The sequence below is a fragment of the Streptomyces sp. NPDC045701 genome (genome assembly GCF_056432045.1).
In genome coordinates this window covers 324,716-382,386 of the sequence record NZ_JBWKJV010000002.1, presented here as the reverse complement: position 1 = coordinate 382,386, position 57,671 = coordinate 324,716, and the positions used below count along the sequence as shown (strand labels likewise).

General features: G+C 72.7%; 40 protein-coding genes, 2 tRNA genes and 2 pseudogenes (2 of these 44 running past the window's edge). 13 read left to right on the top strand and 31 right to left on the bottom strand.

The annotated features are described in order from the left end of the window. On the top strand, nucleotides 1-1,204 hold the 3' portion of the coding sequence (locus AC07DW_RS03890; RefSeq protein WP_478856007.1) for a glycosyl hydrolase family 18 protein. Its footprint begins 494 nt before the window's first position; only the last 1,204 of its 1,698 coding nucleotides appear in the window; the start codon falls outside the window, past its left edge; the stop codon is at nucleotides 1,202-1,204. Between the two features lie 121 nt (nucleotides 1,205-1,325). Here AC07DW_RS03890 and AC07DW_RS03885 read toward each other — a convergent pair whose 3' ends face one another. Beyond that, nucleotides 1,326-1,730, bottom strand: coding sequence for a nuclear transport factor 2 family protein (locus AC07DW_RS03885; RefSeq protein WP_478856006.1), 405 nt, complete (start codon nucleotides 1,728-1,730; stop codon nucleotides 1,326-1,328). Between the two features lie 92 nt (nucleotides 1,731-1,822). Between AC07DW_RS03885 and AC07DW_RS03880 the strand changes: the two genes are divergently transcribed. Continuing rightward, the gene (locus tag AC07DW_RS03880) at nucleotides 1,823-2,743 is read left to right on the top strand and encodes a LysR family transcriptional regulator (RefSeq protein WP_478856005.1); all 921 of its coding nucleotides are present in this window, start codon (nucleotides 1,823-1,825) and stop codon (nucleotides 2,741-2,743) included. Here AC07DW_RS03880 and AC07DW_RS03875 read toward each other — a convergent pair. Continuing rightward, entirely contained in the window at nucleotides 2,730-4,595 is a 1,866-nt protein-coding gene (locus AC07DW_RS03875; protein ID WP_478856004.1) for a putative bifunctional diguanylate cyclase/phosphodiesterase, read from the bottom strand. The two genes, AC07DW_RS03880 and AC07DW_RS03875, sit on opposite strands and share 14 nt — an antisense overlap. A gap of 342 nt (nucleotides 4,596-4,937) precedes the next feature. Between AC07DW_RS03875 and AC07DW_RS03870 the strand changes: the two genes are divergently transcribed. Then, nucleotides 4,938-6,179, top strand: a complete 1,242-nt coding sequence (locus tag AC07DW_RS03870) for a M6 family metalloprotease domain-containing protein (protein WP_478856003.1) — start codon at nucleotides 4,938-4,940, stop codon at nucleotides 6,177-6,179. Between the two features lie 68 nt (nucleotides 6,180-6,247). Here the strand turns inward: AC07DW_RS03870 and AC07DW_RS03865 are convergent. The 5 genes and pseudogenes from AC07DW_RS03865 to AC07DW_RS03845 form a co-directional block, all read right to left on the bottom strand. Beyond that, nucleotides 6,248-6,321: transfer RNA gene (locus tag AC07DW_RS03865), tRNA-Lys, on the bottom strand. Further along, the gene (locus AC07DW_RS03860) at nucleotides 6,312-6,974 is read right to left on the bottom strand and encodes a bifunctional DNA primase/polymerase (protein WP_478856002.1); all 663 of its coding nucleotides are present in this window, start codon (nucleotides 6,972-6,974) and stop codon (nucleotides 6,312-6,314) included. Before AC07DW_RS03860 ends, AC07DW_RS03865 begins: the two co-directional genes overlap by 10 nt. Nucleotides 6,975-7,168: 194 nt before the next feature. Next, nucleotides 7,169-7,591, bottom strand: coding sequence for a hypothetical protein (locus tag AC07DW_RS03855; RefSeq protein ID WP_478856001.1), 423 nt, complete (start codon nucleotides 7,589-7,591; stop codon nucleotides 7,169-7,171). Nucleotides 7,592-7,685: 94 nt separating this feature from the next. After that, on the bottom strand, nucleotides 7,686-8,615 hold the full coding sequence (locus tag AC07DW_RS03850; RefSeq protein ID WP_478856000.1) for a hypothetical protein: 930 nt from the start codon (nucleotides 8,613-8,615) through the stop codon (nucleotides 7,686-7,688). Nucleotides 8,616-8,913: 298 nt separating this feature from the next. Next, a pseudogene (locus AC07DW_RS03845) lies at nucleotides 8,914-9,462 on the bottom strand (M23 family metallopeptidase); the annotation flags it as partial. A 272-nt stretch (nucleotides 9,463-9,734) separates the two neighbouring features. On the opposite strand from AC07DW_RS03845, the gene AC07DW_RS03840 reads away from it, so the two are divergent. After that, nucleotides 9,735-10,979, top strand: coding sequence for an SH3 domain-containing protein (locus tag AC07DW_RS03840; RefSeq protein ID WP_478855999.1), 1,245 nt, complete (start codon nucleotides 9,735-9,737; stop codon nucleotides 10,977-10,979). 94 nt (nucleotides 10,980-11,073) lie between these two features. Further along, a complete protein-coding gene (locus AC07DW_RS03835) occupies nucleotides 11,074-11,982 on the top strand; it encodes a M23 family metallopeptidase (protein ID WP_478855998.1) in 909 nt (302 codons plus the stop codon). 2 nt (nucleotides 11,983-11,984) lie between these two features. Here AC07DW_RS03835 and AC07DW_RS03830 read toward each other — a convergent pair whose 3' ends face one another. The 6 genes from AC07DW_RS03830 to AC07DW_RS03805 form a co-directional block, all read right to left on the bottom strand. Beyond that, nucleotides 11,985-13,619, bottom strand: coding sequence for a serine/threonine-protein kinase (locus tag AC07DW_RS03830; protein WP_478855997.1), 1,635 nt, complete (start codon nucleotides 13,617-13,619; stop codon nucleotides 11,985-11,987). Then, nucleotides 13,616-14,437: an FHA domain-containing protein gene (locus tag AC07DW_RS03825; RefSeq protein ID WP_478855996.1), complete on the bottom strand. Its 822-nt coding sequence runs from the start codon at nucleotides 14,435-14,437 to the stop codon at nucleotides 13,616-13,618. Before AC07DW_RS03825 ends, AC07DW_RS03830 begins: the two co-directional genes overlap by 4 nt. 435 nt (nucleotides 14,438-14,872) lie before the next feature. Beyond that, nucleotides 14,873-15,223, bottom strand: coding sequence for a hypothetical protein (locus tag AC07DW_RS03820; RefSeq protein ID WP_478855995.1), 351 nt, complete (start codon nucleotides 15,221-15,223; stop codon nucleotides 14,873-14,875). 117 nt (nucleotides 15,224-15,340) lie between these two features. Then, nucleotides 15,341-16,678: an AAA family ATPase gene (locus AC07DW_RS03815; protein WP_478855994.1), complete on the bottom strand. Its 1,338-nt coding sequence runs from the start codon at nucleotides 16,676-16,678 to the stop codon at nucleotides 15,341-15,343. Next, nucleotides 16,675-18,264: a hypothetical protein gene (locus AC07DW_RS03810; RefSeq protein WP_478855993.1), complete on the bottom strand. Its 1,590-nt coding sequence runs from the start codon at nucleotides 18,262-18,264 to the stop codon at nucleotides 16,675-16,677. The genes AC07DW_RS03815 and AC07DW_RS03810 overlap by 4 nt, the downstream gene beginning before the upstream one ends. Next, on the bottom strand, nucleotides 18,255-19,418 hold the full coding sequence (locus AC07DW_RS03805; protein ID WP_478855992.1) for a hypothetical protein: 1,164 nt from the start codon (nucleotides 19,416-19,418) through the stop codon (nucleotides 18,255-18,257). Before AC07DW_RS03805 ends, AC07DW_RS03810 begins: the two co-directional genes overlap by 10 nt. A gap of 174 nt (nucleotides 19,419-19,592) precedes the next feature. Here AC07DW_RS03805 and AC07DW_RS03800 point away from each other — a divergent pair, with 174 nt between their 5' ends. Beyond that, on the top strand, nucleotides 19,593-20,189 hold the full coding sequence (locus tag AC07DW_RS03800) for a histidine phosphatase family protein (RefSeq protein ID WP_478855991.1): 597 nt from the start codon (nucleotides 19,593-19,595) through the stop codon (nucleotides 20,187-20,189). 153 nt (nucleotides 20,190-20,342) lie between these two features. Here AC07DW_RS03800 and AC07DW_RS03795 read toward each other — a convergent pair whose 3' ends face one another. From AC07DW_RS03795 to AC07DW_RS03780, 4 genes are all read right to left on the bottom strand, one after another. Then, nucleotides 20,343-20,759 (bottom strand): hypothetical protein, encoded by a 417-nt coding sequence (locus AC07DW_RS03795; protein WP_478855990.1) that lies wholly within the window; start codon nucleotides 20,757-20,759, stop codon nucleotides 20,343-20,345. Beyond that, on the bottom strand, nucleotides 20,756-27,313 hold the full coding sequence (locus tag AC07DW_RS03790; RefSeq protein ID WP_478855989.1) for an RHS repeat-associated core domain-containing protein: 6,558 nt from the start codon (nucleotides 27,311-27,313) through the stop codon (nucleotides 20,756-20,758). Before AC07DW_RS03790 ends, AC07DW_RS03795 begins: the two co-directional genes overlap by 4 nt. A gap of 100 nt (nucleotides 27,314-27,413) precedes the next feature. Continuing rightward, nucleotides 27,414-30,944 (bottom strand): LamG-like jellyroll fold domain-containing protein, encoded by a 3,531-nt coding sequence (locus AC07DW_RS03785; protein WP_478855988.1) that lies wholly within the window; start codon nucleotides 30,942-30,944, stop codon nucleotides 27,414-27,416. 249 nt (nucleotides 30,945-31,193) lie between these two features. Then, on the bottom strand, nucleotides 31,194-32,549 hold the full coding sequence (locus AC07DW_RS03780) for a tetratricopeptide repeat protein (RefSeq protein ID WP_478855987.1): 1,356 nt from the start codon (nucleotides 32,547-32,549) through the stop codon (nucleotides 31,194-31,196). A 251-nt stretch (nucleotides 32,550-32,800) separates the two neighbouring features. On the opposite strand from AC07DW_RS03780, the gene AC07DW_RS03775 reads away from it, so the two are divergent. Together AC07DW_RS03775 and AC07DW_RS03770 are read left to right on the top strand one after the other, a co-directional pair. After that, a complete protein-coding gene (locus tag AC07DW_RS03775) occupies nucleotides 32,801-33,253 on the top strand; it encodes a hypothetical protein (RefSeq protein WP_478855986.1) in 453 nt (150 codons plus the stop codon). A 124-nt stretch (nucleotides 33,254-33,377) separates the two neighbouring features. Continuing rightward, nucleotides 33,378-34,244 (top strand): spermidine synthase, encoded by an 867-nt coding sequence (locus tag AC07DW_RS03770; RefSeq protein ID WP_478855985.1) that lies wholly within the window; start codon nucleotides 33,378-33,380, stop codon nucleotides 34,242-34,244. A 27-nt stretch (nucleotides 34,245-34,271) separates the two neighbouring features. Here the strand turns inward: AC07DW_RS03770 and AC07DW_RS03765 are convergent, their stop codons facing one another. Beyond that, nucleotides 34,272-34,835 (bottom strand): hypothetical protein, encoded by a 564-nt coding sequence (locus tag AC07DW_RS03765; protein WP_478855984.1) that lies wholly within the window; start codon nucleotides 34,833-34,835, stop codon nucleotides 34,272-34,274. Nucleotides 34,836-34,904: 69 nt separating this feature from the next. On the opposite strand from AC07DW_RS03765, the gene AC07DW_RS03760 reads away from it, so the two are divergent. The 3 genes from AC07DW_RS03760 (at nucleotide 34,905) to AC07DW_RS03750 (ending at nucleotide 38,617) form a co-directional block, all read left to right on the top strand. Continuing rightward, a complete protein-coding gene (locus AC07DW_RS03760; RefSeq protein WP_478855983.1) occupies nucleotides 34,905-35,594 on the top strand; it encodes a response regulator transcription factor in 690 nt (229 codons plus the stop codon). After that, nucleotides 35,591-36,976, top strand: coding sequence for a HAMP domain-containing sensor histidine kinase (locus AC07DW_RS03755; RefSeq protein ID WP_478855982.1), 1,386 nt, complete (start codon nucleotides 35,591-35,593; stop codon nucleotides 36,974-36,976). Before AC07DW_RS03760 ends, AC07DW_RS03755 begins: the two co-directional genes overlap by 4 nt. 132 nt (nucleotides 36,977-37,108) lie before the next feature. Then, nucleotides 37,109-38,617 (top strand): cellulose binding domain-containing protein, encoded by a 1,509-nt coding sequence (locus AC07DW_RS03750; RefSeq protein WP_478855981.1) that lies wholly within the window; start codon nucleotides 37,109-37,111, stop codon nucleotides 38,615-38,617. 70 nt (nucleotides 38,618-38,687) lie between these two features. Here AC07DW_RS03750 and AC07DW_RS03745 read toward each other — a convergent pair whose 3' ends face one another. The 7 genes from AC07DW_RS03745 to AC07DW_RS03715 all read right to left on the bottom strand — a co-directional run bounded on the left by AC07DW_RS03745 (nucleotide 38,688) and on the right by AC07DW_RS03715 (nucleotide 47,126). Then, nucleotides 38,688-39,587, bottom strand: coding sequence for a carbohydrate ABC transporter permease (locus tag AC07DW_RS03745; RefSeq protein WP_478855980.1), 900 nt, complete (start codon nucleotides 39,585-39,587; stop codon nucleotides 38,688-38,690). Continuing rightward, nucleotides 39,509-40,468, bottom strand: a complete 960-nt coding sequence (locus tag AC07DW_RS03740; RefSeq protein ID WP_478855979.1) for a carbohydrate ABC transporter permease — start codon at nucleotides 40,466-40,468, stop codon at nucleotides 39,509-39,511. The genes AC07DW_RS03745 and AC07DW_RS03740 overlap by 79 nt, the downstream gene beginning before the upstream one ends. Before the next feature lie 5 nt (nucleotides 40,469-40,473). Then, nucleotides 40,474-41,778, bottom strand: coding sequence for an ABC transporter substrate-binding protein (locus tag AC07DW_RS03735; RefSeq protein ID WP_478855978.1), 1,305 nt, complete (start codon nucleotides 41,776-41,778; stop codon nucleotides 40,474-40,476). 86 nt (nucleotides 41,779-41,864) lie between these two features. Further along, on the bottom strand, nucleotides 41,865-43,307 hold the full coding sequence (locus AC07DW_RS03730; protein ID WP_478855977.1) for a GH1 family beta-glucosidase: 1,443 nt from the start codon (nucleotides 43,305-43,307) through the stop codon (nucleotides 41,865-41,867). A gap of 76 nt (nucleotides 43,308-43,383) precedes the next feature. Then, a complete protein-coding gene (locus tag AC07DW_RS03725; protein ID WP_478855976.1) occupies nucleotides 43,384-44,232 on the bottom strand; it encodes a carbohydrate ABC transporter permease in 849 nt (282 codons plus the stop codon). Further along, a complete protein-coding gene (locus AC07DW_RS03720) occupies nucleotides 44,229-45,287 on the bottom strand; it encodes a carbohydrate ABC transporter permease (protein WP_478855975.1) in 1,059 nt (352 codons plus the stop codon). The genes AC07DW_RS03725 and AC07DW_RS03720 overlap by 4 nt, the downstream gene beginning before the upstream one ends. Before the next feature lie 486 nt (nucleotides 45,288-45,773). Continuing rightward, on the bottom strand, nucleotides 45,774-47,126 hold the full coding sequence (locus AC07DW_RS03715) for an ABC transporter substrate-binding protein (protein ID WP_478856053.1): 1,353 nt from the start codon (nucleotides 47,124-47,126) through the stop codon (nucleotides 45,774-45,776). 374 nt (nucleotides 47,127-47,500) lie between these two features. On the opposite strand from AC07DW_RS03715, the gene AC07DW_RS03710 reads away from it, so the two are divergent. Then, nucleotides 47,501-48,529, top strand: a complete 1,029-nt coding sequence (locus AC07DW_RS03710; protein ID WP_478855974.1) for a LacI family DNA-binding transcriptional regulator — start codon at nucleotides 47,501-47,503, stop codon at nucleotides 48,527-48,529. A 135-nt stretch (nucleotides 48,530-48,664) separates the two neighbouring features. Here AC07DW_RS03710 and AC07DW_RS03705 read toward each other — a convergent pair whose 3' ends face one another. Beyond that, nucleotides 48,665-50,401: a glycoside hydrolase family 6 protein gene (locus AC07DW_RS03705; protein WP_478855973.1), complete on the bottom strand. Its 1,737-nt coding sequence runs from the start codon at nucleotides 50,399-50,401 to the stop codon at nucleotides 48,665-48,667. 570 nt (nucleotides 50,402-50,971) lie between these two features. On the opposite strand from AC07DW_RS03705, the gene AC07DW_RS03700 reads away from it, so the two are divergent. After that, nucleotides 50,972-53,257: a WD40/YVTN/BNR-like repeat-containing protein gene (locus AC07DW_RS03700; protein ID WP_478855972.1), complete on the top strand. Its 2,286-nt coding sequence runs from the start codon at nucleotides 50,972-50,974 to the stop codon at nucleotides 53,255-53,257. On the opposite strand, the gene AC07DW_RS03695 is transcribed toward AC07DW_RS03700, so the two are convergent. The 5 genes and pseudogenes from AC07DW_RS03695 to AC07DW_RS03675 form a co-directional block, all read right to left on the bottom strand. Then, on the bottom strand, nucleotides 53,244-55,127 hold the full coding sequence (locus AC07DW_RS03695) for a rhamnogalacturonan lyase (protein WP_478855971.1): 1,884 nt from the start codon (nucleotides 55,125-55,127) through the stop codon (nucleotides 53,244-53,246). The genes AC07DW_RS03700 and AC07DW_RS03695 overlap by 14 nt on opposite strands. Before the next feature lie 176 nt (nucleotides 55,128-55,303). Further along, nucleotides 55,304-55,471: pseudogene (locus AC07DW_RS03690) on the bottom strand (haloacid dehalogenase); the annotation flags it as partial. A 387-nt stretch (nucleotides 55,472-55,858) separates the two neighbouring features. Further along, nucleotides 55,859-55,931 (bottom strand) — tRNA-His (locus tag AC07DW_RS03685). Between the two features lie 96 nt (nucleotides 55,932-56,027). Beyond that, a complete protein-coding gene (gene orn, locus AC07DW_RS03680) occupies nucleotides 56,028-56,627 on the bottom strand; it encodes an oligoribonuclease (protein WP_478855970.1) in 600 nt (199 codons plus the stop codon). A 95-nt stretch (nucleotides 56,628-56,722) separates the two neighbouring features. Continuing rightward, nucleotides 56,723-57,671: the 3' portion of a helix-turn-helix domain-containing protein gene (locus tag AC07DW_RS03675; RefSeq protein ID WP_478855969.1), read on the bottom strand. 260 nt of this gene lie beyond the right edge of the window; only the last 949 of its 1,209 coding nucleotides appear in the window; the start codon falls outside the window, past its right edge; it ends in the stop codon at nucleotides 56,723-56,725.

The window sequence follows — 57,671 nt, the reverse complement described above, 5'->3', positions numbered from 1 at the left end:
CCACGACGCGGCCAGGACGGACGCGAGCCGCAAGAAGTTCGTGGCCTCGTGCGTCAAGCAGTACATCGCCGGTGACCTGCCGGTCGAGGGCGGCTACGGCGGGCCCGGCACGGCTGCCGGGATCTTCGACGGCATCGACATCGACTGGGAGTACCCGGGTTCCCCCGACGGGCACCTCGGCAACCACTACGGGCCCGAGGACAAGCAGAACTTCACGCTGCTGCTCGCCGAGTTCCGCAAGCAGCTCGACGCCTACGGCGCCGCGCACGGCGGGAAGAAGTACCTGCTGACCGCCGCCCTGCCGGCCGGGCAGGACAAGATCAAGAACATCGAGACGGACAAGATCGGCGCGTACCTCGACTACGCGAACATCATGACGTACGACATGCACGGCGCCTGGGACGGCGACGGGCCCGCGTACCACCAGTCGCCGCTGTACTCCGGCGCCGGCGACCCGACCGACCCGGTCAAGCCGGGCACCGAGAAGTACTCGGTCGACAACGCCATCGACGCCTGGATCGACGGAAAGCCCGCGTACGGGATCGCCGGCGGCTTCCCGGCGAACAAGCTGACCCTCGGCTACGAGTTCTACTACCGGGGCTGGAAGGGCGTCCCGGCGGGCCCGAAGAACGGTCTGGCGCAGCCCGCGACGGGCGCCTCCGCCGCCCGGCCGGTCAGCCAGCAGGCCGGGATAGCGCACTACAAGGAGCTCGGCGGCATCGTCGACAACGCGGCCACCACCTTCTGGGACGACGAGGCGAAGGCCGCGTACTTCTACAAGGACGGCGAGTTCTTCACCGGGCTGGACAAGCGCGCCGTCCAGGCCCGCGCGGACTACGCGCACCAGCGGGGCCTGGCCGGCGCGATGATGTACTCGCTGCTCGGGCTGGACGAGCGGACCACGCTGCTGAACGACATCGTGGCCGCGGTGGGCTCCTCGCCGTCGACCCCGGACCCGACGCCCACGCCGACTCCCACCCCCACCCCCACCCCGACGCCGACCCCGACGCCGACCCCGACGCCGACCCCGACCGTCCCGCCGGCCGGATGCACCGCCGCCGCCTGGTCACCGGCCGCGGAGTACACCGGTGGCGCCCGGGTCTCCCACAAGGGACGCACCTGGAAGGCCAAGTGGTGGACGAAGGGCGAGGAGCCCGGCACCACCGGTGAGTGGGGCGTCTGGCAGGACCTCGGTTCCTGCTGATCGGCCCTTGGCCGGCTCCGGAAGGTCCCGCCCGGCCCGCGACGCCCTTCGGGCGGACGCCGATACTTTCCGGACACTCCCTGAGCGCCGCCGCCCCCGAGGGGGCGGCGGCGTCCGCCGTTCAGCTGTTGCCCACCAGCACGTTGAAGAACTCGTCCACGGCCGCCTGGTCGGCGGGGAAGTGGCGGATCTCGGCGATGCGCTCCTCCTCGATGCGGAAGACCAGCACCCAGTCCATGGCGATGTCGCTGCCGTCCCCCCGGTGGCTCACACAGTGGTGGACCTCCACCACATGCTTCTCGTCGGCCCCCGCGTACCAGACGTCGGCCGTGAAGTCGCCGGTCGCCAGGCCCTCCAGATACGTGGTGATCCCCTCCGGGCCGTGGTGACAGCCGGCCAGCGGGTGGTTGCCCGGCACGTGCCACACCGCGTCCGGCGCCAGGACGGTGGCGCGCAGACCCTCCAGGTCCCCGGTGGCGTAGCCGGCCCAGAAGCGCCTGATCAACTCGATGTTGGGGTTGCTCATCTCAACTCTTCCCGGCTAGCGGCTCCTTGTGCCATTGAGCTTCCTGTTGCCCTGCCCCGCCGGTCCAATACTTGGATCCATAACCTTGTGGCATGGACGTCGACACCCGGCTGTTGCGCTACTTCGCCGCCGTCGCGGAGGAGGGCCACCTCACCCGTGCCGCGGAACGGTTGTTCATCTCCCAACCCGCGCTGACCAAGCAGGTCAAGCAGCTCGAAGCGCAGCTCGGCACGGAGCTGTTCGTGCGCTCGCGCAACGGCATGGCGCTCACCGAGGCGGGTACCGCGCTGGCCGCCGCCGTGCCGGCCGTACTGGAGGCGTGGGGCAACGCGCAGCGCGCCACCTCGGCGGCCGCCGAGCGGGCGGCGCGGGTGCTGCGGGTCGGGTTCGTGGCGTCCGCCGCCAACGAGCTGACCCAGCAGATCATCGCGGAGTTCGCCCGCCGCCGCCCCGGCTGGCGGGTGCGGATGCTCCAGACCAGCTGGGAGGACCCGACCGCCGGCCTGGCCGGCGGCGATGCGGACGTGGCGCTGCTGCGGCTGCCCTTCCCCGGGCAGGACGACCTGGGGGTGGAGGTGCTGCTCACCGAGGACCGCTGGCTCGCGCTGCCGGTCACCCACCCGCTGGCGGGCCGGGAGGTGATCGACTTCCGTGACGTCCTCGACGAGCCGTTCGTCGCCGCGCCGGAGGCCTCCGGCTGGTGGCGCGAGTACTGGCTGGGCTCCGACGAGCGGGACGGGCACCCCGTGACCGTCGGCGCGGTGGCGAGCACCCCGGACGAGTGGCTCAACGCCATCGCGAACGGCTACGGCATCAGCCTCACCCCGGAGGCCACCGCCCGCTTCTACCAGCGCCCCGACGTCGTCTACCGGCCGGTGCGCGGGGTGAGCGGCAGCCGGGTCGGCGTCGCCTGGTGCCGCGACGGCGACGTCCCGGCGGCCGTACGGGACTTCGTCCGCAGCGCGCTGATCGTGAGCGGGGACGGGAGTGGCGGGCGGGTCAGCCGGGGCTGACGCCGATGAGCTCCGCGATGCGCTCCGCGGTGACCGCGCGGGAGTACAGCCAGCCCTGGCCCGTGTCGCAGCCGATGCGGCGCAGCCGGGCGGCCTGCCCGGAGGTCTCCACGCACTCGGCGGTGACGGTCAGCCCGAGCCGGTGCGCCAGCTGCACCAGCGCCTCCACGATCACCTCGTCGGCCGGGTTCGGGTGCTCCTCGTCCTGGAACCCGCGGACGAAGGAGCCGTCCAGCTTGAGGACCGAGACGGGCAGGCGGCTGAGGTAGGCGAGGTTGGAGTAGCCGGTGCCGAAATCGTCGATGGCGATCCGTACGCCCATGTCGCTCAGGGCCTGGAGGGCCTGCAACGGCCGCCCGGCCGAGCCCATCACCGCGGACTCGGTCAGCTCCAGCTGGAGCAGGTGCGGGGCCAGCCCGGTCTCGGCGAGGATCTCCGCCACGTCGGCGACCAGGTCGGAGTCCCACACCTGGCGCACCGCGACGTTGACGCTCACGAACAGCGGACGCTCACCGGGGTGGTCCAGCTGCCACTGCCGGGCCTGCCGGCAGGCCGTGCGCAGCACCCAGCGGCCGAGCTGGACGATCGACCCGTCCTCTTCGGCGATTCCGATGAACCGATTCGGCGCCAGCGGCCCGAACTGCGGGTGGTTCCAGCGGACCAGCGCCTCCACGCCCCGTACGGTCCCGTCCACCATCTCCACCAGCGGCTGGTACTCCAGCGCGAACTCGCCCCGCTCGACGGCCGGGCGCAGGGTGGAGGAGAGCGACTGCCGCGTCATCCGGTGCGCGTTGCGCTCCGGGTCGAACAGCGTCCAGCGGGCCTTCCCGTCGGCCTTGGCCCAGTACAGCGTGGTGTCGGCGGCCTGCATCAGCCCGTTGACGGTGGTGCCGGCGGCGGCCCGCTCGACCACGCCGATGGATGCCGAGACCGACAGCCGCTGCCCCGCCAGGTCGAACGGCCGCTGCACGGCGGTGAGGACGGACCGGGCGAGGTCGGCGAGCTGCTCCGTACCGGTGGAGTCCTCGATCAGGACGGCGAACTCGTCCCCGCCGAGCCGGGCCACGAGGTGGCCGCCGCCCCGGGTGTGGCCGTCGCCGTCGGCGCACTCGGTGAGCCGGGTCGCCACGGCCGCCAGCAGCCGGTCGCCGACGCGGTGGCCGAGGGTGTCGTTGACCGCCTTGAACCCGTCGAGGTCCAGGTAGCACAGGCCGATGCGGCCGGTACCGCCGTCGTCGTACGAGGAGTTCTCCAGCGCCGAGGTCAGCCGCTCGAAGAACAGGGTGCGGTTGGGGAGCCGGGTCACCGGGTCGTGCATCTGGAGGTGCCGCAGCCGCGCCTGGAGCTGGCGCCGGTCGCTGATGTCCGCGATCGACAGCAGGACGCCCCGGCCGGACGTGACCGGCGCGACGGTCACCTCGGCCCACAGCGAGCGCCCGTCGGGGTGCTTGATCCGGCGCGTGCAGCGGAACCGGGATCGGCGGCCGCCCAGCACCTCGCGGTACGCGTGCCAGGTGCGGCTGTCGGACGCCAGGTCCACGAGGTCGGCGGCGGCCTGCTCGCGGAGCGACGCGGTGTCGGTGCCGAGCAGCGCGGCGAGGGCTTCGTTCGCGGTCACCACGAGCCCCTCGGCGTCCACGACCGCCATGGCGATGTGGGCGGCGTTGAAGGCGGCGCGGTAGTCGTCCAGGGTCTGCGCGGCATGCCCGGCGGGCGGTTTCGCCCGGACGCGGGCGACGACGGCCCGGGGGCGCGGCTCACCGACAGTTTCATTACTCTCTGTGACCGGCCGTGGGGCGGTTCCGGTCGTCGAGACTGCCGCAGCTCCCGGTCCTTCGGAGGTTCCGTTCACGGCTCGCTCCCGCAAGGCAGTTGTGACGCACAGATGTGGTCGGGATGGGTCGGCCAGGAAAGTGTGCCGATCATAGAGGCTCTCGCGGCGGCCGTTCCAGCGCCGACGCCGCGTGAGACGCATGGGGTTGGTGTGAGTAATCCGCCGTCCGTGGGCGGCCGATCGTTTCTGCACGGGTGTGGCGGGGGCCGGTACCGCCGTGACCGGATGTGACTGTCGGTGAACTTCCCGGACCGTCGCGGCGCGTCGGTCGCTCACCCATGTGGGGCAGCGGAACAGGGCGTAACACCACAAACCATCACAGGGTGGTGTGACGTCCTGTAAGTCGCACCGGAGGTCGACGTGGAGGGTCAGCAGACACCCGACGGAGTGGAACGCCGCCGCCTGCGTTCCACCGCCGCGGGCCTCTTCGCTCTCTGCTCGCTCGCCGCCACCGGCCTCGTCGCCGGCCCCGCGAGCGCCGCCCCCGCGGCGGGTCCGTGCGCCCTGCCGCGTACCGACGCCCATCATTCGCTCGGGCTGGACACCTGGAACGCGGCCTATCCGCGGCCCGTCCGCGAGCTCGACGCCCTCATGGTCTTCCTGTCGTTCCCCGACTCCCGGCCGCTGACCCACCCGGAGGCGCTCGCCGCCGACTACTTCCCCGCCACCAGCCACTTCTTCCGGCGCGCCTCCTACGGGAAGTTCACCCTGCGTCCGCACCCGCGCCGCGAGTGGATCCGGATGCCGCACCCCTCCACCTCGTACGCCATACGGCGCGACTGGGCGCCCGAGCGGCGCGCCGCCTACCTCCGCGACGCGCTCGCGGCGGCCGACCCGGTGGTCGACTTCTCGCGGTACGACATCGTCTACCTGGTCGCCGACCCCGACGCGCCGGGCGTGGACTCCGACGCGACCAAGGTCGTCAACTTCGACACCCCGCTGTACGCCGACGGCGCGCCGATCAAGCGCGTGGTCACCGTCTTCGAGCGGCACCCCCCGGACCGCAACGTCCTCGCCCACGAGACCGGGCACGTCTTCGACCTGCCCGACCTGTACCGCCGGCCCACGGACGGCAAGGGCGACTGGGACACCCATGTGGGTGACTGGGACGTCATGGGCAGCCAGTTCGCCCTCGCGCCGGAGCTCTTCGGCTGGCACAAGTGGAAGCTGGGCTGGCTGGACGGGCGCCAGGTGCGCTGCGTGGACGAGCCGGACGGCAGCCGCTTCACCCTGGAGCCGCTGGCGGCGCCGCCGGAACGCGGCGCCTCGGTCGGCACCCGCCTGGCGGTCGTCAGGACCGGCGGCAACAGCGCGCTGGCCGTCGAGGCGCGCGGGGCGGCCGGCAACGACCACGGCACCTGCACCGAGGGCGTGCTGATCTACCGGGTGCGTACGGACGCGGTGTCGGGCGCCGGCCCCGTCGAGGTGATCGACACCCACCCGTCGACCGAGGCCTGCTGGGACCGGTCGGTCTACCCGCCCCTGGCGGACGCGCCCCTGGGCGTGGGGGAGACCTTCACGGTGCCGGGGGAGAACGTCCGGGTCGAGGTCGCCGACCGGACCCGCACCGGCACCTGGACGGTGCGGGTCACCGTGCCGTGACGCGGGGCGGCGCCGGGTGCGGACGTACGAAAAAGCCCCCCGCTTCCGCGAGGGGCTCTTCCCGTCTGTGCGCCGCCAGGGACTCGAACCCCGGACCCGCTGATTAAGAGTCAGCTGCTCTAACCAACTGAGCTAGCGGCGCCTGCTGACGTCGTAGACATTAGCACCCTGATCGGCGGGAGGAAAAATCGAAACCTTCACGTCCGAGGCCGTCCCCGCGCGAGCCGCCCGCACGCAGGCCCACAGGACCACCTCGGGCCCCGGCAGCCAGGGGTGCCGGGTGTCCGGCGCCACGAGCCAGCGCGGCGCGCCGCCGTCCGCGCCCCCCGCCGTCAGTGGCGGCACCGTGATGGCGTCCCCGGTGCCGTGGCAGAGCAGGGGCGGCACCGCCTGGCCCCACTCCTCCCAGCGCAGCAGGGACGGCAGCCGGTGGGCGGTGCCCGGGGCCGTGAACAGCAGCAGCCGTCCGCGGTGCACGGCGACGGGGCCGGAGCCGGGGCCCTCGTCCCACAGCCGGTCGAGCATGCGGCGCCCGAAGACCGACTCCACGCTCACCACGTCGAAGACCGAGCCGCACGGCAGCACCGCCGGCGCGGTGGGCCTGGACTCCCACAGCGCCAGCGTGGAACGGGGATGGGTGGCCGCCGCCACCAGCCAGTCCGCGCCGTCCGAGGTGACCTGCGCGGTGTGATGACGTCCCTCGTCGCGCAGGAAGCGGAAGATGTCCGAGCGGCTCTCGTCGGTGACGCCGTGGGCCGGGCTCAGGGGGGTCTCGTCTCGCAGCCAGGTACTCATACCACCGTGTCTACCGCCGGTGACCGGCCCGCTCCGGGGAGTTGCGGGAAATCGGGACACGGTAGGGCGGGAAGGAGTATCTTGCCGCCCGGCATATGCCACGACGACTGGCCGGGGGCAGGCCGCCGCTACCGGCCCGGGGACGCCGGAGGGCGCGCCGGCGAGCCGGTGCGCCCTCGCGGTGACCGGATCGGTCACGTGTTGTTGCCGCAGCTCCACACCCACTTGTGCGAGGCGGCGTCGTCGTGCACCACCCGCATGTGGCCGGCGGAGTACTGACCGGTCCACGAGAACACCTGGGTCCGCTCGCGCAGGTTCCACTGGGCGCCCTGGCCCAGGCAGGCGTACGCGCTCGCGTAGTTCTCGTTGTAGTAGATGTTCACCTGGGCCGGGGAGCCGCTGGTGCCCAGGTTCTGCACCCAGTCGACCTTGTTCTGGATGGTGTCCGGCCAGTTGGGGCTGCTGTTCTGGTTGCGGTAGGTCTGGCCGTGCTCGTCGGAGTAGGCGCAGAACTCGCCGGCGTTGCAGCCGCCGTCGGCCTGGGCGATGCCGGGCGAGGCGAGGATGGCGGTGGCGGCCATGGCGGCGCCGAGGAGAGCGGTGCGGATCTTAGCCATGGTGGGGTGGTGTCCCTTCGTCCGGCGTATGCCGATTCGGAGTGGGGCCGGGCGGTCTGCCCGGCCCTGCCGGTGTGTGGTGCGGAACGCGATGTCAGCCCCGGCCGGCCACATCGCGAGCTGTGGGCAGGGCGTCCCGCTGCATGCGCCGCGCCGTGTCGAACGCGGAGCGGTGCTCGCCGTACAGGACGTCCTTGTGGTGCTCGTCGAGCCGCGCGGCGGTGGCCGCGAGCCCGCTGGTGCGGGCGCACCGGGCCTCCGCCGTGGCCGCCGCGACGTCCGCCGCCCGGGCCCCGGGGCCGGTGTCGAGCAGCCGGACCCGGCGCAGTTCCGGGGGGTTCTCGGCGGGGTGGCCGCTCTTCTTCATGCAGCTCCGCCACGCCGCGAGGCCGGCCTGGAACTCCGGCTCCTCCGCGACCCGGCCCACCCGTATGCCGGGCAGGCTGTTCACCATCTGGTACGAGCGGTACCAGGCGTGCACGTCGCCGTAGAGGCGCCGCCAGGCGCCCGCGGTGCAGCCCTGGTCGCTCTGGGTGAAGGTGCCGCCCATGGCGACCTCCGCCCTGAGCGGCGTCCGGTCCGCGCTCGGCCCGAAGAGGGCCGCGGTGTACGCCGTCCTGCGGGCTGCCGAGAGGCCGTCCAGGTACCGCTCCGCCTCGCCGTTCCTCCAGCGCCGGTCCTGGCCCTGTTCGAACTCCCGGCCGTAGCCGTGCTCGGCGGCCCACGCCTCGTCGTCCACCACATAGGGGAACTCGCGGTACTCCGGCGAGGGCAGCCGGGGCGCCGGCCAGTAGCGGAAGCCCTGTCCGGCCATGCAGTCCCGGATCAGCAGCTGCTCGGCCCGGTGCAGGAGGTCCTTCTCCCCGGTGGTGGGGCTCGGTGGCGCGGCCGGGGCCGCCGCCGGCTTCCCCGCCGCCGAGTGGCCGGCGGGGGAGCCCTGGGCCGCCACGGTCAGGGCGGCCGCGGTCAGCAGGCCCGCGCCCAGCACGGCGGCCAGCAGCCACCTCAGTCCTCTGATCGCCATCGCGCTTCCCGTGTCCTCTCCGCCCGTCTGTTCCGGGGTGTCAGCACTGGCGGGTGACGCCGCCGGTCGCGTCGCCCTTGAGGTAGATGGCGCTGACGTAGCCGACCCCGCCGGCGTTCAGGGGGAGTTCCACCCACTTGTCGCTGGTGTAGCCCTCGGCGGTGACGGTCTGGCCGGTCTTCCAGCAGTTCGCGGGGTACGACTGGTTCGGGAAGACCTTGCTGACGGCGGCGCAGCCGGTCGACGCGCAGGACCGCACGTTCGCCTCCGCCCACGCCGTCACCGTCGTCCTCGTCCCGCCGCCGCCCGGCGTGCACGGCAGGGACACGCCCCGGTCCCGGAGGTAGGGCACCGGGTCGATGCCCCGGACCGTGGTGGAGGTGCCGACCCGGACCCGCAGGTGCAGGTGGGGCCCCGACGACTCGCCCTCGCTGCCCATCAGCGCGATGCGCTGGCCCGCCGTGACCTGCTGCCCCACGGAGACGTCACGGTGGTACATGTGGCCGTACTCGGTCACCGTCCCGTCGGAGTGCAGGATGCGGATCCACTGGCCGTACCCGCTCGCGGGGCCGGAGGCGATCACCTCGCCGGACCCGACGGCGTAAATGGGCGTGCCGAGGGCGTTGGCGATGTCGACACCGTCGTGGGTGGAGCTGTACCACTGGCTGACGGTGCCGGCGGCCGGGCACGAGGCCGCGAAGGAGGCCGCGGACGCGGCGGGCGCCGCCACCGTGGCGGTCGGCGCCGGTGCCGCGTGCCCGGGGGACGCCGCCACGAGGGGCAGGAACAGAGCGGCGGCGGCCGCGAGGCCGACGCGCGGTTTGAAGCCGGACAGACCAAGACGCACGAGTGCTTCCTTCCCTGTGGTCCCTGACGCGGGCCCGGTGATCCCTGGGCCGGGTTGCTGGTTCGGCGGTGGAGCGCCGTCCGGCGCGGCCGCCGGGCCGCTTCGCCCGGCGCCGTCCCCTGCCGGCGGCACGGAACGTATGCGGGCGGCGGTGGCCCCCGGCACCCGGGACGTTCCGGAGGGACAGCGGGAGCGGAGCTCGGATAGGGCTGTGCCGTCCGTTCCGCGAACGACCGCCGGGGAGAGCCCGCATGAGACCGACCGTCCGAAAAATGATCACTGGCCTGTGCGTCCTGCTGGTGGCGGCGACCGCGCCACCGGCCACCGCCACCGCGCGTACGACCACCACAGGGGCCGCCGTCCGGCCCGTCGACGGTGGCTGGCACATCGACCTGACCAGCGAGAAGAGCGACCAGCGCAACATCGCGCACCGCGCGGGCGGCATCACCGTCGACGACGCCCGTACGGGGACACCCTCGGAGCCCCGCCACTCCTTCGCCGTCTACACCTCGCCCGGCCGGAGCCTCGGCCGCCAGGCGACCGCTTTCACCGTCCGCGAGAAGGCCGAGGTGCCCCCGGGGACACGGACGCTGACCGAGGTACGCGGCAGCGGCCACCCCGGTGACTGGACCGAGTGGCGCACCGTGGGGCGGGGAGGGAAGGTCCGGCTGCCGGAAGCGGTGTCCGTGCTCCAGGTCCGGCTCACGCTGCTGGGCCGGCGGGACGGCGGAGTGGCTCCCTCCGTGTCGGACCTCGTCGTCCACGCCGACGCCGAACAGCCCGAGCCGTCCGCGACGGCCGCCGGGACGGCGGGCGCCACCGCCGTCACGTACCGCCTCTTCGCCACCCGCGAGGGGCTGGTCGGGCACACCACCGCGAACGGCCACGTCATCCAGCCCCGCGACCACTTCGTCGCCCTGCCCTCACGGCGCATGCTGGCGAGCAACGGGGGCCAGGAGTACCGGGTGCGGCTGTGCTACAAGGGCCGCTGCGAGACGGCACCGGTGTGGGACGTCGGACCGTGGAACACCCGGGACGACTACTGGAACCCGCCGGCCACCCGGGAGATGTGGCGCGACCTGCCCCAGGGCGTGCCCGAGGCCCAGGCGGCGTATCAGAACGGCTACAACGGCGGCCTGGACGAGTTCGGCCGCCGGGTCGCCAACCCCGCCGGCATCGACGTCGCCGACGGCACCTTCTGGGACGGCCTGGGCATGACCGGCAACGACTGGGTGGACGTCACCTTCCAGCCCACCGACGGCGGTGGGACGACGGTGACGGCGTGGGCGGAGGCGAACGTGCGGTCCTGCGCGTCGACCGGCTGCGCCGCCGTCAGCAAGGTCTTCCCGAACCAGTCGTACCCCGCGAACTGCTGGAAGACCGGCCAGACCGTCACCGCCGAGGGCTACACCAGCGACAAGTGGGTGGAACTCCCCCTGAACGCCGGCGGGGTCGGCTACGTCAGCGCCATCTACCTCAAGGGCGACGCGACCGGCGGCGTCACCCGCCAGTGCTGACACCCCGGAACACGCGGGGGTCCGCCGCGTACCGTCCCTGCGGCACGGTACGGAGGACCGCCCGGCACGGTGCCGTGCGGGCAAGGAGGATCCCATGCATCTCCGCGGGAGACGTCCGCTCCGGCTGCCGGTGCCCGGGCCCGTCGCCGCCGTCCTGACGGCGCTGACGGTACTCGGGCTCTGGCTGGCGGGGCCGGGGGCAGCCCCTGCGGCCGCCGCGGCCCGGCCGGACTTCCGGCTGCCCTTCGCCTGTGGCCAGACCTGGCAGCTGCAGACCTACCAGGGCCACACGCCCGAGGACAAGAAACTCGACATGTACCGCGTGGGCGGCGGCACGCTCGGCGCGGAGGTCGCCGCCTCGGCGGCCGGCACGGTCACCGAGTTCTTCGCACCGGGCGGCCTGGAGATCAATCACGGTGGCGGGTGGTTCACGGTCTACCTGCACCTGGACCGCATCGACGTGCGGCTCGGACAGCAGGTCGCCTCGGGGACACCGCTCGGACGGCTCGGGCTGGTCGGCACCACCTCGGCGCACCTGCACTACGAGCAGCTGTACGACACCAACGGGGACAACGACGGCGAGACGGACGAGATGGTCCACCCGGTGATCCAGGGCACCGAGTACCGCCTCTCGCCCGCCGGGCCGTTCCCCCGCGTCACCAGCACCAACGCCTGCGGCGGCGGGGGCGCCGACCCGGCGCGGTTCTGGGTCGACACCTTCGCCGACGCCACCGGCTACGCGGCGGTCGACTGCGTCGGCGACACCAGTTCCCGCTGCGCCCCGCAGGGCAGGCTGCTGAAGGGCACCAACTACGTCCTGTGCAAGAAGTGGGGCGACGAGGTGCGGGTCGGCGACTCGTACAACCACTGGTGGCTGCTCACCGACCTGGACGAGGTCGCACCCGGTGGCACGGGCCGTGCCTACGTCTCCGCGTACTACCTCCAGCGCTGGGGGAACGACGAGGCGAAGGACAACGACGGGCGTGACATCCGGTTGTGCTGACGTCAGCCCGGCGAGGGCCGTCCCGCGCACTCCGGGAGCGCGGGGCGGTCCTTCGCCCGTACGGCGGGCAGCCAGGCCGTGCCCCCGCCCTCGCCGGCGGGCAGCCGGACCCTGAACCACTGGGTGGACCGCGCGCCCGCCTCGTCGGCGATCGGTACCCCCTGCGGGACCTGGCAGTCGGCGACCAGGACGTCGCCGTGCCAGACGCGGGTCGTGACGACGTTGTCCAGGGTGTACGGCTTCGCGGGGTCGATCGCCAGACCGAGGCTGCACATCTTGTCCCGGTTGCCGCCCCGGCGGCACGGCTCCTCGGCGTTGAACACCACGACACGCGCGGTCCGTTCGCCGTCCGCCGTCCCTCCCGGTCCGGAGGCCGCGCCGCCGCCGGACCGCGGTGACCGGTCCTCACCGCCGAGGAACGCCACTCCGGCGGCGGCCGTACCGCACACCACGGTGGTCACGGCGGCGCCGAGCAGCGCGGTGCGTCGCCGCCGCCGCGCCGGGGGCGGGGCCGGGGACTGCTCCATCCCCTGCTCCTGCTCCCGCTCCTGTTCCCGCCCGTGCTCCCGCTCCTGTTCGGCGCGGATGCGGGCCAGCAGACCGGCGGCGGTGTGCACGGCGCGCTCCTCGTGGGCGGGGGTGAGGCAGTCGGCCGCCAGATCGCGCCAGAAGGGCGGTACGCGCAGGTCCATCCGGAGCGGCGCCCTGCCCTCGGCGTACTCCTGGGCGGCGGCCCCCCGGGCCATCGGCGTGGCGCCCGGGAACGGGGACGTACCTCCGGTGAACACCTGGTGGATCATGATGCCCAGCGCCCAGATGTCGGTGCTCGGCCGCACCTGTACGCCGCGTTCGCCGAGCGGTGCCCGCCAGCGCTCCGGCGGCAGGTAGTCGGGGGTGCCCAGGGGCGGGATGTAGCCGTGGGTGCCGTTCAGCTCCACGGCCAGGCCGAAGTCCGAGAGCCGCACGGAGCCGTCCGCCATGATCAATACGTTGTCCGGCTTGAGGTCACCGTGCACCCAGCCCAGATCGTGCAGGTGCGCCAGACCCTCGCAGATCTCGGTGAGCAACCGGGCCCCCTCCGCCTCCGGCAGCGGTGACCGCGCGGCCGGGTCGGAGGCCCGCGCGCCGGACGGCGAAGGAGCCGCGGGGCCCGGGGCGGACGGGAGGTGCAGCCGCTCCCGCAGGCTGTGCCGGGCCCGTTCCATGACGAGCACCACCGCCCCGTCGAGCACGGGGTTCGCGGGCTCGCTGAGCGTGAGGGAGTCGAGCAGCCGGATCAGCCGCGGGTGCCGGGACCGCCGGCCGAGCTCGGTCTCGCGCCGGGCGGTCTCCACGAGCCCGCGCGCCTGACGCGGGGCGAGTCCCGCCGTGGGGAGGAACTTGAGCGCCACCTCCGCCACGCCGCCCGGTCCCGATCCCGATCCCGATTCCGGGCCCGCTCCCGATCCCGATTCCGGTCCCGACTCCGCTTCCGGTCCCGCTCCGGGGACGGCGCCGTCGTCCCCGGAGCCTCGCGGCGGCCCGGCGTACCGGGCCGCGTACACCGTGCCCCATCCGCCGGCTCCGATCGGCTCGGTCACCTCCCAGTCTCCGACCCGGTAGCCGGGGGGCACCACCTCCACCGGTCCGTCGCTCACCGGCCCGCCACCTCCACCCGGTGCGGTGCCGGAGTCCTGGGCGGCAGCAGCGCCAGGTGCTCCTCGCGTACGAGCCCGAACCGCAGGGCGAGGCCCACCACCGCCTCCCGTTTCCCGTTGCGCCGGGCGCCCTGCCGGGGATCGGCCGTCGCGGGGGCGCTGATCCGCAGCTTCTCCTCCGCCAGGTAGTCGATGTGGGAGCTGACCGCCCGGGCGGTCAGCCGGCCGCACTCCGGGTGGCTCCGCAGCCGGTCCACGATCTGCGGGGTCGTCGCCACGGCCACCGCCGACTCGTCGCGCAGCCGCGGCTCGCACAGCGCCACCAAAACCAGGAAGTAGGTGGCCGTCTCGTCCAGTGAGAAGGCGGTGAGCGTACGCGTGCCCCGGCCGTCCATGCCGTCCGGGTCCACGTACACGTGGTCGGGGGCGAACACCTGGAAGCTCACCGCCGATCCGCGGGCGGGCAGGACGACGCGTGCGAACTCGAAGGGGATGGGAGCGCCGGCCCGCCGGGGCGGGACCCTGAAGTACTCGCCGGCCCCTTCCGGGTTCTCCACCAGGTAGGTCTGGGTGGTGCTGAGATTGCTGAGCTGCCAGTGGTCGTCCGTCACCCGGATCTCCCCCGCGAGCCGGGACACCGCCGGGTTGGCCAGCCTCAGCTCGACGGGGGCGGCCGTGGAGCCCCGCCCGAAGCGGGCCACGCCCCCCGGACCGAGCCGAAGGGTCACCGGACCCGAGGCGGCCCCGTGCCCCGTGTCCCGGACGGCGGTCGTCGCCGTTCCCCCGTCCGACGGTAGGTGGATCAGTACGCCACTCATCGTTCCCCCTTGAAGCCCACGGCCGTCGCGCTGCGCGGGCGCGGCACCCCGGTCTCCCTTCGGCCCCCGCCCGCAGGCGCCAGTATGACCCGGCCGCCGGGCGGTGCTCCGACATTCAACCGTCGGCCTGTCGGGCCGCTGCGGCCCCTGGCAGAAAGCGGTGGGGGCCGGGGCCGCGGCGAGTGGTCACCACCTGCGCGGCAATCCGGCGACGGCCGCGTGGCGAGCCGGATCCAGACTTCGGAACGCGGAAATCTGGCCGGAAAGCGCCGACCGGTTTCCGGCCCGAACCCGACCCCGGACCCGACCCCGGACCCGACCGGATCCCGGTGAAGGGACCGGTGAGACGCCCGGCCGAATGAGCGGCGACGGACCGGCCGAGTACCCGGCGGGACGCCCGGCTGAGGACCGGGGGAGCGGGGGCCGCGAGGGGGGCTACCTCTCGTCCGGCCGGCCGCCGGTGCGCAGCAGGTCCCGGCCGAACTCGATCATCTTCTTGGCGTAGTCCTCGGTCCACTCGGCACGCTCGGCGATGTCCCCCGCCGTCAGCCGGTCGAACCGCTTCGGATCGGCGAGCTGGGCGGCAGCGACCGCCTGGAACTCCACCGCCCGGTCGGTCGCCGCCCGGAACGCGAGCGCCAGTTCCGTGGAGCGCGCGAGCAGCTCCTGGGGATCCTCCATCGACTCGAGGTCGAAGAAGTGCTCCGGGTCGGAGGCGGCCTCCGCCGGCTCGAAGAGCAGGGGCGCGGGTCGCAGCCGCCGCTCGCTCCGCTCGGTTTCCGCCATGAACCTCTCCTCTTCGCACGACGAGTCTCCCCCACCCGCGGGGACGCCCCCGTCGTGATGGCCCACCTTCCATTCTCCCGCCCGGCGCAAGTACGCCCCGCCCCGCGCGGCCGGACCCTACGAAGACCACGGGATCCGGTGTTCCGACAGGTGGGAGAGCACCGCGTGGTTGGCCTCCCAGCCGTCCGGGAACTTCACCGTGACGCCCAGCCGCACCGGCTCCGTCGAGGGGTGCTCGTCCAGCAGGTCCGCCACGCCCGCCCGGCACACCACCACGCAGGCGTGGCGGTGGCGGGAGGCCAGCACGCACAGGCGCCCGGTCTCCAGGTGGAACGCCGTCGCGTCCGGGCGGCCCGACAGCGGGTGGAGGACGACCGTCACGTCGTACTCCCGCCCCTGGAGGCGGTTCGCCGTGTCGACGGTGACCCCCGCGACGCCGAGCCCGGCCAGCGCCGCCCGTACCGCCGCCGCCTGGTCGCGATGGGCCGTGCCCACGGCGATCCGGTCCGGGGTGAGGGGCACGGGCTCCGCCGACCGCTCCGACACGGCCGCCCCGCCCCGGTCCAGCATCCGCCGCACCACCAGCGCGACCGCCCGCACCGCCTCCGGGTCCGTGCGCGGGGTGTGCCGGGCGGGCAGCTCCAGCAGGCCCCAGCCCGCCTCGGCCGCCTCGTCCAGCACCCGGTCGGGCCCCGAACCGTCCGACGGCACCCCGAAGGACAGCCGCCGGTCACCGGGCCCCGTACCGCTGCGGAACGGGGTGTACGGGTAGAACGCGCCGGAGACGAGCGGCGCGGCGGACGCCGGGAGCCGCCACGACACCGGCAGCCGGTGCTGCGGCAGGTCCGGGTTGTGGGCCAGCAGGGTCGAGACCGCGCTCGCGGACGGGTCGTACGACAGCCCCGCCCACTGGTCGGCGCCGACCACGCTGAACGGGTCCAGCTGCCCCGGGTCGCCCACGAACAGCGCCCGCTCGAACAGCCCGGCCACCGCCAGCAGCGCGTCCGACCGCATCTGGTACGCCTCGTCGACGATGGCGTGCCCCCACGGCTCGACGCCCTTCACATGGGCCCACTTCGCCGCGGTCGAGATGACCACGTCCAGCCCGGCGAGGTCCGCCGCCCTGGCCGACTTGCGTACGTTGCCGAGGTCGTCGAGCGCCTTGTCGTACGGGTCGGAGTCATTGCTGTGCAGCCGGCCCACCGGCAGCTCCGGCTCCTTCTCGGCGAGGCGCAGCACCAGGTCGTCGACCTGCGCGTTGGTCTGGGCGACCACCATCAGGGGCCGGCCGGCCGCCGCCAGCTCCAGCGCGGCGCGCACGACGAGCGTGGACTTCCCCGCGCCGGGCGGCGAGTCCACCACGACGCCCCGCGCCTCCCCGTGCAGCGTGTCGGCGAGGATGCGGCGGGTCGCCCCGGCCGCCTCGGCGGAAGGGTCGAAGGCAACGGGCGTCACAGCAGGTCCTCCGGTGTCACGGCGTCAGGGGCTTCCACCGCGTCCGGCCGCGGCGGGCCGCCGTGCGTCCAGGGTGTCTCCTCCGGGTCGGGCAGCTTCGGGCCCACCCGCTGGTCGTGCTCGAACAGCGTCCACACCAGGCGGTCGCCCTTCTCCGGCACCGAGCCCTCCGCCGGGTCCTTGCCGCGGCCCATCCGGTCCAGGACGCGCAGCACCGGCGACCCGTCCTCCTCGTACCGCACGAACTCCGCGGCCTGCGGCTTGCCGTCCAGCGAGCGGTACGCCCTCACGCCCTCGCCGAGGTGCGGCCGGTCGTCGGTGCGGACGGTCAGCAGCGGGCGCGGCGCGGGCCGTTTCGACTCCGACCACGCCATCGTCACCTCCACCACCTCGGCCACGAACGCCTCGCCCGTCAGCCGCCGCGCGGCCATCACCAGCGGGTCGTCCAGCGCCTCCTGCGCCTCCAGCTGCGTCTGCGCGCTCTCCCGCGCGGCCAGCTTGTTCGCCGCCGTCACGGCGTCGTCCCGGCGCGGCTGCGGCGGCTCGCCCGCGCGCACCCGGTCCCGGTGGCCGGTGAACGACCAGCGGTCGCGGGTCCACCGGTCCGCCACCCGGGAGCCCGGCGGCAGCTCGCGCACCAGCTCGATCGCCCGCCACACGGCGTGCCACGTCGGCCGCACCTGGCTGAGGATCAGCCGCCGGATCTCCCGCTCGGCCCGGTGCAGGTCGCCCAGCCGCTCGTCGGCCGCCTCCCCGTCCTCGGCCGACGCCAGGGCCTGCCGGGCCCGGTCGTACCGCTCGATCGCGGGGGCCAGCAGCCGGTTGTCGAACGCCGGGTCGGTCGCCGGGCCGGCCGGCGGGCACAGCAGCTGCCCGTCCCGGTCGCGCCCCAGCTCGGCCCGCAGCGCCGCCTGTGCGCCCGAACTCCCCTCCGGCGCGTCGATCCAGGCGAGCAGCGCCCCCAGGTGCTGGTCCTCCAGCGACGACTGGCCGGTCGCCCAGTGCCGGTTCAGCAGGTCGGTCGCCGCCAGCAGCAGCGACGAACCCGGCACCCGCGCCCGCTCCCCGTAGTGCGTCAGCCACCGGCCCAGCAGCGGGACGCGCGGCGGCGCCGGGAACGGCGTCTCCGGGTCCTGCTCGGCCGTGCGGCGGAACCGCATCGAGCGGCCCAGCAGCCGGACGTACTCGACACCCGCGCGGCTCGGCACGATCAGCTGCGGCGCGTCCGCGCACAGCTCCACCTCGACCTTGACCTTCTTGCCGGTCTCCGGGTCCGTCTCGCTGCGCTCGGCGGCCTCCACGTCGTCCGCGAACCCGTCGACGTACGGCAGGACCGCCTCGGCGAGGTCGGCGAGGAACGCGAACCGCAGGTCCCGGTCCCTCGGCTGCGGCACGACCAGCAGCCGGGGCTCCGCCGGATCCGTCCCGACCAGCGCCCCCAGCGGGGCGCCCGCCTCACCGGCGGTCGTCAGCGGTACGAGCACGAGCGGCCGCTCCGCCACGTGCCGGTGCCGCACGGTGGCCAGCGGCTGGGCGCGCCCCGACTCGACGGCCTCCAGGCGCGCGAGCGTCGAGATCAGCGACATGCGCCCGCCTCCTCCAGGGCCTCCGCCCGCAGGGCCGCCGCCCGCCGCAGCGCGGACACCGCCGGGTCGTCCGGGTCGCCGTCCCCCGAGCTCCCGGCTTCGCCCGGGCAGGAAGTGTCCCCACTCCCGCGCGCCGCCGCCAGCACGGCGCCGACCGTCGTCAGCCCGCCCAGCTCGCCCCGCACGGAACGGCCCAGCGCCTCCACCGCGCCCGCCGCCCTGGCCCGGTCCCGGCAGTGGAACGCCAGCTCGCAGGCGGCCAGGCACTCCGGCGCGTACGCGTGCGGGACCGCCTCCACCGCGGCGGTCAGCTGCTCCGCCGAGCACGCCGTCACGTCGAAGGAGACCCCCTCGGGCAGGGCGGCCGCGATGTCCTCGACACGGGTCAGCCGGGCCAGCTGCCGCCGGGTCACCGACAGCTGCTTGCGCACGTCGACGACGGAACCGGTCGGCTGGTTGGAGAAGTCCTTGGGACACACCAGCAGCACCGAGTGCGCCACCGACGCGCCCTCGGTCACGCGCGCGGTCCGCTCCAGCGCCAGCACGTACACCGCGGCCTGCCGGGCCGCCGCGCCGACCTTCGCCGCGTCCGCCGAGCCGTCGATCATGGGGAAGGACTTGATCTCGACGACCGTCCACCGCCCGTCGGGACCCACCACCACGGCGTCCGGCTCCAAATACGCGGGCGAACCGGCGACCTCCAGGGCCAGCATCGGGTGGTCGAGCAGCGACCACGCGCCCGCCCCGGTCGCCTCCCGCAGCGCCAGCGCCGTACGGGCCGCACGGCCCTGCGGGCCGGCCGCCGCCAGGTCCGGCACGTGGACGTCCTCCCGGCCGTCCACGCCCAGCAGCCGCAACAGCTCGGCGCCGCCGTCCGCCTTGACCTTCGCCTCGAAGGCATTGCCGCGCATGAACGCGAACTGCGACTGCCCGAAGCCCGACGGCGCCCCGAGCGCGGACGCCAGCGCCGCCTTGTCCACCCCGGCGCCGTCCAGCAGCGCCCGTCGCCGGCAGCCGGGATTGGCGGCCAGCGCCGCCAGCGCCCGGGCGTCCAGCGGATGCGGCGCGGACGCCGGGCCGCGCAGCTCGGCGAGCCGGTGCCGGAGTGTCGTCTGCGGACGTCGAACCGGTCCGCTGCCCAGGGATTCGCTCACCCGCGGAAGTCTCGCATCCGCCACTGACAATCGGGGCCCGGATCCCCGTCGTCCCCGTCGGCGACAGCCGGAGCGCCGGCCGGCCGGGCGCCGTGCGGGTCGCCCGCTTCGTGGCCCCGCGCTCCCGTGCGCGATGATGGACGGACACCACGCGCGAACTTTTGGAGAGCCCCCATGGCACCGCGGATCCTGCTCGCCCGGCACGGTCAGACCGAATGGTCGCTGCTGGGCAAGCACACCGGCAGGACGGACATACCGCTGCTCGAGGAGGGCCGCCGCGGCGCCAAGCTGCTCGGCGAGCGGCTCCACCGCAGCCCCTGGAACGGCCTGGAGGGCGTGGAGGTCCGCACCAGTCCGCTGGCACGCGCGCGGGAGACCTGCGAGCTGGCCGGGTTCGGCGACCGCGCCGAGCGGTGGGACACCCTGATGGAGTGGGACTACGGCGCGTACGAGGGCATGACCCCGCCCGAGATCAAGGCGATCGAGCCGGACTGGTTCATCTGGCGCGACGGCGTGCCCGACGGGGAGACCCTGGCGCAGCTGTCCGACCGCGCGGACGAGGTCGTCGCCTGGGCCCGCTCGGCCGACCGCGACGTGCTGGTCTTCGCGCACGGCCACATCCTGCGCTCGATCGCCGCCCGCTGGCTGGGCGAGCCCGTGTCCTTCGCGGCCCGCGTCCGCCTCGACCCGACGAGCCTGTCCGCCCTGGGCTGGGCCTACGGCGCCCCCGCGCTGGAGCGCTGGAACGACACGGGGCACCTGGAGGGCTGAGCCTTCCGGGACCCCGGACACGGAGAGGCCCTCCCATCCCTTGCGGGACGGGAGGGCCTCCTGTTCACCGGGTTCCGAGCATGCCCCTCGGACGAGGGACGCCCCGGCTTCGCGCGACGCCACGACCATCACACGGTGGCTCGTACGGCACGCTCACGCGGTCTCGGTCAACCGCACACCCAGCCTTTCCTGTACGTCCCTGACGAACTCCTCACCACCGTGCGGCGGGAGGGCACGCCTCCACCACCGTGGCTCACCGGGTCTGATCACCGGGCCCCCCGCGAGGAGATCGCGGAACGCGTCGTCGACGCGCTGGACGGCGGCCAGGAAATCCCCGAACCCCTCGGCGCGCCGGGTGGCCTCGTCGTTCAGGGCCAGGTCCAGCAGGTCCCTGACCGAGATGTCATGCAGGTATTCGCTGTAATCCATCTCGTAGCCCTCTGCGCACTCCTCGACGAAGCCGCGCCACCCCTCGCACGATCTCCAAGGGTCGTCCGACCACTTCCAGCCCGCCGCACCGGCCACCCGGGTGAAGGCGGACTTCAGCGTCTGCCGACTCGGCCGGGTCACTTGAACTGCTCCCGGAAGTACTGCATCGGATCCATGTGCGGCCGGAAGAAGGTCGAAATGCTTCCAGAGGCGTTCATGTACCCAAAGTAGCCCGACTCCTTGTTGATCCGGAAGAAGCCTCCTGATTCGGAGGGAAGCGTGACCGAGCCGTCCGGGCCGGCTCCGGACATGAAGGAACGAGCCGTTTCGCGATAGCGCTCGTAACCGCCCTGGCCCTTGAACTCCGGCATGTTGGGCGGTTCCTTCGTCGGGCCTGTGATCTTGCCCTTCTTGTTTCTCTTCACCCCCATCACGTGCTTTTCGTAGTGCCCCCAGGCGGACATGGGACTGTGGAAGTCGGGGCGAGCGGCAACGGCTGCTCCTGGGCCCTTGTCGGAAGGACTGTCGGCAGCCTTCGAGCCGCCCTTGATGGCCCTCTTGATGATCGACTTCAGGAGTCCCAGGCCACCGGCCAGCCAGGAAGCCGCTTCGGCCGCTTCAGCCGTGTCCTTGTACTCCTTGGAGCCCACCTCGACGCCGGCGTCCTTCGCCTTCTCGCGGTACGTGTCCTGGACACCGCAGTCCGCGCCGAACCAGCACCATGGCTCCGTGGCGTATTCCAGCGCGTCGGCGCTGCCGGCGAGGAAGTCACCGATTCCTCCGGCCGCGTCCTTGGCCGCCTGGCCGAGCGATTTCGGGTTCTCCGGCTCCTTGTTGTTGCAGATTCCGTAGTTCCGCTGAATGGCGGGGCAGCTGTCGGCACTGCTGGAAGTACTGGCGTAGCTGGCGCTCCCGGAGGCGGACAGGCCGGTTCGGGAACCGTTCCTGGACGCCCTGTAGCTCGCTTGCTGACGGTAGATCACCTGAAGTGCCGCCATGATGTACCGGATGATGGCCCGGACGAGCCGGATCAACGCGGCGGAGAAGAACCACTTGCCGTCAGGGTCGGCGAAGGTGACCGGGTTGTTGTTGCTGTAGGCGTAGCCGTTGATCTGTTGCGGATCCTTCAGGTCCGCCACCGGGTCGGCGCTGATGAAGCGGCCGGTCGTCGGGTCGTACTCGCGGGCGCCTAGGTGGGTCAGGCCCGTGGGGTCCTGCGTGCCGCCGACGAAGCCCTTGTCACCGGTCCAGTTGGCCGGCTGCGTGCCGCGCGTCTCGCCGAAGGGCTGCATCTGCCGGCGGGTCACCGCCTGAGTGGCTGCGTCGATCTGCACGCTGGCCGTGCCGTTGTGATCGGCGCTCATCCAGGTCAGCGACTGCGGGGTGCGCACCGCGACGACCTGGCCGCCGTGGCCGTAGTACCGGGTCGCCTCGACCTTGCCGGTCGCCTTGTCGTGCCGCAGCTCGGTCTCGCCGAGGTACAGCGTGGTGCCCTTGGCGTCGCGCCGGATCAGCCGGTTGCCGTTGGCGTCGTTGAGGAACGAGATCTCGGAACTGTTCGCCTCCGTCGCCTTGACAAGGTTGTTCTCCGGCCCCCATTCGAGGTTCTGGGTCTTGTCTCCGATCGTGCGCGTCCTGGTGTTGCCGGCCGCGTCGTAGGTGTAGCTCGTGGCCGGCTTCGTCGGGTCCGCGGGACTGGTCGTGGTGGAGGACAGTAGGTGCGGACGGAGCTTGTTGTCGGCGGTGGTCTCGTCGTAGGTGTACGTCGTGGTGGTGGCGCCGCCCGCGGCCAGGTGGTCGGTCACGGTCTCGCGGTTGCCGGCACTGTCGTACGTGTACGACTTCCAGTACGGCGCGAGCCCTCCGACGCCCGCCGTGGTGGGCGCCGTCGCGCAGTCCGTCTTCGCGGTCCACGCGCTCTTCAGCCGCCGGTGCCCGTCGTAGGTGAAGCACTGCTTGTCACCCGCGGCGGTGGAGCGGTCGTCGATCTCGACCGGGTTGTCGGCCGGGTCGTAGCGGTAGTACGTGTCGGAGTCCGTGCCGCTGTTGGATTCCGAGACGACCGTCTGCCGCGCCAGGCGCTTGGTGCCGTCCTCGTAGGAGGTGTTGATCTCGGTCCACTTGGCGGTGGAGGAGACGCCCAGGGTGGTCCGGATGCGCTCACCGGCCGGGAGGTAGTCCGTTCCTCGGACGAGGCCGGTCAGACCCTGGAGGGTGGTGGGCAGGCGCTGCTCGTTGTAGCCGTAGGTGAGCACCTCCTGGGCCAGGCCGCCCATGGCCGGGATGGTCCGCTTCTGTGGCGTACCGTCCAGGTTGTAGGCGTTGGTGATGGTGTAGGTGCCAGTGCCCGCCACCGCACCCTCGGTCGTGCTGATGGTGTACTGCTCCTTCAGCACCCGGTAGAGCGGGTCGTAGGCGGCGTTGGTGGTCGCGTAGACCTTGCCGCTCTTGCCACCCTCGTACCGGATGGAGGACGTCGGCTGCCCGAGCGCGATGGTGTCGTACGACCAGCGCGCCAGGTACTTGGAGTCGTCGATCGTGGGAACGCCGTTGACGACGGGGATACGGCCCGAGAGCCGGCCGGTCGGCCGCCCGAGGAGATCGTAGGTGTGGCTGAGGATGTTGCCTCTGGCGTCCTCGGTGACGCTGACCTGGTCGAGGTGGTTGTACTCCTTCCTGGACGCTCCCGCGTCGGGGTCGGTGGCGCTGGTCTGGCGGCCCATGAAGTCGTAGGCGTACTCCCAGGCGTTGCCGTCGTTGTCCTGCACCTTGGTCAGCAGGTCGGCGCGACCGTAGGTGTAGGTGAGCCGGGTGTAGGCTCCCGTCGCCTTGTTGCCGTCGTACTCCCTCTTCTCGGCGAGGCGGCCCCGGCTGTCGACCGCCTCGCGCACGGCGGACGCGCCGGCCGGCGGTTCCACCGTCGTCGCGTTGCCCTCGTACGTCGTGGTGGTCCGGGAGTGCTCCTTCTCCTGGACGAGGGTGATCTCGACCGTGGGCCGACCGGCTCCGTCGTAGACCGTCCGGGTACCGGCGGGGGAGGCGGTCAGCAGGGTGGCGAGCTGACCGGACGGAGCGGTGGCGTCGATGTAGTCCACCGAGGACTCCGCCTCGAGGCCACGGGTGTCGTACCTGGTCTCCGCTATGACGCGGCCACCGCCCACCGCCGCGGGCGATTGCGTCTGTCGAGGCCTCAGAAGGGCATCGTAGATGGCGTAGGCGGTCTGGTACGTGGTGCCGTCGTTGTTGAGCGACTTGGTGGCCACCCAGGAGGCGTCACTCTTCTGGATCCTGTACTCGAACTTCCGGCTCGGGGCCTGACTCGCGGCCCGGTCGCGGTCGGCGAGCCAGACGTCGGTCAGGCGGCCGAGGGCGTCATAGGCGCTCTCGGTGCGCTTCCCGTTGGGGTCGATGCTTACGGTGTTCGAGCCCCAGTCGGGCGCGATCTCCGTCGTCACCGTGTGTCCGAGGGCGTTGACCTCCTTCTTGCCCGTCAGCGGCCCGCCGGCCGCGGGAATGTAGTCGATGTGGTTGGTGCGGGTGCCGTCGACGTCCCACTGGTCGGTGAGGCGGCCCGAGGCGTCGTACTTGGCGGTCGCCACCGTCTGCAGCTGCGCGATGTCACCGCTGTAGCCGGTGACGCGCTGCTGGGTGGTGACGTCACCCTTCGTGGGGGCCACGCCCCACGCCTGCCCGTCGTACGACGTACGGACGTCGGAGATGACATCCGTCGTCTTCGGGTCACCGGTGCGGACCGGCGTGACGGAGCAACCCACGGAGACCTTCTCCGCGCGCTTGACGTACGTCAGCAGCCAGTCCGTCGTGTTCTTGGCGTACTCGGTCCGCGTGCAGTCCTTGACCCCGCCGCCTTCGGTCTCCACGGTCAGCGGCTGGCCACTCTGCGGGTCGTAGGTGGTCGAGACGGTCGAGGTGATCTCGGTGCCACCGGGCACCGGGGTCCGCTTGACCTCCTTGGCCGTACGCGTCATCCAGGCCCGCACCGTGCCGTACGAGTGCGTCGCCGTCGCGGTGTTCTGCGACCACGGCGTGGTGATCGTGCCGGAGATCTCGCCGCCGGTGGTGCCGTTGTACGTGATGGCCTCGCGTGTCTGGCCGGCGTACTGCTCCTCGTCGTTCACCGTCGTGCCCTTGGAGTCGGTGAGCGTCTCCGTGCGGGTGCTGCCGTCGAGCTGCTTGTCGCCGTGCATGCCCCGGTAGAAGAGGCTGGTCGACTTGGAGCGGACGCCCGCCACCTCACCGGTGGTGGTGGTGACGTTCTCGTAGCCGCGCCAGATGCCCCACGTGCGGTACTTCGCCGGGGTGATGGGTGACTGGTCGTCGTACGCCCACGCGCCGCCACCGCTGTAGGTGTAGTCGGTCTGCTTCAGCGGCGCGCCGCCGGTCGGGTCCGACTCGGTGACCTGGGTGACGACGTACTTGTGGAACCAGTCGGTGCGCGGTGCCGGGTTCTCGCCCGGCGTCGGGTTGGACGGCGGGATCCACTTCACCGGGTAGCAGCGCTTGGTGTTCTTGTCGAGCGCGGCCGGGATGTTGGTGTCGGCGACGCACTCCGGATCGGAGTAGTTGACCGTCAGGACGGAGCCGGTCTCCGACGTGACGGTGCGGACACGCCACTTGATGAACGGCGGTACGTCGTCACCCGTCCTGTCCACCCGGTTGTGCATCTGGACACCGGAGAAGGTGATGGCCGGCAGGGCGATGGGCGTGCCCACCCGGCCCGTGTGCTGGATGGACTTCAGCCACAGGCCGGCGTTCGACCCGTCACCCGGGTCGGGGAAGGACTGGCTGAGAGCCCAGTGGTTGACGTCCCGGTAGTCGGTGTCCGCGCCGGTGCCCGTGCCCTTGTAGACCTGGGTGGTCACACCGGTGAGGCGCTTGCGGGAGAAGAAGGACGGGGCCGGCTGGTCGGTGCAGACGGTGTCCTTCTTGCAGATCTGGTCGTACGGGACGTCCGGCCAGGCGTTGCGGTTGGTCTCGGTCAGCGTGGTGCAGGTCTCCCCGCCGCTGACCGGGACGCAGCGCTCGGCGACGGTGAACTTCACCCGGGCCGCCGCGGGCTGGGTGGTGGAGAAGACCGTGTCGGTGCGCTGGCCGTAGTCGATGCGCTTGAGGTGGCCGCCGCGGACGTACTCCGTGCCGTTCCCGGTGGTGCCGTTCTTGGCGTAGGAGTTGAGTTCCTTGTCGTACCAGTACGTCATGACGTTGCCGTGCGGGTCGACGACGTAGTCGAGGTTCCACCGCCAGGCCTGGGTCTTGGCGCGGGCGGAGAAGCTGGTGCCGGCGTCGTGGCCGGGCTCTCCGGAGTCGTCGCCGAAGACCGGGACGGTCCACACCGAGTTGGTCTCGGCCTTGCCGGCGGCCCAGCCGGGCAGCCGGTTCCTGCCGAAGACGTACTGGGTGCCGTCGGTGGTGGTGACGGTCCACTGCTCACCGTCGTCGTCGCCGTTGACCGCGCCGGTGGTGCGGACGACGCGCTCGCCGTCGTCGCCCTGGAGGCGCCAGGTGCCCTTGGTCTTGTCGAGCAGGATCAGGCTGCTCGACTTGCCGTTCAGGACGATGGAGGCGTTGTCCTCCTTCCAGCACTGGTCGTGCTTGCCGTCCTGGCCGTCGTCGTCGCACGACCCGTACGAGCGCTCGATGTACGAGGTCGGCAGGTCGAATCCCTCACCGACCCACGACGGCTGGGCGCTCGTCGAGGAGGTGCGGCCGTCCACGCCCTGCGCCGAGTAGCCGATCGCCACCGACGGCGTGGGACCGGCGGGGGCCGGTACGACGTCCATGGGGTACGACCAGGTGAAGTCACCGTTGGAGCCGCCGCCCGACCAGGTCGCCGACGGCGACAGCGGGGTGGCCTCGTAGGTGCCCTGGTCCGAGGAGGTGCCGGCCGAGGCGGCGAGGACCGTGAAGGCGCTCGCGCTGCGGGCCTGGGCCGTGGTGGCCTTCGGTGTGGTCACCTGGGCGGTGAGGGTCCGGTCCGCCGTGTCGTTCGCGGACGGGACCGGCGTCGTGGTGCGGCACGCGGGCTTCTCGGGGGTGGTGAGCGCACAGGCCGGGAGCTGGACCAGACGCAGACGCGATGCCCAGTTGCCGCTGTAGGCGTGGGCGAAGCCGCTGTAGTCGAGGGCGACGGACAGCCCGGACGGGTCGGTTCCGCCGTCCGCGCGGCGGACGGTCATGACCACACCGTCGATGCCGAGCCTGGCGGTCCTGGCACGGTCCAGAATCCTCACTTCGGCCTTCGCCGGCGCCGCCTGTGGCGGATTTCCCGTCGTTGACGCGCGGGCCTTCGCGGACCTGGCCGTCTTCGCCGGCAGCGGTCGGCCGAGGGCGACGGGCAGGCCACCGGCCCTGGCCCCGGCGTTCTGCTTGGCCGGGATGGTGGTGCTCGCGGCGCCGGCCGCGGGCCATACGACCTTGCGGGCCGCCTGTTCACGCGTCCTGGTCGCGGCCTGGAGCGTGGGGTCGGGGATCTTCTTGTGCTTGGCCTCGAACGCCTCGGCTCTGCCGAAGTCCGGCTTCTCCAAGGCGCTGTGGTCGCGTTCGAACCGCTGGGCCGGTGCCGCGCCCAGCAGGGTGGTGACGATGGCCGTGGTCACGGGAAGGGCGACCGCCGCTATTCGGCGGCGGCCGGCTCTGTTCCACGACCATGACGGCAGCACCCTTTGTGTGCTGGTCAAGGGGTTTCTCCGCATTCTGGACAGCGGTGGTGGGCCGGGCGTGCGGCCCGGCCCACCACCGCGTGTGGATCACACCAGGGAACTGGCGTGAAGAGGGATGTCAGCCGATCTCGACGGGGGGCTCGTCGACGGTCGCCAGTTGGGTGATCTCCGCCTCGGAGAGCACGCCGGCGTAGACGCGCATGTCGTCGAGCTGGCCGCGCAGGAGGTTGCCCCAGGCGCCGGTGTCGTGGCGCCTGGCTGTTCCGACGGTCAGGGGCTGGTCGGACTGGAAGACGGTGTCGACGAAGACGCCGTCCTCCGCGCCCTCGCGTGAGCCCGCGAGGTAGAGCTTGGCGGACTGGTTCGCCGAGTCGTACACGCCGACCACGTGGATCCAGTTGCCGGGCGGGTTGACCTGCTCGGAGGTGATGGTGGCGGCAGGGCCTTCGAGGACGTCGGTCTCGTAGACGCCGAAGTTCCAGTCACCGACCGCCTCGCCGATCTCCTGGCGGTACCACAGGCGGAACGCGTTGCGCTGCAGACCCGGGTGCGCGAACACCGAGGGGGAGTGCGCCACGGTGGTGTTCTCCAGGCTGTCCGGGTTCAGGTTGACCCAGCCGGCCACGGTGAAGCTGCCCGACTCGTCCAGCTTCACCGGGGCGGAGCCGCTGCCGGACTGGTCGGCCGGCAGGTTCAGCACCGTGCCGTGGGCGGGGTCGTCCGCCGCGAGGAAGCCCGCTCCCGGCTGGAGGGTCAGGGCGTTGCCCCGGCCGGAGGCGTCGGGGGCCGTGGTGCCGGAGGCGTCGTCCATGTTCCAGTGCGCCAGCAGGGCCGCCTGGGGGTGGCCGGTCTGGGGGTTCTCCACATTGGCCTGCGACCACATCTCGTCCGGGAACACGACGCGGTTCCACGCCTGGACCTGGTCGATGTCGCCCCGGAAGTAGCTGCTGGGAGCACCGTCGGTGCCCTTCATCCGGCCGACCTCGAAGGGGCCGGTCGCCGCCCACGGCGTGGTGTACGCCGTGGTGGCCTCCAGACGGCCGTTGACGTAGAGGCGGATCTGCTGGGCGTCACGGTCGTAGACGGCCAGCAGGTGGGTCCAGGCGCCGACGACGCCCGGCCGGGTCGAGACGGCCCGCACGAGGCTGCTGCCGTCGGAGGTGTAGCGGTTGAAGATCCACCGGTCGTAGGCGCTGGAGTAGTACAGCTGGAAGGCGCCGACGTTCGTGCCGTTCTGGTTGGCGACGGTGTTGGTCTCGTCACGGCTGCCCAGCTTCGTCCACGCCGAGACGGAGAAGCTGGCCGTGGTGTCCACGACCGGTCCGGAGGTGGCCGCGTAGGCGCTGGTGCCGTTGAGGCGCAGGCCGGAACCGAGGCGGGTGGCCGGGGTCCAGGCCGCGCCGCCGCCGAGGGTCAGCGCGTGGTTGCTTCCGGCGGCGTTGTAGCCGGTGGCGTCCAGCTTCCACTCACCCACCGGGCTGGAGGCGGCGGCGACCTTGAACAGGTAGTCCTTGCTCGCGCTGGGGTTGCCCGCCGCGTCGAACGTCTGGACGCGCAGCGTGTTCGTCAGCCGCTTGGTCGGGGTGACCTTGCGTTCGTAGCTGGAGGTGTTGACGGTGTACCGCTTGCTCTCCAGCAGGGAGCCGTTGAGCCAGATGTCGTAGCGGCGCACGTCGCTCGCACCGGCGCTGATTTTGAACGTGCCGGTCTGGCCGACGCTGCCGGTCTCGGGGGATGCCTCGCAGGTCGTACCCGCGCACTCCGGGTACTCGACCGACGTCACCGTCGGCTGGGGCGGGGCGCTGACGTCCACCTTGAAGTAGCAGTAGCCCGACCACGGTCCGTACACGTAGCCGGTGGAACCGTCCCAGGTGTAGCGGTACTGGGTGCGCGCACGGAACTTGTACGTCGTGCCGCTGGTCAGCGTCGCGGTCGGGGCCGACCCGGCCGTTCCGCTGGCGGTCCAGGTGCTCGGCGCGAGCGTGGCGGGGGTGGTGCTGGATCCGGCGTACAGCTCGAAGTTCGGCCGCAGGCTGGCGTTGGAACCGTCCGCGGAGGTGGGCGTGCCCGTCACGCGGGGCGTGGTGTCGCGGATCAGGGCCGGGGAGGTGGACGCCGAGCAGGCCACGTTCGGCTCCGACAGCTTCACCGAGGACGGGGCGGCCGTCGGCGGGGAGATGTAGGTGATCGACAGCCTCGGCTTGCGGCTGGAGGTCGCCCGGTCGTCGGCCGGGGACATGAACTGCTTCCAGGCGATCGGGTCGCTGTCACTGGCCGTCAGGCCCAGCGTCGTCGTCGTCGACTTGGCCTTGGCCGTGTACGCGACCGCGGAGGTGGCGTTGAACTCCACGTCACCGTCGGGGCAGCTGGAGGAGAAGCCCTTGGCCGCCGACACCTTGGTGACGTACGACCAGCCGGTCGGCGGGTTGCTCCACGTCGTGGAGCCGGAGATCGGGTTGGTGCGGTAGAGGTTGACGTCCCTCTTGTCGCAGTTCGCGGACCAGATCGCATACGCGGTGAACGTCGCGTTCAGGATCTTCTTGCCCGCCACCCGGCGGGTGTCGAACTGGAAGAGCGACTTGGCCTTCTTGTTGTCGACGTAGGCGTCGTACCCCACGCCCAGAGCGTGTGAGGTCCTCCAGAACGACGTGCCCGAGGAGTTCGACCAGATGGTCGTCCAGCCGGTCAGGCTGGCGCTCACCGCCGGAGGGTCGATGACGACCGGGTAGGTCGTGTCGGCCGCCGACAGGAACGAACGGTCGGGTGTCAGGGAGAGCGCGCCGCCGGCCATGGCGACGTCCGCGACGGCGGTCTTCGCCGCCGGGTCGGCGAGCAGAGGGCTGTCCTCGCCGGCCGTCCCGGCGGCGGCGGTGAGCGACGCGTGCCGGGCCGTGGTCGCCGCGGGGGCGGCCGAGGTGTCCGGGGATTCCCACATCAGCGCGGCGCTGCTGGAGAACACCGCGTGTCCGCCCGCGTCCACGAGGGAGACGCTGCCGCTCGGCGAGGTCTTGACCGTCAGGCCCGTGGTCCTGACGGGGAAACGTATCGCCGCCAACGCCGGGTCGGCCGCCGCCTGGCGCGAGTGGACCACCAGGTTCTGGGTGAAGCCGTCCGGGCGCACCTGCACCACCAGGTCGATCCCGGGACGGACCGACTCGTAGACCGCCAGGGACCCGTCCACCTTGGGGGCGGGCAGCTTCCACGGCGAGCCCAGCTCGTACGTCTTGCCGTCGCGGGTGATGGTCGCCAGCGGGGCGGAACCACCGCCGGACAGCACCACGTCCTGCGCCGCCTTCGGGACCAGCCGGCCGTCCGCACGGGCGACGAGCGACGTGTCGATCGGCACCCACGTCCCGCCCTTGCGGACGCGCTCGGGAACGGGCGAGGTCTCCACCGTGAACGTTCCGTCGCTGTTGGCGAAGACCCGGTTCGTCTCGTTCGTCAGCGAGCCGACCTCGACCCGCTGCCCCTTGGCCACCGCCTGCTCCGAGGCCCGCTGCTCCGCCGACTTGGCGGGCAGCACGTCGTCCTGCCAGAACGCCTTCCCCCGCGCGGCATCGTCGGCGGGAACGCGTGACGACACCTCCCGGGACTCGGCGTCGCCCGGCGTGGCGGCGGCCCAGGCGTCGGCGAGCGACGCGTTGAGCACGCCCCCGACAGCCAGCAGCGCGACCGCACTTGCCGCTACCCCCCGCACCGCTCCACCGCGGTGCCTACGTCTCGTCACTCTGCCGCACTCACAATCTGAGGATTCCGTGAAGATCGGATAAGCGGAGCGACTTTACGGGGCCGAATCCAGGCGGTCCAGACCTGTTCTCGACGGTCAAGCGGATCATTACTCGCCCAATCGGATGAATCGTCAGGTGATCCACGCCACGACACCCCGGAGCGGTGGCGCTCAGCGGGCCCCGCCGTCCGTCACCCCGCGCAGCGCCGCGCGGCGGTCCAGGAAGGCCGTCACCGCGGCGTCGGCGGCGTACGGGGCGAGCAGGCGGGCCGTGTCGGCCAGCATGGCGTGGATACGGCTCGACTGGACCTGGTCCAGCAGGTCCAGCACCCGTTCGCCGGTCGCCGCGGCCTCCTCCGGCGCGCCGCCGCGCGCCAGGTCGGCCGCCAACTGGGCCCGGTACAGCGCCAGGTTGCGGGTGAAGTGCGGGTCCTGGAGGACCACCGCGCGGTGCGCGTGCCGGACGGCGCGCGGCCAGTCGCCGAGAGCCGACCAGCACTGCGCCTCCAGTGCCTCCAGCTCCGGCTCGCCGAAGAACGACATCCACTCCGGGTCCGCGTCGCCCGGCCCGCGCCCGAACAGCCTGTGCGCCCGGCCCAGGGCCTCCTCGCACGCCGCCCGGTCGCCCAGCCCCGCCCAGCCGCCCGCCTCCCGGAGCGTCAGCAGGGCCGGCAGGCGCGGTGAGGGCAGGTGCCGGGCGGCCCGCTGCCCGGCCTGCGCCGCCCGCACCGCCTCGCGGTACCGGCCCGAGTCCCTGGCCAGGAAGGACGCGTTGGAGAAGGCATGGGCCTCCAGGGCGGGATCGCCCACCACGCGCGCGGTGGCCAGCGCTTCCGCGTAGTGGGAGCGGGCGTCGTCCAGGCGGCCGGAGTCGTGCGCCAGCCACCCCACCGAGAGCGCCAGTTCACCGGCGCCCGCCTGCATCCGGTCGGCCGTCGACCGGCGGACCGCCGTGCCCGTGTCGAGCAGCGCGTACGCGGTGCGCAACGGCTCGGCGGCCGTCCGGTAAAGCCGGTCGGCGCCATGCCGGTCGTCGAGCAGGCGAATCCGTCGTACGGCCTCCTCGACGGCGTTCACCTCGGTCTCGCCGAACCTGCCCCCGGCTCGCGGGGCGGGGACGGTGGCGCCGAGACGGAGCGATGCGGCCGCCACGGTGGCGGTGCCGCTCGTCATGAATGCGCGACGCAGCACGTCGCTCTCCTCATCGTTGAACAGGGTGATCCGTGGCGCCGGCGCGTGGGCGGTGGCCGCGGCACGCGCCCGCCGGCCGCGGACGTGTTCCCGGGCGGCGAACCCCAGGTCCGTCAGGGACAGACCCGGGAACATGTGCAGGAACACCCGTTCGTAGGCGTAGTTGGGGCAGCGGATCTCGCCCGACTCCACGCGTCCGACGTAACGGGCGTCGCAGGCGACCTGTTCGCCGATCTCCCGCGCGGCCCTGCGGACGGCCGCCGCGAACTCCCCGGGCGAGCGCTGCCCGCGCAGGCGGCGGAAGGCGAGGTTGGGAACTGCCCGTGACGTCGCCATGGCCGAGCCCTCTCCCGCGTACCGCGTCGCGTTGTTCCGGCGGGCTAGAACGTACCTGCTGTGACGGCCCGGACACACAGGGTTTGGCTACAAATCGGATATCTCGCACGTGATCCGCCATGAACTGCCATCCTTTGCGGCGGCGTGCCGCCGTAGCCGTTGACGCGCGTGCGCGTTGAACCATGTGGAGAGACGCAACGTGTCTCCACACGGGGACTCGAGCGAGGAGGGATCCCTTGTTGGAGGTCGGCATGCAGGCGAACCCGCAGTCCGGCGATGCGTCGGGGACCACCGCGGTGCACTGGCCGACGCCGGACGCGAGTGCCCCGCCCGGAGAGGGCGAACCCTGCGATCTGGTGACCGTCCCGGCCCGGCAGGGCCTGGAGGCCGTCGACATCCTGCGGCGCGGCGGCGCCCCACTGGTCGGGCCGGTGCTGCACGACGGCTCGTGCGACACCCTCGGCTTCCTCGTGCCGCCGGGGACCGCCGCCGGCTGGGACCTGCCGGGCAGCGCCTGCACCCGGACGTCCGGGCGCGGACTGCGGATCCCGCCCCTGCCCGGCGCCGAGCCGGAGCCGCCCGACTCCGGCACCGGCTGGCTGCTCCCGCCGGACGACACCGGCCCGGTCACCGACCCGGTGGTGCTGCGCGAAGCCCTCGGTGAAGCCGCCCGCCTGATCGAGGCCGCCGACAACTGCCGGTGACGCGGGCCCGGCGGACGGCGCCCCCGCCCGTCCGCGTCCGCCGGCAGCCACCCCACCCTCCCCGTCCGCCGTCCCCGCTCCGGAGCCGGGGCGGGCGCGGGGCGGGAGCACGGATAATGGCCGGATGGCAAGGAACAAGCGGCGCGGGCGGGCAGCGGCGCCCGAGGCCGTCGTCGAGACCGTGGCCGGCGGGGTCGCCGAGCTCATACCCGACCCCGAGCGGGCGAGGGCCTGGACCCTGCTCCTCGACGGGGCGCCCCAGTCGCACGTGGACCTGGACGAACCGGCCCGGCTGGAGTTCGCCTACCAGCGGCGGCTCGGCCATGTGATCGACCTCGTCGCCCCGCCGGGCCGCCCCCTGAAGGTGGTCCACCTGGGCGGCGGTGCCTTCACGCTCGCCCGGTACGCCGCCGCCACCCGGCCCCGCTCCACCCAGCAGGTCGTCGAGGTCGACGAGGCCCTCGTCGGGCTGGTCCGCCGGGAGCTGCCGCTCGACCCCGGCGCCCGCGTCCGGGTACGCGCCACCGACGCCCGCGCCGGGCTCGGCAAGGTGCCGGACGGCTGGGCGGACCTGGTCGTCGCGGACGTGTTCAGCGGCGCCCGCACCCCCGCGCACCTCACCAGCACCGAGTTCCTCACCGAGGTGCTGCGGGTGCTCGCGACCGGCGGGCACTACGCCGCCAACCTCGCCGACGGGCCTCCGCTGGCCCACCTGCGCGGCCAGATCGCCACCGCCGCCGCCGTCTTCCCCGAACTCGCGCTGGCCGCCGACCCGGCCGTGCTGCGCGGGCGCCTCTTCGGCAACGCCGTACTCCTCGCGTCCCACACGGCCCTGCCCGTCGCGGAGCTGACCCGCAGGGTCGCGACCGATCCGCACCCGGGGCGCGTCGTGCACGGGCGGGAGCTGACCGACTTCACGGGCGGGGCGGCCGCCGTCACCGACGAGAGCGCCAAGGACTCGCCCGCACCGCCCGCCTCCGCGTTCGGGTGACCGGGCCGCCCGGCGGGGGCCGGGCCCCTACCGCTCGTCGATCTGCACCGTCGGCGCGTGGTCGTGCCACGTGCAGAACACGTCGATCTCCGTGCCGTCCCGGCTGAACGTCACCCTGATGTACGTCGGCTGCTTCCACACCTGCATCTGCCAGCCGGACGCGGGCGTCGCCGACACCAGCTCCGCCGACGCCGCACCGATGTCGAACACCACCCGGCCGCCGTCCACGGTGTAGCTCTTCACCTCGCCGCCGCTCGACGGCGGCGTGCTCGACGGCGGCGGCGCGGGCGTCGACCGGCGCGAGGGGGTGACCGGCGGCTCGCTCCCCGGGGCGGACGAGATCGCCGGGGGCGGCGTGGGACTCGGCGCCGGGGGCGTCGGGGAGGGCTTCGGGCGCCGCGTCGACGACGCCCGCGGCGACACGGCCGGGGTCGTCGCCGGGCGGTCGGCGGTGATCGGCAGGGCACGCGGCGGGTCGTACGCCGTCCCGGCCATCACGGTGTGCACCCCCCACCACGACAGAGTGACCGCCGCGCCCGTGGCGAGCGACCACGCCAGGGCGTGAACGAGTCCTCTACGCATCCGGGTCATCCTGCACCACACGCCCCAGAGATCAACACCGGTCCCCCTCGTTCCGCCGTATGGCGTACGGTGCCGCCCATGGCAAGTGTGCTCCTGGTCGAGGACGACCAGTTCGTGCGCTCCGCCCTCATCCGGCACCTGACCGAGGCCTCCCACACCGTACGGAGCGTCGGCACGGCACTGGAGGCGCTGCGCGAGGTCGCCCATTTCCGGTTCGACGTCGTCATCCTGGACCTCGGACTGCCCGATCTGGACGGGTCCGAGGCGCTGAAGATGCTGCGCGGCATCACCGACGTACCGGTGATCATCGCGACCGCGCGGGACGACGAGGCCGAGATCGTACGGCTGCTCAACGACGGCGCCGACGACTACCTCACCAAGCCGTTCTCGGTGGAACACCTGTCCGCGCGGATGGCCGCCGTGCTGCGCCGCTCCCGCGCGGCCGCCGGCGAGGCCCCGCCCAGCAGCGTCCTGCGGGTCGGCGGGCTCACCGTCGACCCGCTGCGCCGCCGGGCCGAACTGGACGGCGCGCGCCTGGACCTGACACGGCGCGAGTTCGACCTGCTGGCGTTCCTCGCCGGCCGCCCCGGCGTGGTCGTCCCGCGCAAGGAGCTGCTCGCCGAGGTGTGGCAGCAGTCGTACGGGGACGACCAGACCATCGACGTCCACCTGTCGTGGCTGCGGCGCAAACTGGGCGAGACCGCCGCCAGCCCCCGCTACCTGCACACCCTGCGGGGCGTCGGCGTGAAGCTGGAGCCGCCGCGGTGAGGTGGGCGCTCGTCAAGGTGGCGCTCGCCGTCACGGTGATGGTGGTGGTCGCGTTCGCCGTGCCCCTGGGGCTGGTCATCAGGGAGATGGCCCGCGACCGGGCCTTCACCAACGCCGAACGGCAGGCCGCCGCCATCGGCACCTCCCTGTCCATCACCACCGACCGCGCCCAGCTCGACCGGGCCGTCGCCTCCACCCAGGCGGGCGCCGCCGGGCGCCTGGCCGTGCACATCCCGGCGTCCACGGGCGCCGAGCCCATGGAGATCGGCACGGGCCGGGCCACCGCCGGGGACCTCGCCACCGTCCAGCGCGTACCGAGAGCCTCGACCACCGAGGTGCCCGGCGGTTACGCCCTGCTCCAGCCGACCGCCATCAGCACCGGCCAGATCGCGATCGTCGAGGTGTACGTCCCCGAGGGGGAGGTCACCAACGGCCTGACCACCGCGTGGCTGATCCTCGCCGGTGTGGGCGTCGGGCTGGTCGTCGGCTCGGTCGCCGTCGCCGACCGGCTCGGCGTCCGCATGGTGCGGCCCGCCCAGCGGCTCGCGCACGCCGCCCATGAGCTGGGGGAGGGGAAACTCGGCGCACGCGTGCCGGAGGAGGGGCCGACCGAGCTCAAGTCCGCCGCCATCGCCTTCAACTCCATGGCCGACCAGGTCGTCCGGCTCCTCGCCAACGAGCGCGAGCTGGCCGCCGACCTCTCCCACCGGCTCCGCACCCCCCTGACGGTGCTGCGCCTCAACACCGCCTCGCTCGGTGACGGGCCCGCCGCCGAACAGACGCGGACGGCCGTGGCGCAACTGGAGCGGGAGGTCGACACCATCATCCGTACCGCCAGACAGGCCAAGCCGCAGACCCGGGCGAGCGGCCCGGGCGCCGGGTGCGACGCCTCCGAAGTGGTACGGGAGCGGATGGAGTTCTGGTCGGCGCTGGCCGAGGACGAGGCCCGCGAGGTGCGCCTCGCGGGCGTCGACCGACCCGTCCGCATCCCCGTCGCCCGCCCGGAACTGGTCGCCGCGCTCGACGCGCTGCTCGGCAACGTCTTCCGCCACACCCCGGAGGGCACCGCCTTCTCGGTGGACGTCCACAACGGCGACGACGCCGTCATCGTCCTCGTCTCGGACGCGGGACCCGGCATCGTGGACCCGGAGGCCGCCATGGCGCGCGGCAACAGCGGGGCGCGGGACGGCTCGACGGGGCTCGGGCTGGACATCGTGCGCCGGGTCGCCGAGTCGACCGGCGGGGACGTACGCATCGGGCGCTCGGTCCTCGGCGGTACGGAGGTCCGCGTCTGGATCGGGCTGGACGGGCGGCGCGGTACGTCCGAGGGACGCAGGCGCGGACACCGCGTGCAGCGCCGGCGGTTCCGCCCCCAGCATTAACCGGCTCCCATGGCTGCCTTAAGCGGAGCCTAAGGTTCGCAACTCCCGTCCCGAAGTGTGCATTTGTCCGCTTCCGGCTCGCTAGCGTGCTGCCGCACCACAGAACCCCCGGTACACAGAGGCAGGCACGCGATGGGCAGCACGGGCACCACGGACGGCACCGGCGGCAGGGCCGCGCACCGGCGCAGGGCGAGCGGCAGGAGCAAGGCGGTCGGCGCGGTCGTGGCGGCCGCGGTGACCGGCGGGGCCGCGTTCGCGTTCACCGGCACCGTGCAGGCCGCCGCCGACGGGGCAGCCGTGTACACCAGGACCAGCGCCTGGGACGGCGGTTACACGGGCCAGTACGTCATCACCAACGAGACGGACCGGGCCCGGTCCGGCTGGACCCTGGAGTTCGACCTGCCCGCCGGTACGAGGATCGGCTCCCTGTGGAACGGCGACCACACCGTCGAGGGGCAGCACGTCACGGTGCGGCCCGCGAGCTGGAACAAGGAGCTGGCGCCCGGAGCCTCCGTCACGGTCGGCTTCGTCACCGGCGCGGCCGGCGAGGCGGGCGACCCGGTCGGATGCCTGATCGACGGCGTCACGTGCGCGGCCGGCGGCGGCCCTACCCCGCAGCCGAGCGGACGGCCCACCGGGCGGCCCACGCCCGCGCCCACCCCGACGGCGTCCACCCCCGCCCCCACGCCGACCGCCTCCACGCCCAACCCCACGGCCTCCACGCCCACGCCACCGCCCGCACAGGGTTCGGGCGGCCGGTTCGCCCCGTACGTCGACACCTCGCTGTACCCCGCGTACGACCTGCTCGACACCGCCGCCAGGACCGGCGTCAAGGAGTTCACCCTCGCCTTCATCACCTCCGGCGGTTCCTGCGCCCCCCTGTGGGGCGGGGTCACCGGCCTGGCGAACGACAGGGTCGCCGCCCAGATCGGAGCCCTGCGCGCCAAGGGCGGCGACGTGCGCGTCTCCTTCGGCGGCGCGGCCGGTCACGAACTGGCCCTCGACTGCGCCACGGCCGGCGACCTCGCCAGGGCGTACGGCGAGGTCGTCGACCGGTACGCCCTCACCAAGGTCGACTTCGACATCGAGGGCGCGGCCCTCCCCGACACTGCCGCCAACACCCGCCGCGCCCAGGCCATCGCGCAGCTCCAGAAGGCGCATCCGGGCCTGGACGTCTCCTTCACCCTGCCGGTCATGCCCGAGGGGCTGACCCAGCCCGGCGTCGACCTGCTCGCGGACGCCAGGAAGAACGGCGTGCGGACCGACGCCGTCAACGTCATGGCGATGGACTACGGCCCGGCGTACGGCGGCGACATGGGTCAGTACGCCGTCCAGGCCGCGACCGCCACCCAGGCGCAGATCAAGGGCGTTCTCGGGCTGACGGACGCGGCCGCCTGGAAGACCGTGGCCGTCACCCCGATGATCGGCGTCAACGACGTCACCACCGAGGTCTTCACGGTCGACGACGCGACCCAGCTCGTCGACTTCGCGCGGTCCAAGGGCCTGGGCCGGCTGTCGATGTGGTCCTCGACCCGCGACAAGCAGTGCGCGGCCGGGGCCGTGAACCACGCGGACGCGACGTGCAGCTCGATCGTCCAGCAGCCGCTGGCCTTCACCAAGGCGTTCGCCGCCTACCGGTAGCCACCCCTCCGGCGCTCCGGCCGGGCCCGCCCCCCACCCGGCCGGAGCGCACCCCTCCCCGGGCGCGTACTCACCCCTTCACCGCGCCCTGCATGATGCCGCCGACGATCTGGCGGCCGAACACCACGAAGACCAGCAGCAGCGGCAGGGTGCCCAGCAGGGCGCCCGCCATGATGACCGACTGGTCGGGGATGTAGCCCCGGCCGAGGCCCGTCAGCGCCACCTGGACGGTCGGGTTGCTCTGGGTGAGCGCGATGATCGGCCAGAAGAAGTCGTTCCAGGACATCACGAACGTCAGCATGGCGAGGACCGCCATCGCGGGCCGGGCCGCCGGGAAGACGACGTGCCACACCAGCCTCGGGCCGCTCGCCCCGTCCACCCGGGCCGCCTCGACCAGCTCGGTGGGCAGCGCCGTCACCAGGTACTGGCGCATGAAGAACACCCCGAAGCCGCTCACCAGGGCCGGCAGGACGACCGACTGGAGCCGGTCCGTCCAGGACAGTTCGGCGACCAGCATGAACAGCGGGACCACACTCAGCTGCGGGGGCACCATCATCGTGCCGATCACCAGCAGCAGAAGCAGGTCCTTGAAGCGGAAGCGCAGCTTGGCGAAGGCGAAACCGGCGAGCGTGGAGAACAGGACCGTGCCCGCCGCGACCGTGCCCGCCACGATGGTCGTGTTGAGCAGCGCCGTTCCCATGTTGGCGTCCGTCCAGGCGACGGCCAGGTTCTCCGGCAGGTCGTCGCCGAACCGGAGGGGCGGCGGTGTCCGCGCCAGCCGGCCGTTGCTGCTGGACGCCGCGACCGCCGTCCACACGAGCGGGAACAGCGACACCACGGTCAGCACGATGAGCGCGGCGTACGTCAGCAGCCCCGCGCGAGCCCGCGGCTTCACCCCGTCCTCCTCCGGTACGCGTCGATGAGCGCGACGACCGCCCCGAGGAGCAGCAGGATCAGGAACATCGCCCACGCGATCGCCGAGGCGCGGCCCAGGTGCAGATTCACCCAGCCCTGCTCGTACAGGTACAGCCCCAGCGTCTGGAACTGGTGGCCCGAGCCGCCGGTCGCGCCCGCGCTGCCGTTGAACAGCAGCGGCTCGCCGAAGAGCTGCGTGGCGCCGATCGTCGACACGACGCAGGTGAACAGGATCGTCGGCCGCAGCGACGGCACGGTGACGTGCGCGAACCGCCGCCACCGGGACGCGCCGTCCAGCTCCGCCGACTCGTACAGCTCGCGGGGGACGGCCTGGAGGGCGGCGAGGTAGATCAGCGCGTTGTAGCCGGTCCACCGCCAGATGACGATGGTGGACACCGCGAACCGCGAGGTCCATGTGCCGTTCTGCCAGTCGACCGGGTCGGCGCCGGCGAGCCCGAGCACCCAGTTGACCAGCCCGAAGTCCCTGCCGAAGAGCAGCACGAAGACGAGCGTCGCGGCGGCGACGGACGTGGCGTACGGGGTGAGGGCGACGACCCGGAAGAACGTCGAGCCCCGCAGCCGGTGGTGGAGCAGGTGCGCGATGCCCAGGGCCATCAGCAGCTGCGGCACGGTCGACAGCAGGCCGATGGTCACGGTGTTCCGCAGCGCGTTCCAGAAGAACTCGTCGGTGAGCAGCCGGGAGTAGTTCCGCAGCCCCACCCACTCCATGTCGCCGGGGGCGGTCAGCTCCACCCGGTGCAGCGAGGCCCAGCCCGTGTAGAGGAGCGGGAAGAGCCCGAACGCGGCGAAGAACACGAAGAACGGCGCGACGTACGCGTACGGGCCCCACCGCACGGTCCACCGGTGCGACCGGCCGCGCCGGGCGATCCGCTCCGCGCGGGGCTCGGGCAGGGGGGCCGTCGTGTCGCTCGCCATGGCGGTCACAGGTCCAGTGCGTTGTCGATGGTCCGGACCGCCGCGTCCCAGCCGTCCTCGGGCCGCCGGCCCCTCTGGTCGACCTGGAGCATGCCGACGTCGGCCAGGTTCTGCGCGATGACCAGGTCCTTCGGGCCGAGGACGGTCACCGGGACGCCCCGGGCGGCGCGAGTGTAGATCCGGCCGATCGGGGCGTCGCCGAAGTACGGGTGCCGGGCGCCGACGACCGCCGGGAGGGCGTGGGCGGCGGACGCGCTCGGGAAGCTGCCGCGCCGCTGGAACAGCCGCGCCTGCTGCGCGGGCGCCGTGAGCCACGCGGCCAGCCTCGCCGCCTCGGCGCGGTGCCCGCCGGACCTCGGTACGACGAGGAAGGAGCCGCCCCAGTTGGCGGGCCGGGGCGCGGCGGCCACGTCCCACCGGTCCTCACCGGCCGGGCCCGCCTTGTCCTCGATGTAGCCGAGCATCCAGGCGGGGCAGGAGACGGTGGCGAACGTCCCGTTGGCGAACGCCTGGTCCCAGGAGGGGGTGAACTGCTGGAGCCGCGCCGTCAGGCCCTCGGTGGCGAACGAGGCGGCGATGTCCCACGCCTCCCGCACGGCCGGGTTGGACTTGTAGACGACGGTGCCGTCCTCGTCGTAGTACCGCCGGGCGCTGCCGCCGGTGATGGCCGACAGGACGCCGGAGGCCGAGTCCACGAAGGAGGTGCCCCCGGGAGCCCGGTCCCGGTACCGCCGGCCCGCCGCCAGGTACCGGTGCCAGTCGCCCGCCCACAGCCGGCCGACCGCGTCCCGCTCGGTGGGGAGCCCGGCTGTGGCGAAGAGGTCCTTGCGGTAGCAGATGGCCTGCGGACCGATGTCGGTGCCGAGGCCCACCGTGCGGCCGTCCCGGGTGGTGGCCTGCCGCCACTTCCACGGCAGGAAGTCCTCCCGGCGCACCCCCGGTGCCCGGCCCAGGTCCTCCAGCCGGTCCGCCTGGGTGGCGGCGACCTCCGCGATGTTGATGGCCTCGACGGCCTGGACGTCCGCGAGGCCGCTGTCGCTGACCAGGTGGGTGAGGAGCTGCGGGTAGTAGTTCTCGTTGCGCTGGATGGACGTCTGCTTGATCACGACGTCCGGGTGGAGCCGCGTGTACGCGTCGTAGAGCCCGGCCTCCTCGTAGCCGAACGACCCGAAGAGGCCCACGGTCAGGACGGTCCGGCCGGCCGGGTCGTCGCCGCCCCGGCCGCAGCCGGCGGCCGGCGCGGCACCGAGCGCCACGACGGCCGCGACCAGCAGGGCCCGGCTCCGGAACCCGCGGAGGAGTGCGCGCATGAGGCGATTGTGTACGCACCCGGGGCCGCGACGCGCCGAGGCCCCGGTGCGGGACCGGGGCCTCGGCCTGTACTCGTCGGTGCCGGTTACGCCCCGTCGAGGGTGGGCAGCTCACCCGAACGGGCCACGCGCGCGTACCAGTGCGCGGTCGACTTGGGCGTGCGCTGCTGCGTCCGGTAGTCGACGTGCACCGCGCCGAACCGCTTGGCGTAGCCGTACGCCCACTCGAAGTTGTCCAGCAGCGACCAGAGGAAGTAGCCGCGGACGTCCGCCCCGTCGGTGATCGCCCGGTGCACCGCCTCCAGGTGGCCGTGCACGTAAGCGAGGCGCCGCGGGTCGTGCACCGTGCCGTCGGCGCCGACCTCGTCCTCGAACGCCGCGCCGTTCTCGGTGATCAGCAGCGGCAGCCCCGGGTGCTCACCGGCCACGCGCAGCAGCAGGTCGTACAGGCCCGTCGGGTCGATCGCCCAGCCCATCGCGGTGCGTTCGCCGGGCGGCTGGTGGAAGGCGACGTCCTCCGAGCCGGGCCACGGCGAGTGGGCGCTGGCGCCGTGCCCGTCGTTGCGCGGGGCGTCGTCGCCCTCGCGGGTCGCCGCCACCAGGGTGGGCGTGTAGTAGTTGATGCCCAGGTTGTCCAGGAGCTGGTTGATGTCGGTGAGGTCGCCGGGGCGGACGAACTCCCAGTCGGTGAGGTGGGCGGTGTCCCGCATCAGGTCCTCCGGATAGGCCCCCTTCAGCATCGGACCGAGCCAGATCCGGTTGCCCACCGCGTCGATCCGGCGCGCCGCGTCCAGGTCCTCGGGCGCCGAGGTGAGCGGCCGCAGCTCGTGCAGGTTCAGCGAGACGGACATCTCCGCACGCGGCGGCAGCGCGGCGCGCAGCGCCTGGACGGCCAGCCCGTGCCCCAGGTTCAGGTGGTGGGCGGCGCGCAGGGCGGCGACCGGGTCGGTGCGCCCCGGGGCGTGGACGCCGGAGCCGTACCCGAGGAAGGCGGTGCACCACGGCTCGTTGAGCGTGGTCCAGCGCCCGACGCGGTCACCCAGCGCGCCGGCGACGATCCCGGCGTACTCGGCGAACCGCTCGGCCGTGGCGCGGTGCGGCCAGCCGCCCGCGTCCTCCAGCTCCTGCGGCAGGTCCCAGTGGTACAGCGTCAGCACCGGCTCGATGCCGTGCGCGAGCAGGTCGTCCACCAGCCGGCGGTAGAAGTCCAGCCCCTTCTGGACGGCCGGCCCGCGCCCGGTCGGCTGCACGCGCGACCAGGACACGGAGAACCGGTACGCGGTCAGCCCCAGCTCCGCCATCAGCCGTACGTCGTCGTGGAACCGGTGGTAGTGGTCGACCGCCACATCGCCGGTGTGGCCCTCGAAGACCTTCCCGGGCGTGTGGGAGAAGGTGTCCCAGATGGAGGGGGTTCGGCCGTCCTCGGTGGCCGCCCCCTCGATCTGGTAGGCGGCGGTCGCCGCGCCCCACAGGAAGCCCGGCGGGAATTGGCGGGTGGCGGTGAGCGGCAGGGAATCGGACGCAGTCATACGGGAGCGCTCCCAACGCGGAAGAGGGTGCAGGACATCGGACTGTGCGGTCAGGTGAGGAATCGGCCGTGCGCGGTCAGCTCTTGACCGCGCCCGAGGTGATGCCCCCCACGATGTGCTTGCCGAGCAGGGCGAAGACCAGCAGCAACGGCAGGGTGGAGATCAGCGCGCCGGTGAGCACGATCGCCTGGTTGATGGTGTGGTTGCCCGAGCCGAGACCGGCGAGCGCCACCTGGAGGGTCGGGTTGCCGTCCGGCGTGAGCGCGATGAAGGGCCAGAAGAAGTCGTTCCAGGCCTGGACGAAGACCAGCATGCCCAGCACGGCCATCGCGGGCCGGGCCACCGGGAAGACCACGTGCCAGATGATCCGCAGACTGTGCGCGCCGTCCACCCGCGCGGCCTCCACCAGCTCCACGGGCAGCGCCTCCAGCAGGTACTGCCGCATGAAGAACACCCCGAAGGCGGCCACCAGGGACGGCAGCACGACGGACTGGAGCTGGTCCACCCAGCCCAGGTCGGTGATGATCCGGTACAGCGGGATGACGCTGAGCTGGGGCGGGATCGTCATCGTCGCCACGACGAGGGCCAGCAGGACGTTGCGGCCCCGGAAGGGCAGCTTGGCGAACGCGAAGCCGGCCAGGGTGGAGAACAGCACGGTCGACAGCGCCACCAGCCCGGCCACCACCGTGGTGTTGATCAGTGCCTCACCCATGTCCACCTGGTTCCAGGCGAAGGTGAGGTTGTCGAGCAGGTGCGGACCCGGAAGCAGCGGCGCCGGGGCCTCGACGACCCGCTCGCCCGTGTGCGAGGCGGCGACGAGGTTCCAGTACAGCGGGAAGAGCGAGACCAGGGCGGCCAGTCCCAGCAGGACGTACGTCAGGGGGCCCGCGTGGTGCTGGCGGCCCGCCGTCTGCTTGATCTTCACGTGGTCTCCCTGTTCAGGCGGGCGACGAGCAGCCGGACCCCGCCGATCAGCAGCAGGATCAGCAGCATCACCCAGGCGATGGCGGACGCCTGCCCCAGCGCCCCGGTGATCCAGCCCTTCTCGTACATCAGCAGGCTCAGCGTCTGGAACTGGTTGCCGCTGCCACCGCTGACCCCGAGGCTGCCGCCGTACAGCATCGGCTCACCGAACAGCTGGGTGGCGCCGATCGTCGAGACCACGACGGTGAACAGGATCGTCGGCCGGATCGACGGGATCGTCACGCTGACGAACTGCCGCCAGCGCGAGGCACCGTCCAGCGAGGCGGCCTCGTACAGGTCCTGGGGAACGGCCTGCATGGCGGCGAGGTAGATCAGCGCGTTGTAACCGGTCCACCGCCAGATGACGATGACGGAGATGGCGATCTGCGCGGGCCACTTGGACGACTCCCAGTCGACCGGATCGAAACCGACCCAGCCGAGGACGGAGTTGATCAGCCCGTAGTCGCTGTTGAACAGCTGCGCGAAGACGAGCGTCGCGGCGGCGATCGACGTGGCGTACGGCGCCAGCACGGCGACCCGCAGGAAACCCCGGCCGCGCAGTCTGTAGTTGAGAAGGTGGGCCAGACCGAGCGCCATGAGCAGCTGCGGAACGGTGGAGATGACACCGATGGTGAAGGTGTTCACCAGCGCGTTCCAGAAGAAGTCGCTGTCCGCCAGGCCCGTGTAGTTGTCGAACCCGCGCCACTGCGCCTCCCCGCCCAGCTCCACCCGGTGCAGCGAGAGCCACCCGGTGTAGATGAGCGGGAAGAGCCCGAAGGCGGCGAAACAGAGGAAGAACGGGGCGACGAAGGCGTACGGCGTCGCCTTCAGGTCCCAGCGGTAGAGGCGGCTGCGCCAGGTGCCGGAGCTACCGGAGGCCTTGCCCCCGGGGTTCCTGTGGCCCCCGGAGCCCCTTGGGCCCCCGGGGCCGTGGGACGGCGCGAGAGGCGCAGACGGGGGCGCGGGCGGATCGGGCGGCGAGGCGCCGTCGGTCGTCGCGCGGGCGGAGGTGGCCACGAGGGCGTCCTTCCAGGCGGTGGCGGGCGGGTGCGGGGTGTGCGGGGTGTGGGGAGGTGGGTGCCGCGGGACCGGTGGTGGTGCGCACCGGCCCGGATTCCGGCGCGAGGGCCGGTGCGGGTCGTCCCCGCAGCGGGGTCGGCGGCGGGGCGGCGACGGGTGACGACGGGTCACGCGACGAGGCCGAGGGTGGATGCGGATGCGAGGAGCCGGGCCCGGGGCCCCGACCGGGCACCCGGACCGCGAACCACCGCGCGGGGAACGCCGGGGCCGGGCAGGCGGCCCGCAGGGGTGACCGGTCCGGGGGAAAGGCTGCCGGGCCCGGCCGTGGCGGGGCGCCCGGCAGGGCCCCGTGCCGGGCCGGGCGCCGGGTCCGGGCCGGGTGACCGCACCGGCGGGGCAGCGGCGGGCGGACCCCGCAGGGGGCATCGGGGTGCCGGGGGTGCCGCTCGGCGGGGGAGCGCCGGCGGCACCCGGCCGCGGGCGCTACTGGTCGATCTTGTCGTCGATCAGCTTCTTGACGTTGTCCCAGGCGGCGTCCGGCGCCGTGCCGCGCTGCTCGATGTCGAGGATGCCGTTGTCCGTGATGAACGTCTTCACCTGGCCGTCGTAGCGGCTGACCGGCGCGGGGCTGATCCCGGCCGCGGCCTCCGAGTAGATCTGCCCGACGGGGGTGTCACCGAAGTACGGGATCTTGGCGGTCTGGACCGTCGCCGAGGCGAGCGTCTTCTTGGTGGAGGGGATGTTGCCGTTGACCCCGAACACCTTGGCGTGCTGCTCCGGTGCCGTCAGCCACGCGGCCAGCTTGGCGGCCTCATCGGCGTGCTTGCCGGCCTTCGGCACGGCGAGGAAGGAGCCGCCCCAGTTGCCGGCGACCGGCGGGCGCGCGATGTCCCACTTGCCCTTGTTGGCGGGGCCGGCCTGGTCCTTGATGATGCCCGTCATCCAGCTCGGACAGGCGACGGTGGCGAACTTCGAGTTCTTGAACCCGGCGTTCCACGTGCCCTTCTCGTCGAACTGCCGCAGCTTCGCGGTGATGCCGCTCTGCGCGGCCTCGACGGCGAGGTCCCAGGCCTTGCGGACACCCGGGCTGCTCTCGTAGGCCAGCTCGCCCTTGTCGTCGGCGTACTGCTGCGGCTGGCTGGAGAGCACGGCGTTGAACAGGCCGCTGGCGGAGTCGTGGAAGGCCGTCCCGGCGGGGGCGTTCTTCTGGTACGTCTTGCCGGTGGCGACGAACTTCGCCCAGTCGCCCGCCCACAGCCCGGCGACCTTCGTGCGGTCCGTGGGCAGTTTGGCCTTGGCGAAGAGTTCCTTGTTGTAGCAGATGGCCATCGGGCCGATGTCGGTACCGAGGCCGATGACCCTGCCGTCGGCCGTCGTCGCCTGCTTGACCTTCCAGTCCAGGAAGGCGGTGGTGTCGGCGCCGCCCGTCTGCGACAGGTCGACCCACTTGTTCGCCATGGTGGGGCCGATGGCCTCGGCGATGTAACCGACCTCGATGGCCTGGATGTCGGCGACGCCGCTGTTGCGCGACAGGCGCAGCTTCAGCGTGTCCCAGTACTTCTGGCCGTCGGCCACGTTCGACTCGACGATCTTGACGTTCGGGTTGAGCTTCTCGTACTCGGCGTAGAGCTTGGCGCCGTTCTTGTTGTCGTAGCCGAACGAACCGAACGTGCCGATGCGCAGGGTGATCTTCCCGTCGGCGGCGGCACCGTCGGACTCTGTGCCGTCCGTGCTGCAACCGGTCAGCAGGATCGCTCCCGCCGTCAGCGCCGAGAGCGCCGCGACGGTCGCGGATCCGGGGCGGCGGCGTCCGCCCGTCATTCTGGAAGTGCGCATTCCACTCTCCTCGTCCAGGTGGTGCTGGTGTGCGCGCGAAGGGAGGTCCGGGTCGGCTTTCAGCGGCTCGGCGGCGGCCGGGTCGGACAGCGGTGCGGGGCGGTGGGAGCGCTCCCACACCGCCATGCCCGGAAGGTTGCTGCCTGTCGGGGGTGGGTGTCAAGACGCGAGCGGAAAATGGCCGGCGCCGGGGGTGTGTCGGGGCGCTTTGGATCACGGGTGGCGGCGAGGGGTGATTTCCTCTATCTTGGGAGCGCTCCCACGCCGGTTACCGGCGCCGGTACTCCCCCTGGGCCGGTCCAGGGGGCACCCTCTAGGTTGACGGTGACCAAGTCACCACCTCGTTCCGGGGTGCGGCGTTCGATGGGAGATCCATGGCGGTGAGCGGACGGCAGACCGGCAGGCCCACGCTGGAAGAGGTCGCGGCCCGGGCGGGGGTCGGGCGCGGCACCGTGTCCCGCGTCATCAACGGCTCGCCGCGGGTCAGCGACCGGGCGAAGGAGGCGGTCGGCCAGGCCATCGCCGAACTCGGGTACGTACCCAACCGCGCGGCCCGCGCGCTGGCCGGCGCCCGCACGGACGCCATCGCCCTGGTGATCCCCGAGACCGAGTCCCGCCTGTTCGCCGAGCCGTACTTCCTCGACATCATCCGGGGCGTCAGCGCCGAACTGGCGGACGCGGACATGCAGCTGCTGCTGACCCTGATCCGCTCCAGCAAGGAGCGGCAGCGCTTCGAGCAGTACCTGTCCGCCCAGCGGGTGGACGGCGTCCTGCTGGTCTCCGTCCACGGCGACGACCCGCTGCCCGACCTGGCGCGGGAGCTGGGCGTGCCCGCCGTGCTGAACGGCCGCCGCTCCGCGGGCGAGCGCGTCGCCTACGTCGACTCCGACAACGTGGGCGCCGGCCGCTCGGCGGTCGACCACCTCACCGGCCGCGGCTGCCGCCGGGTCGCGACGATCACCGGCCCGCTCGACATGTACGTGGCGCGCTGCCGCCTGGACGGCTACCGGCAGGGCGTCGAGGCGGCGGGGCTCCCCGCCGACGACCGGCTGGTCGCAGCCGCCGACTTCACCGAGGAGGGCGGCCGCCGCGCCATGCGCGAGCTGCTGGAGCGCTGCCCCGACGTGGACGGCGTCTTCGCCGCGTCGGACGTCATGGCGGCGGGCGCCCGGGGCGTGCTGCGCGAGGCGGGCCGTCGGGTCCCCGACGACGTGGCGCTCATCGGCGTCGACGACTCGGCGGTGGCCCGCCTCATGGACCCGCCGCTCACGAGCGTGCGCCAGCCGATCGAGGAGATGGGCCGCCGCATGGCCCGCGCCCTGCTCCAGGAGATCACCGGCGCCGACCCCGAGCCCTGCCGGCTCGTGCTGCCGACGGAGCTGGTGGTCCGCGACTCGGCCTGAGGGCCCGGCCGCCCCAGCCCCCGCCCCGCCCCCGCGGGCCCTGCGCCCGGCACCCCCACCGGGGCACGGCACGTCTCCGCCCCCGGCGGCCCTTTGGCGGCACCGGGGGCGGAGCTCAGGGAGCGAAGGAGGTGATCAGAGCGCCGGGTGGGCGTTCTTCATCAGCTCCTGGAACTGGGCCGAGAACCAGTGGCCCGCCACCGGGGAGTTCGGCAGCGCGCCGGACATGCTGTTGCCGTTGCGCGCGTTGCCCGTGTACGTCGGGTCGCACATCCGGTCGAAGCCCTTGCCCTCGTCGTTCGGGATCTGGCTGCTCGACCCGTCCGACTCGCCCGGGGGCTTCATCCACACGTAGGCGTCGATGCCCGCCGCCGGTGCCGCCTTCGGGCGTTCGCCGAGACCGGCACCCGCCTGGTTGCACCAGTTGCCGAGGTGGATGCGCCGGTCGTAGCGGCCGCCGTTGACGTACGTGTCGACGCTGGTCGTCGCACCCGGTCCGGTGGGCCGGGCGGTGCCGCCCCAGCCGTTGCGGGAGGTGTCGATCAGCATGCCCAGGTTCTGGTCGAACCCGAGCGAGACCAGCTTGGCGCGCATGGCCTGGGCGTACGACAGCTCGTCGGTGTACCGGTTCCAGTCGACCCACTTCGACTGGCGCACGGACACGCCGTTGACCGAGTCCTCGATCTTGAAGTGGTCCTCCTTCAGGGCGCTGTAGTTGGCGGTGTTGACGATGAAGCCGTGCACCTTGGAGACCGTCGAGCCCTCGGCGGTCGCGGCCTGCTTGAACAGTTCGGCCGACGGGCCGAAGTTGTCGTCCCAGCCGAGCCAGCCGTGGTGGCCCGCGTCCACGTAGTTGTAGACGTTGCCGACCGCGCCGAGCTTGTTGAGCGCGTACCCGACGCCCTTGATGTAGTTGCCGTTCGCCTTCATCACGTCGCAGTTCGGCGTGGCGGTCGGGCGGCCGGACACATTGGTGACCAGGTTCGGCAGGGAGTCGATCTCCACGGTCGTGACGATCCGCAGGCCCGCGTACTTGGGGTCGGCGAGGATCGCGGCGATCGGGTCGATGTACTGGGTCTTGTACTTGTCGATCTCCGTCGGGCCCAGCTCGCCGTTGGAGGCGAGCGCGGCGCAGTCGCGGCCCGGCAGGTTGTAGATCACCAGCTGGATGGCGAGTTCGCCGGTGCCCTTCTGGCGCAGTGCCTCGTCGAGGTGCGCCCGCAGACCCATGCCGCCGTTGACGCCGTTGATGGCGGCGATCCGGTCCAGCCAGACACCGGTCGGCTGGTTGGAGATCCGGGTACCGCCCGGCTCGGCGGCGGCCTTGGCGGACCACTCGGGGTTCACGTACACCTTGGCGCCCGCGTACGGGTTGTCCACGCGGCTGCCGGTCGGCGGCGGCGGGTCGGTCGGGCCGGGGCCCGGGTCCGTCGCGCCGTTGCAGGTCACACCGTTCAGCTTGAACGTGGTGGGGACGGCGTTGGTGCCGCTGTACGAGGCGTTGAAGCCGAAGGAGGCCGAACCCCCGGTGGCCAGGTTGCCGTTGTACGGCACGTTCCGGGCGGTGACGGCCGCGCCGGACTGCGTGGTCGTGGCGTTCCAGGACTGGCCGATGCGCTGGTTGCCCGCGTAGGTCCACTCCAGCGTCCAGGCGCTCACCGGGTCACCGGTGTTGGTGACGGTGACGTTGGCGCCGAAGCCGGTGCTCCACTGGTTGGTGACCTGGTAGTCGACCCGGCAGCCGGGCGCCGCGGCGCCGGCCTGGGTGGTCAGCGCGGTGGCGGTGGCACCGGTGGCGGCCATCAGGGTGCAGGCGGCCAGCAGGGCGGTACGGCGGCGGGAAGGGGGTGCGGCGGTTCTGGTGCGGCTCATCTCCGGTGTTACCTCTCGGTCGTGGGCGTGCGCGGGTGGCCGCGCGGCCCGGTGACGGATGTGTGCGGATATGTGCGGGTCGTACCGTCGTCGCTGATCACAGGGCGGGATGCCCGGGTGTACGGGGATCAGGGGTGGTGCGCGGGGATCACGCGTACGGCTTCGCCGGTGTCACTCGCCACGGCGTTACCCGGTGGCGGGTGGGGGGAGGGGCGAACGCCGGGCGGCCCGTGCCGCGTGCAGGCGCCCTGTCCTCGGGGCGTACGTGCGGGGGTGTCGCATGAGCGACTCCTTGCAGCTCGGGCGCGCACCTGACCATGCGCCGACTGAATGGAACCGCTCCCACTGGTGCAGCAGACCGTAGCGGCAACTTCCGTCAGGGAACAGAGGGTTGGTGAATTTTCCCTGTCGAACTTCTTCGACTCTTCAAGGACCTTGACCCCCCGCCCCCCTCTCCTCATAGTGGGAGCGCTCCCACTGGTTCACAGCTTGTGCACGACGCGTCACGCCGGGCGGACCGGGCTGCTCACGGCCCGCCACGGACACCCCCACGTCCGAGAGGAAGCACCCGTGCGCAGAACACGAAACCTGCTCCTCGGCCTGGCGCTCGCCGCCGGCCTGCTGAGCGCCGCTCCACCAGCACAGCAGGCCGGCGCGGCGACCCGGGCGCCCACGGCCACCGCCTACACCTGGAAGAACGTCCGCGTCGACGGCGGCGGCTTCGTCCCCGGCATCGTCTTCAACCGCACCGAGAGGAACCTCGCCTACGCCCGCACCGACATCGGCGGCGCCTACCGCTGGCAGCAGGCGACCAGGACGTGGACCCCGCTGCTGGACCACATCGGCTGGGACGACTGGGGTCACACCGGCGTCGTCAGTCTCGCCTCCGACTCCGTGGACCCCGCGCGGGTGTACGCCGCCGTCGGCACGTACACCAACGCCTGGGACCCCGGCAACGGCGCCGTGCTGCGCTCCACCGACCGCGGCGCCACCTGGCGCCGGGCCGACCTCCCCTTCAAGCTCGGCGGCAACATGCCCGGCCGCGGCATGGGCGAACGCCTCGCGGTCGACCCGAACCGCAACAGCGTGCTCTACCTCGGCGCGCCCAGCGGCAACGGCCTGTGGCGCTCCACCGACGCGGGAGCCACCTGGTCGCGGGTCACCGCCTTCCCCAACCCGGGCAACTACGCCCAGGATCCGTCCGACACCAGCGGCTACGCCTCCGACAACCAGGGCATCGTCTGGGTCACCTTCGACGAGACGACCGGCACACGGGGCAATCCCACCAGGACGATCTACGTGGGCGTCGCCGACAAGGCCAACTCCGTCTACCGCTCCACCGACGCCGGTGCCACCTGGGCCCGCCTGCCCGGCCAGCCCACCGGCCTCCTCGCCCACAAGGGCGTCCTGGACACGGTCAACGGGCACCTCTACCTGGCGTACAGCGACACCGGAGGACCCTACGACGGCGGCAAGGGCGCCGTGTGGCGGTACGCCACGAAGACCGGCACCTGGCAGGACATCACGCCCGACCCCCAGGCGTACTACGGCTTCAGCGGACTGAGCGCCGACCGGCAGAAGCCCGGCACGGTCATGGTCACCGGGTACAGCTCCTGGTGGCCCGACACCCAGATCTTCCGCACCACGGACAGCGGCGCCACCTGGACGCGGGCCTGGGAGTACACCTCGTACCCCAACCGCACCAACCGCTACACCATGGACGTCTCCTCCTCCCCCTGGCTCACCTGGGGCGCCCACCCCTCCCCGCCCGAACAGACCCCGAAACTGGGCTGGATGACCGAGGCGCTGGAGATCGACCCGTTCGACTCCAACCGGATGATGTACGGCACGGGCGCCACGCTCTACGGCACCGAGAACCTCTCGCAGTGGGACAGCGGCGGCAAGATCACCATCAGGCCCATGGTGCAGGGCCTGGAGGAGACCGCCGTCAACGACCTCGCCTCGCCCGCCTCCGGCGCACCGCTCATCAGCGCGCTCGGTGACATCGGCGGTTTCCGCCACACCGACGTCACCAAGGTGCCGGCCATGATGTTCACCTCGCCCAACTTCACCTCCACCACCAGCCTCGACCACGCCGAGAAGAACCCGAACACCGTCGTGCGCGTCGGCAACCTGGACGGCGGCCCCCGCATCGCCTTCTCCACGGACAACGGCGCCAACTGGTGGGGCGGGCAGGAACCGCCCGGTGTCTCCGGCGGCGGCACGGTCGCCGCGGCGGCCGACGGCAGCCGGTTCGTGTGGAGCCCGGACGGCGCGGCCGTGCACACCACGGCCGGGTTCGGCGGCTCCTGGACCGCGTCGCAGGGCATTCCCGCGGGCGCCACGGTCGAGGCCGACCGCGTCGACCCGCGGAAGTTCTACGGCTTCAAGGCCGGGACGTTCTACGTCAGTACGGACGGCGGCGTCTCCTTCACCGCCAGGGCCACCGGCCTGCCCGCCACCGGGAGCGTCCGCTTCCAGGCGGTACCCGGCCGGACCGGCGACATCTGGCTCGCGGGCGGGTCACCCACCGGCACGTACGGCCTGTGGCGCTCCACCGACTCGGGCGCCACCTTCACCCGGCTCGGCAGCGTCGACCAGGCCGACACCATCGGCTTCGGCAAGGCCGCGCCGGGCGCCGCGTACCCGGCGCTCTACTCCAGCGCCAAGGTCGGCGGCGTACGCGGCATCTTCCGCTCCACGGACGCCGGGGCGAACTGGGTGCGGATCAACGACGACGCCCACCAGTGGGGCTGGACGGGGGCCGCCATCACGGGCGACCCCCGCGTCTACGGCCGCGTGTACGTGGCGACCAACGGGCGCGGCATCGTCTACGGCGACACTACGGGGTCGTGACCGCGGGCCGGGGTGCCGCCGGCATCCCGGCCCCGATCGGGAAACTCGGGTGCGGCGGCTGGTTGTAGGCGGTGTTCTGCCAGGCCAGCGCCGTACGGTACATCGTGTCGTGCAGCAGCGTCGTGATCCGCGTCGTCGTCCCGTACGGGGTGGAGTGGATCCGCAGGGCCCGGTTGTCGGCCGTGCGCCAGACGACCTCCTCCCGCCAGTCGCCGAGGATGTCGCCGGACAGCGCCGGGGTCGCCTTGCTGCCGTTGTTGGACGCGACCGCGTCGCCGGTCAGCAGCCGGGTGTCGCCGGCCGTGCCGTACTTGTCGACCCGGGTGCCGTCCAGCAGTTCACGGGTGGTGTCCCCGTCCCACCAGCTGACGAAGTTGACGCTCGACGGCTCCCGCCCGAGCGCCGCCCCGGTCGCCGAACGCAGCGTGGTGTCGGCAGCGGACCAGGACTCGGCACCGGGCGAACCGGCGTACACGTCGGCGGAGACGCCCCGGCCGTTGTCGGCGCCCGAGGCGGTCTGCCACAGGACCTGGCCGGTGCGGGCGTCGGCCATCCACGAACCAGGCTTGGAGGCGTCCTCGGACACCTTGAAGTACTCCAGCCCCGCCCGCGCCGGGTCCAGGTCCCCGACGTGCCCCGCGTCGCCGTGCCCGAGCCGGTTGGTCCACAGCCCGTCGCCGTCGTCGTCGACGGCCATCGCCCCGTACACGACCTCGTCCCGCCCGTCGCCGTCCACGTCCGCGACGGACAGGCTGTGGTTGCCCTGCCCGTCGAAGCCCCTGCCCGCGTTGGTGGACGACGCCGAGTCGAAGGTCCAGCGCCGGGTGAACCGCCCGTCGCGCCAGTCCCACGCCGCGATCACGGACCGGGTGTAGTACCCGCGCGCCATGACCAGCGAGGGCCGGGTGCCGTCCAGGTACGCGGTCCCGGCGAGGAAGCGGTCGACGCGGTTGCCGTAACCGTCGCCCCAGGACGCCACGTTGCCGCGTGCCGGTACGTAGTCGACCGTCCCCATGGCGGCTCCGGTCCGGCCGTCGAACATCGTCAGGTACTCCGGGCCGGCCAGGACGTACCCGCTGCCGTTGCGGTGGTCGGCGCCGGCGTCGCCGATCGCCCGCCCCGTCCCGTCCACGGTCGCGTCGGCCGTCTTCATGGCCACCTCGGCGCGCCCGTCACCGTCGTAGTCGTACACCTGGAACTGCGTGTAGTGGGCGCCGGAGCGGATGTTGCGCCCCAGGTCGACGCGCCAGAGCCGGGTGCCGTCGAGCCGGACACCGTCGACGAAGGTGTTGCCGGTGTAGCCGGACTGGGAGTTGTCCTTGGCGTTGGTCGGCTGCCACTTGAGGACGAAGTCCAGGGCGCCGTCCCCGTCGAGGTCGCCCACGGAGGCGTCGTTCGCCTCGTACGTGTACGAGACCCCGTCGGGCGTCGTGCCCCCGGCGGGCGGCGTGATGGGCACGTCACGGTAACCGGTGCGCAACTGCACGGCGTGCACGGAGTCGCCCTGTTCGACGCCACCGACGACGGCACGGACGGTGTAGTCGGCGTGACTGGGCGCGCCGGCGTGGAAGTGGCTGGTGGCGCCGGTGAGGGGCGTGGCGTTCACCTTCGTACCGGCCCGGTACACGTTGAACGCCACGCCGTCCGGGTCGGTGGCGAGCCACCGCCAGCCGACCAGGTTGCCCGTCCCGGTGTGGACGCTGACGACCCCCCGGTCGAGCCGCTCCACCTGCCGGGCGGCGGCGGCCTGGGCCGCGCCGGCGGACCGGGGGGACTGGGCGCAGAGGGTGACGGCGGCCACGAGGGCGGCGGTGGCGGTGAGGACCGGACGGCGTCTCGCGCGGGGGATCCGGATGTGCGGGTGGGGCACGATGCCTCCTGGGGGTGAGGAGCCGTGTTGCGTGCCTCACGGTCGCCACCGCGCGGGGTTGCGTTGCCGGGGACCGGGCGGGGTCGCGGTCCGGCCGGCCGCCGATCCGCTGCCGTCGGCGGTGAGTTGCACGACGGCGCCTGCCCGCACCACCCCGGCCGCGTCGGGGGCCGGTCCCGGAACTCTTGGAAGACATCGCGGCAGTCCCGGCCCTGGGCGATCACGGCGCCGGACATCGCGGCGAACGTGTGGCGCGGCACGCCGAGCCAGTCGGCCCACGTTCCGTACTCGCGGGTCTCATCCACCAGGCACTCACCGACGTCGAATACCACTGCGCGCATCATGAGCGGCAGGTAGACCCCGATGGGAGACGACGAGAATGTCCCCTCCTGGCCCGAAGGCCGAGAGGGGGCAGGGTTCAGGGGTACTGGCGGCGTGCAGGGTCGAGCGTTGGGGCCCCGGCGAGGGCGACGGGGACGGCGAAGGCGCGCCGTCCCGGCGGCACACCAGCGCATCCGGGTCGTCCGTCGGCGCCTGCCACGAGTAGCCGGCCGGGCAGCCCTGCCCGCGGACTTGGTAGGTCACGGATCCGTTCTTGTTCTCCCGCTTCCTGGTGCTCGCCATGGCGGGTACGGCCGGTTTCGGGGCCGTGTGTGGCCACGGTTTGGCCACGAAACGACAAAGGCCCGGCCCGGAACCTGTTTTCGCAGGTCACGGGCCGGGCGCTCTAGGGTGAGTAACGGGACTCGAACCCGCGACATCCTGGACCACAACCAGGTGCTCTACCAGCTGAGCTATACCCACCACGACCGGTCTTTTTCCCGACCGGCCGAGAAAAAGTGTACAGGGTCCGAGAGGGTGCTCGCTCCCGCCTTTCGGGCGGCCGCTCCGCCCGGCCGGTTACTCGGGCAGGACGTGGCGCGCGGCGATCCGCTTCGCCGTGTCCGAGTCCGGACCGGGCTGCGGGACGAAGATCGCCTCGCGGTAGTAGCGCAGCTCGGCGATGGACTCGCGGATGTCGGTGAGGGCCCGGTGGTTGCCGGCCTTCTCCGGACTGTTGAAGTACGCCCTCGGGTACCAGCGGCGAGCCAGCTCCTTGACCGAGGAGACATCGACGATCCGGTAGTGGAGGTAGTCCTCCAGCGTCGGCATGTCGCGCAGCAGGAAGCCGCGGTCGGTGGAGACCGAGTTCCCGCACAGCGGGGCCTTGCCCGGCTCCTTGACGTGCTCCCGCACGTAGGCGAGGACCTGCTCCTCGGCGTCGGCGAGGGTGGTGCCGGCCGCCAGCTCGTCCAGCAGGCCGGAGGCGGTGTGCATCCGGCGCACCACGTCCGGCATGGTCTCCAGGGCCTCGTCCGGCGGGCGGATCACGATGTCCACGCCCTGTCCGAGTACGTTCAGTTCCGAGTCGGTGACCAGTGCGGCCACCTCGATAAGTGCGTCGTCCGTCAACGAGAGCCCGGTCATCTCGCAGTCGATCCACACCATGCGATCGTTCATGCGTCCTACCTTAGAGGGGCGGTCACCGGCCGGGTGCGCCTCTGGCGCCCCCTCGGCGACCGCCCCTCAGCGGTACGCGGGTCGTACCCGTGCCTCTACGGCGCGCTGCGTTGGCCCGGGAGGGCCGCCCGGCCGCCGCTGAAGGCGTCCGCGTGGGTCCGCCCGTGCTCAGCCGCCGTCGGTCCGGTCGCGGTGGACGCCGCTGCCGCCCGGCGCGCGGCCGACGGCAGCTGCGACGGCATCACGGACTCCACCAGGGACGACGACCCCGAGTGCCCCGCCGGCTCGCCCTGCGGGCGGCGGGCCCGGTAGGCGGCCCGGTACGCGGCGGGCGAGGAGCCCAGCTGGCGGCGGAAGTGCCCGCGCAGCGCGACCGGCGAGCGGAAGCCGCAGCGGCCCGCCACCTCGTCGACCGAGTAGTCGGACGTCTCCAGCAGCCGCTGGGCCTGGAGCACCCGCTGAGTGATCAGCCACTGGAGCGGGGCGGACCCCGTCAGCGAGCGGAAGCGGCGGTCGAACGTCCGCCGGCTCATGTACGCCCTGGCCGCGAGCGTCTCCACGTCGAACTGCTCGTGGAGGTGCTCCAGGGCCCAGGCGACCACCTCGGCGAGCGGGTCGGCGCCGATCTCCTCGGGCAGCGACCGGTCGAGGTACCGCTCCTGTCCACCACTGCGCCGGGGCGGCACGACGAGCCTGCGGGCGAGTGCCCCGGCCGCCTCCGTCCCGTGGTCGGTGCGCACGATGTGCAGGCAGAGGTCGATCCCGGCCGCCGTTCCGGCGGAGGTCAGTACGTCGCCGTCGTCGACGAACAGCTCCCGCGGGTCCACGTGGACCGACGGGTAACGCTTGGCGAGCGTCGGCGCGTACATCCAGTGCGTGGTGGCGGGCCGCCCGTCCAGTAAACCGGCGGCGGCCAGCACGAACGCGCCGGTGCACAGGCCGACGATGCGCGCGCCCTCCTCGTGCGCGCGGCGCAGCGCGTCGAGCGCCTCGGCCGGTGGCGGCGAAGTGATCGACCGCCAGGCCGGTACGACGACGGTGCCC

What these genes read in the sequence shown, in the direction of transcription:
- AC07DW_RS03820 (WP_478855995.1), bottom strand. Translation starts at nt 15,223, where the DNA reads ATGGCGGAAACCGAGCGGAGCGAGCGGCGGCTGCGACCCGCGCCCCTG.
- AC07DW_RS03810 (WP_478855993.1), bottom strand. Translation starts at nt 18,264, where the DNA reads ATGTCGCTGATCTCGACGCTCGCGCGCCTGGAGGCCGTCGAGTCGGGG.
- AC07DW_RS03855 (WP_478856001.1), bottom strand. Translation starts at nt 7,591, where the DNA reads ATGGCTAAGATCCGCACCGCTCTCCTCGGCGCCGCCATGGCCGCCACC.
- AC07DW_RS03705 (WP_478855973.1), bottom strand. Translation starts at nt 50,401, where the DNA reads ATGAGCCGCACCAGAACCGCCGCACCCCCTTCCCGCCGCCGTACCGCC.
- AC07DW_RS03825 (WP_478855996.1), bottom strand. Translation starts at nt 14,437, where the DNA reads ATGAGTGGCGTACTGATCCACCTACCGTCGGACGGGGGAACGGCGACG.
- AC07DW_RS03730 (WP_478855977.1), bottom strand. Translation starts at nt 43,307, where the DNA reads ATGACTGCGTCCGATTCCCTGCCGCTCACCGCCACCCGCCAATTCCCG.
- AC07DW_RS03885 (WP_478856006.1), bottom strand. Translation starts at nt 1,730, where the DNA reads ATGAGCAACCCCAACATCGAGTTGATCAGGCGCTTCTGGGCCGGCTAC.
- AC07DW_RS03840 (WP_478855999.1), top strand. Translation starts at nt 9,735, where the DNA reads ATGATCACTGGCCTGTGCGTCCTGCTGGTGGCGGCGACCGCGCCACCG.
- AC07DW_RS03860 (WP_478856002.1), bottom strand. Translation starts at nt 6,974, where the DNA reads ATGAGTACCTGGCTGCGAGACGAGACCCCCCTGAGCCCGGCCCACGGC.
- AC07DW_RS03775 (WP_478855986.1), top strand. Translation starts at nt 32,801, where the DNA reads ATGCAGGCGAACCCGCAGTCCGGCGATGCGTCGGGGACCACCGCGGTG.
- AC07DW_RS03780 (WP_478855987.1), bottom strand. Translation starts at nt 32,549, where the DNA reads ATGGCGACGTCACGGGCAGTTCCCAACCTCGCCTTCCGCCGCCTGCGC.
- AC07DW_RS03765 (WP_478855984.1), bottom strand. Translation starts at nt 34,835, where the DNA reads ATGACCCGGATGCGTAGAGGACTCGTTCACGCCCTGGCGTGGTCGCTC.
- AC07DW_RS03750 (WP_478855981.1), top strand. Translation starts at nt 37,109, where the DNA reads ATGGGCAGCACGGGCACCACGGACGGCACCGGCGGCAGGGCCGCGCAC.
- AC07DW_RS03770 (WP_478855985.1), top strand. Translation starts at nt 33,378, where the DNA reads ATGGCAAGGAACAAGCGGCGCGGGCGGGCAGCGGCGCCCGAGGCCGTC.
- AC07DW_RS03740 (WP_478855979.1), bottom strand. Translation starts at nt 40,468, where the DNA reads ATGGCGAGCGACACGACGGCCCCCCTGCCCGAGCCCCGCGCGGAGCGG.
- AC07DW_RS03710 (WP_478855974.1), top strand. Translation starts at nt 47,501, where the DNA reads ATGGCGGTGAGCGGACGGCAGACCGGCAGGCCCACGCTGGAAGAGGTC.
- AC07DW_RS03880 (WP_478856005.1), top strand. Translation starts at nt 1,823, where the DNA reads ATGGACGTCGACACCCGGCTGTTGCGCTACTTCGCCGCCGTCGCGGAG.
- AC07DW_RS03800 (WP_478855991.1), top strand. Translation starts at nt 19,593, where the DNA reads ATGGCACCGCGGATCCTGCTCGCCCGGCACGGTCAGACCGAATGGTCG.
- orn (WP_478855970.1), bottom strand. Translation starts at nt 56,627, where the DNA reads ATGAACGATCGCATGGTGTGGATCGACTGCGAGATGACCGGGCTCTCG.
- AC07DW_RS03715 (WP_478856053.1), bottom strand. Translation starts at nt 47,126, where the DNA reads ATGCGCACTTCCAGAATGACGGGCGGACGCCGCCGCCCCGGATCCGCG.
- AC07DW_RS03850 (WP_478856000.1), bottom strand. Translation starts at nt 8,615, where the DNA reads ATGGCGATCAGAGGACTGAGGTGGCTGCTGGCCGCCGTGCTGGGCGCG.
- AC07DW_RS03835 (WP_478855998.1), top strand. Translation starts at nt 11,074, where the DNA reads ATGCATCTCCGCGGGAGACGTCCGCTCCGGCTGCCGGTGCCCGGGCCC.
- AC07DW_RS03760 (WP_478855983.1), top strand. Translation starts at nt 34,905, where the DNA reads ATGGCAAGTGTGCTCCTGGTCGAGGACGACCAGTTCGTGCGCTCCGCC.
- AC07DW_RS03735 (WP_478855978.1), bottom strand. Translation starts at nt 41,778, where the DNA reads ATGCGCGCACTCCTCCGCGGGTTCCGGAGCCGGGCCCTGCTGGTCGCG.